At 63.5% G+C, this 57671-nt stretch carries 49 protein-coding genes and 1 other RNA gene (1 of these 50 running past the window's edge); 32 read left to right on the forward strand and 18 right to left on the reverse strand.

From position 1 onward, the window contains the following. From BKY26_RS06865 to BKY26_RS06900, 8 genes are all read left to right on the forward strand, one after another. On the forward strand, positions 1 to 557 hold a 557-nt coding region (locus BKY26_RS06865; protein WP_483869887.1), incomplete at its 5' end, for a 5-oxoprolinase subunit C family protein. Positions 558 to 560: 3 nt separating this feature from the next. Beyond that, positions 561 to 1325, forward strand: a complete 765-nt coding sequence (locus BKY26_RS06870) for a LamB/YcsF family protein (RefSeq protein WP_071689661.1) — start codon at positions 561 to 563, stop codon at positions 1323 to 1325. A 115-nt stretch (positions 1326 to 1440) separates the two neighbouring features. Continuing rightward, positions 1441 to 2817: a bifunctional enoyl-CoA hydratase/phosphate acetyltransferase gene (locus BKY26_RS06875; RefSeq protein WP_071689662.1), complete on the forward strand. Its 1377-nt coding sequence runs from the start codon at positions 1441 to 1443 to the stop codon at positions 2815 to 2817. After that, positions 2814 to 3974: an acetate/propionate family kinase gene (locus tag BKY26_RS06880; RefSeq protein WP_071689663.1), complete on the forward strand. Its 1161-nt coding sequence runs from the start codon at positions 2814 to 2816 to the stop codon at positions 3972 to 3974. The genes BKY26_RS06875 and BKY26_RS06880 overlap by 4 nt, the downstream gene beginning before the upstream one ends. 288 nt (positions 3975 to 4262) lie before the next feature. Beyond that, on the forward strand, positions 4263 to 4718 hold the full coding sequence (locus BKY26_RS06885) for a DUF1499 domain-containing protein (protein WP_071689664.1): 456 nt from the start codon (positions 4263 to 4265) through the stop codon (positions 4716 to 4718). 32 nt (positions 4719 to 4750) lie between these two features. Further along, complete coding sequence (prfA, locus tag BKY26_RS06890; protein ID WP_071689665.1) at positions 4751 to 5806, forward strand: peptide chain release factor 1; 1056 nt, start codon at positions 4751 to 4753, stop codon at positions 5804 to 5806. Then, entirely contained in the window at positions 5803 to 6648 is an 846-nt protein-coding gene (prmC, locus tag BKY26_RS06895; RefSeq protein WP_227434958.1) for a peptide chain release factor N(5)-glutamine methyltransferase, read from the forward strand. Before prfA ends, prmC begins: the two co-directional genes overlap by 4 nt. A 296-nt stretch (positions 6649 to 6944) precedes the next feature. Beyond that, positions 6945 to 7517 (forward strand): DUF4167 domain-containing protein, encoded by a 573-nt coding sequence (locus BKY26_RS06900; protein ID WP_071689666.1) that lies wholly within the window; start codon positions 6945 to 6947, stop codon positions 7515 to 7517. A 3-nt stretch (positions 7518 to 7520) separates the two neighbouring features. Here BKY26_RS06900 and rsmA read toward each other — a convergent pair whose 3' ends face one another. The 6 genes from rsmA to lptF all read right to left on the reverse strand — a co-directional run bounded on the left by rsmA (position 7521) and on the right by lptF (position 15076). Beyond that, positions 7521 to 8363 carry a 16S rRNA (adenine(1518)-N(6)/adenine(1519)-N(6))-dimethyltransferase RsmA gene (rsmA, locus tag BKY26_RS06905; protein ID WP_071689667.1) on the reverse strand — a complete coding sequence of 281 codons (843 nt, stop codon included), beginning with the start codon at positions 8361 to 8363 and terminating at the stop codon, positions 7521 to 7523. Positions 8364 to 8465: 102 nt separating this feature from the next. After that, entirely contained in the window at positions 8466 to 9458 is a 993-nt protein-coding gene (gene pdxA / locus BKY26_RS06910) for a 4-hydroxythreonine-4-phosphate dehydrogenase PdxA (RefSeq protein WP_071689668.1), read from the reverse strand. Further along, positions 9455 to 10693 carry a peptidylprolyl isomerase gene (locus BKY26_RS06915; protein ID WP_158514310.1) on the reverse strand — a complete coding sequence of 413 codons (1239 nt, stop codon included), beginning with the start codon at positions 10691 to 10693 and terminating at the stop codon, positions 9455 to 9457. Before BKY26_RS06915 ends, pdxA begins: the two co-directional genes overlap by 4 nt. Positions 10694 to 10728: 35 nt before the next feature. Next, complete coding sequence (locus BKY26_RS06920; RefSeq protein WP_071689670.1) at positions 10729 to 12858, reverse strand: LPS-assembly protein LptD; 2130 nt, start codon at positions 12856 to 12858, stop codon at positions 10729 to 10731. Beyond that, positions 12855 to 13949, reverse strand: coding sequence for an LPS export ABC transporter permease LptG (lptG, locus tag BKY26_RS06925; RefSeq protein WP_071689671.1), 1095 nt, complete (start codon positions 13947 to 13949; stop codon positions 12855 to 12857). Before lptG ends, BKY26_RS06920 begins: the two co-directional genes overlap by 4 nt. Next, complete coding sequence (gene lptF / locus BKY26_RS06930) at positions 13946 to 15076, reverse strand: LPS export ABC transporter permease LptF (RefSeq protein WP_245764434.1); 1131 nt, start codon at positions 15074 to 15076, stop codon at positions 13946 to 13948. Before lptF ends, lptG begins: the two co-directional genes overlap by 4 nt. Before the next feature lie 138 nt (positions 15077 to 15214). On the opposite strand from lptF, the gene BKY26_RS06935 reads away from it, so the two are divergent. Both BKY26_RS06935 and BKY26_RS06940 read left to right on the forward strand, forming a co-directional pair. Beyond that, a complete protein-coding gene (locus BKY26_RS06935) occupies positions 15215 to 16684 on the forward strand; it encodes a leucyl aminopeptidase (protein ID WP_071689672.1) in 1470 nt (489 codons plus the stop codon). Positions 16685 to 16690: 6 nt separating this feature from the next. Further along, positions 16691 to 17152 carry a DNA polymerase III subunit chi gene (locus BKY26_RS06940; protein ID WP_071689673.1) on the forward strand — a complete coding sequence of 154 codons (462 nt, stop codon included), beginning with the start codon at positions 16691 to 16693 and terminating at the stop codon, positions 17150 to 17152. Between the two features lie 37 nt (positions 17153 to 17189). Here the strand turns inward: BKY26_RS06940 and BKY26_RS06945 are convergent, their stop codons facing one another. From BKY26_RS06945 to BKY26_RS06960, 4 genes are all read right to left on the reverse strand, one after another. After that, entirely contained in the window at positions 17190 to 18062 is an 873-nt protein-coding gene (locus BKY26_RS06945; RefSeq protein ID WP_071689674.1) for a Hint domain-containing protein, read from the reverse strand. A gap of 174 nt (positions 18063 to 18236) precedes the next feature. Then, complete coding sequence (locus tag BKY26_RS06950) at positions 18237 to 18818, reverse strand: retropepsin-like aspartic protease family protein (protein ID WP_071689675.1); 582 nt, start codon at positions 18816 to 18818, stop codon at positions 18237 to 18239. Positions 18819 to 18868: 50 nt separating this feature from the next. Beyond that, positions 18869 to 19483 carry a MarC family protein gene (locus tag BKY26_RS06955; RefSeq protein ID WP_131541796.1) on the reverse strand — a complete coding sequence of 205 codons (615 nt, stop codon included), beginning with the start codon at positions 19481 to 19483 and terminating at the stop codon, positions 18869 to 18871. Beyond that, positions 19480 to 21327, reverse strand: a complete 1848-nt coding sequence (locus BKY26_RS06960) for an ABC-F family ATP-binding cassette domain-containing protein (RefSeq protein WP_071689708.1) — start codon at positions 21325 to 21327, stop codon at positions 19480 to 19482. The genes BKY26_RS06955 and BKY26_RS06960 overlap by 4 nt, the downstream gene beginning before the upstream one ends. A gap of 108 nt (positions 21328 to 21435) precedes the next feature. Between BKY26_RS06960 and ndk the strand changes: the two genes are divergently transcribed. After that, a complete protein-coding gene (ndk, locus tag BKY26_RS06965) occupies positions 21436 to 21858 on the forward strand; it encodes a nucleoside-diphosphate kinase (protein WP_071689676.1) in 423 nt (140 codons plus the stop codon). A 160-nt stretch (positions 21859 to 22018) separates the two neighbouring features. Here ndk and BKY26_RS06970 read toward each other — a convergent pair whose 3' ends face one another. Beyond that, positions 22019 to 22348 (reverse strand): TfoX/Sxy family protein, encoded by a 330-nt coding sequence (locus BKY26_RS06970; RefSeq protein WP_071689677.1) that lies wholly within the window; start codon positions 22346 to 22348, stop codon positions 22019 to 22021. Between the two features lie 1187 nt (positions 22349 to 23535). Here BKY26_RS06970 and BKY26_RS06975 point away from each other — a divergent pair. Continuing rightward, positions 23536 to 25236, forward strand: a complete 1701-nt coding sequence (locus tag BKY26_RS06975; protein WP_071689678.1) for a Hint domain-containing protein — start codon at positions 23536 to 23538, stop codon at positions 25234 to 25236. Between the two features lie 92 nt (positions 25237 to 25328). Here BKY26_RS06975 and BKY26_RS06980 read toward each other — a convergent pair whose 3' ends face one another. The 3 genes from BKY26_RS06980 to BKY26_RS06990 all read right to left on the reverse strand — a co-directional run bounded on the left by BKY26_RS06980 (position 25329) and on the right by BKY26_RS06990 (position 29827). Continuing rightward, on the reverse strand, positions 25329 to 25913 hold the full coding sequence (locus BKY26_RS06980) for a nucleotidyltransferase family protein (protein WP_071689679.1): 585 nt from the start codon (positions 25911 to 25913) through the stop codon (positions 25329 to 25331). Beyond that, the gene (locus tag BKY26_RS06985; RefSeq protein ID WP_071689680.1) at positions 25910 to 28318 is read right to left on the reverse strand and encodes a GcvT family protein; all 2409 of its coding nucleotides are present in this window, start codon (positions 28316 to 28318) and stop codon (positions 25910 to 25912) included. Before BKY26_RS06985 ends, BKY26_RS06980 begins: the two co-directional genes overlap by 4 nt. Before the next feature lie 198 nt (positions 28319 to 28516). Further along, positions 28517 to 29827 (reverse strand): HlyC/CorC family transporter, encoded by a 1311-nt coding sequence (locus BKY26_RS06990; RefSeq protein WP_071689681.1) that lies wholly within the window; start codon positions 29825 to 29827, stop codon positions 28517 to 28519. A gap of 914 nt (positions 29828 to 30741) precedes the next feature. On the opposite strand from BKY26_RS06990, the gene BKY26_RS07000 reads away from it, so the two are divergent. Continuing rightward, complete coding sequence (locus tag BKY26_RS07000; RefSeq protein WP_071689683.1) at positions 30742 to 31428, forward strand: sugar transferase; 687 nt, start codon at positions 30742 to 30744, stop codon at positions 31426 to 31428. On the opposite strand, the gene BKY26_RS07005 is transcribed toward BKY26_RS07000, so the two are convergent. Then, complete coding sequence (locus BKY26_RS07005; RefSeq protein ID WP_071689684.1) at positions 31382 to 32587, reverse strand: glycosyltransferase family 4 protein; 1206 nt, start codon at positions 32585 to 32587, stop codon at positions 31382 to 31384. The two genes, BKY26_RS07000 and BKY26_RS07005, sit on opposite strands and share 47 nt — an antisense overlap. Before the next feature lie 141 nt (positions 32588 to 32728). Between BKY26_RS07005 and BKY26_RS07010 the strand changes: the two genes are divergently transcribed. The 3 genes from BKY26_RS07010 to BKY26_RS07020 are packed head-to-tail and all read left to right on the forward strand — an operon-like array spanning position 32729 to position 38203. Next, positions 32729 to 34111 carry a hypothetical protein gene (locus BKY26_RS07010; RefSeq protein ID WP_071689685.1) on the forward strand — a complete coding sequence of 461 codons (1383 nt, stop codon included), beginning with the start codon at positions 32729 to 32731 and terminating at the stop codon, positions 34109 to 34111. 8 nt (positions 34112 to 34119) lie between these two features. Further along, the gene (locus BKY26_RS07015) at positions 34120 to 35439 is read left to right on the forward strand and encodes a glycosyltransferase family 4 protein (RefSeq protein WP_071689686.1); all 1320 of its coding nucleotides are present in this window, start codon (positions 34120 to 34122) and stop codon (positions 35437 to 35439) included. Further along, on the forward strand, positions 35426 to 38203 hold the full coding sequence (locus BKY26_RS07020) for a hypothetical protein (RefSeq protein WP_071689687.1): 2778 nt from the start codon (positions 35426 to 35428) through the stop codon (positions 38201 to 38203). Before BKY26_RS07015 ends, BKY26_RS07020 begins: the two co-directional genes overlap by 14 nt. A gap of 12 nt (positions 38204 to 38215) precedes the next feature. On the opposite strand, the gene epsE is transcribed toward BKY26_RS07020, so the two are convergent. After that, positions 38216 to 39415: an exopolysaccharide biosynthesis GT4 family glycosyltransferase EpsE gene (gene epsE, locus BKY26_RS07025; protein WP_071689688.1), complete on the reverse strand. Its 1200-nt coding sequence runs from the start codon at positions 39413 to 39415 to the stop codon at positions 38216 to 38218. A 77-nt stretch (positions 39416 to 39492) separates the two neighbouring features. Between epsE and BKY26_RS07030 the strand changes: the two genes are divergently transcribed. Both BKY26_RS07030 and BKY26_RS07035 read left to right on the forward strand, forming a co-directional pair. Then, positions 39493 to 40314, forward strand: a complete 822-nt coding sequence (locus tag BKY26_RS07030; protein WP_071689689.1) for a glycosyltransferase — start codon at positions 39493 to 39495, stop codon at positions 40312 to 40314. After that, a complete protein-coding gene (locus BKY26_RS07035) occupies positions 40311 to 41681 on the forward strand; it encodes an oligosaccharide flippase family protein (RefSeq protein ID WP_071689690.1) in 1371 nt (456 codons plus the stop codon). The genes BKY26_RS07030 and BKY26_RS07035 overlap by 4 nt, the downstream gene beginning before the upstream one ends. Before the next feature lie 218 nt (positions 41682 to 41899). On the opposite strand, the gene ssrA is transcribed toward BKY26_RS07035, so the two are convergent. Continuing rightward, positions 41900 to 42252: a transfer-messenger RNA gene (gene ssrA / locus BKY26_RS07040) on the reverse strand. Positions 42253 to 42339: 87 nt separating this feature from the next. On the opposite strand from ssrA, the gene BKY26_RS07045 reads away from it, so the two are divergent. Continuing rightward, entirely contained in the window at positions 42340 to 42990 is a 651-nt protein-coding gene (locus BKY26_RS07045; RefSeq protein WP_083431353.1) for an LCCL domain-containing protein, read from the forward strand. Here BKY26_RS07045 and BKY26_RS07050 read toward each other — a convergent pair. Continuing rightward, positions 42987 to 43724 carry a FadR/GntR family transcriptional regulator gene (locus BKY26_RS07050; protein WP_071689692.1) on the reverse strand — a complete coding sequence of 246 codons (738 nt, stop codon included), beginning with the start codon at positions 43722 to 43724 and terminating at the stop codon, positions 42987 to 42989. The genes BKY26_RS07045 and BKY26_RS07050 overlap by 4 nt on opposite strands. 109 nt (positions 43725 to 43833) lie before the next feature. Here BKY26_RS07050 and BKY26_RS07055 point away from each other — a divergent pair, with 109 nt between their 5' ends. The 13 genes from BKY26_RS07055 to BKY26_RS07115 form a co-directional block, all read left to right on the forward strand. Then, positions 43834 to 44571, forward strand: coding sequence for a DUF2182 domain-containing protein (locus BKY26_RS07055; protein WP_071689693.1), 738 nt, complete (start codon positions 43834 to 43836; stop codon positions 44569 to 44571). A 16-nt stretch (positions 44572 to 44587) separates the two neighbouring features. Beyond that, a complete protein-coding gene (locus BKY26_RS07060; RefSeq protein ID WP_071689694.1) occupies positions 44588 to 45223 on the forward strand; it encodes a DUF1326 domain-containing protein in 636 nt (211 codons plus the stop codon). Positions 45224 to 45312: 89 nt separating this feature from the next. Further along, a complete protein-coding gene (locus BKY26_RS07065) occupies positions 45313 to 46416 on the forward strand; it encodes a dimethylsulfoniopropionate demethylase (RefSeq protein ID WP_071689695.1) in 1104 nt (367 codons plus the stop codon). Between the two features lie 52 nt (positions 46417 to 46468). Beyond that, the gene (acuI, locus tag BKY26_RS07070; RefSeq protein ID WP_071689696.1) at positions 46469 to 47461 is read left to right on the forward strand and encodes an acryloyl-CoA reductase; all 993 of its coding nucleotides are present in this window, start codon (positions 46469 to 46471) and stop codon (positions 47459 to 47461) included. A 276-nt stretch (positions 47462 to 47737) separates the two neighbouring features. Continuing rightward, positions 47738 to 48193 (forward strand): GNAT family N-acetyltransferase, encoded by a 456-nt coding sequence (locus BKY26_RS07075; protein ID WP_071689697.1) that lies wholly within the window; start codon positions 47738 to 47740, stop codon positions 48191 to 48193. Positions 48194 to 48555: 362 nt separating this feature from the next. Continuing rightward, on the forward strand, positions 48556 to 50205 hold the full coding sequence (locus BKY26_RS07080; protein WP_071689698.1) for a BCCT family transporter: 1650 nt from the start codon (positions 48556 to 48558) through the stop codon (positions 50203 to 50205). Between the two features lie 241 nt (positions 50206 to 50446). Continuing rightward, positions 50447 to 51673 (forward strand): aminotransferase class V-fold PLP-dependent enzyme, encoded by a 1227-nt coding sequence (locus tag BKY26_RS07085; RefSeq protein WP_071689699.1) that lies wholly within the window; start codon positions 50447 to 50449, stop codon positions 51671 to 51673. A gap of 60 nt (positions 51674 to 51733) precedes the next feature. Further along, positions 51734 to 53107: a cryptochrome/photolyase family protein gene (locus BKY26_RS07090; protein ID WP_193600174.1), complete on the forward strand. Its 1374-nt coding sequence runs from the start codon at positions 51734 to 51736 to the stop codon at positions 53105 to 53107. Positions 53108 to 53166: 59 nt separating this feature from the next. Beyond that, positions 53167 to 54378, forward strand: a complete 1212-nt coding sequence (locus BKY26_RS07095) for an SAM-dependent methyltransferase (RefSeq protein ID WP_071689701.1) — start codon at positions 53167 to 53169, stop codon at positions 54376 to 54378. Positions 54379 to 54382: 4 nt separating this feature from the next. Further along, positions 54383 to 54826: a TrgA family protein gene (locus tag BKY26_RS07100; RefSeq protein WP_071689702.1), complete on the forward strand. Its 444-nt coding sequence runs from the start codon at positions 54383 to 54385 to the stop codon at positions 54824 to 54826. A 9-nt stretch (positions 54827 to 54835) separates the two neighbouring features. Further along, entirely contained in the window at positions 54836 to 55951 is a 1116-nt protein-coding gene (locus tag BKY26_RS07105) for a gamma-glutamylcyclotransferase (protein ID WP_071689703.1), read from the forward strand. Between the two features lie 115 nt (positions 55952 to 56066). Next, on the forward strand, positions 56067 to 57095 hold the full coding sequence (locus BKY26_RS07110; RefSeq protein WP_071689704.1) for a cysteine synthase A: 1029 nt from the start codon (positions 56067 to 56069) through the stop codon (positions 57093 to 57095). Between the two features lie 6 nt (positions 57096 to 57101). Then, positions 57102 to 57671 carry the 5' portion of a DUF3772 domain-containing protein gene (locus BKY26_RS07115; protein WP_071689705.1) on the forward strand. 1812 nt of this gene lie beyond the right edge of the window, so the window shows 570 of its 2382 coding nt (coding positions 1–570); it begins with the start codon at positions 57102 to 57104; the stop codon falls past the right edge of the window.

Raw genomic sequence — 57671 nt, forward strand, 5'->3', positions numbered from 1 at the left:
CGGGGGGCATGATGATTGCCGCCGATGATCGCTTTTCTGGGGGTGAAATCCGTATCCTCCCCTCGGTGCAGACCGATCAATTCGCCACCGATACGCTCGCCCGTCTGGAAACCACCGCCTTTCAAAAGGATGCCCGTGCCAGCCGCATGGGCGCGCGGATGGGCCATGACGGTCCGGGCTTTTCCTCGGATGCGCATCTGGCGATCCTGTCGGAGATCATCGTGCCCGGCGATGTGCAGGTGATCGGCGATGGCTCGCCTTTCGTGCTGCTCAACGAATGCCAGTCCATGGGCGGCTATCCCCGCATCGCGACGGTGATCAGTTCCGATCTGGCCAAGGTCGCGCAAGCGGCACCCGGCAGCCCGATCCGGTTTCGTTTCGTGACGCTGGACGAGGCACTGTCCGCGCGAACGTCGCTCGATAAGTATCTGAAATCGCTTCCTTCCCGTGTTGAACCCCGCGTGCGCCATCCCGGTGACATACCTGACCTTCTATCCTATCAACTGGTGAGCGGCGTGATTTCCGCCCATCATGATACCCATGAACAGGAGACTTGAGCCATGACCATCCGCGTCGATCTGAACGCCGATATGGGCGAAAGCTTTGGCCCATGGCCCATGGGCAATGATGCCGAGGTTCTGAAGGTCGTGACCTCGGCCAATGTGGCCTGCGGCTTCCACGCGGGTGACCCTAGCGTGATGGCCGAAACGATCAAGGTGGCGCAGGCCAATGGCGTCGGCATCGGCGCACATCCGGGCTTTCCCGATCTTCAGGGATTTGGCCGCCGGCGCATGCAGATGGGCCGCGAAGACCTGCAAAACGCCATCCGCTACCAGTTTGGGGCGATCCGGGGCATGGCAAAGGCGCTTGGCGCCGAGGTGCGGCATTTCAAGCTGCACGGGGCGCTGTCCAATATGTGCTCCGAGGATCAGGAGATGGCCCGCGCCTGTTATGAGGCGGCGCTGTCGGTCGATCCCGATGTGATCATCTTCGTTCTGGCCTCGACCGCGCAGGAACCGGCGGTTAAGGCTTTGGGCGCGACCTACGCCGGAGAGATCTTCGCCGACCGGGCCTATAATGACGACGCTACCCTTGTGGACCGCAGCCTGCCCGGCGCGGTGATCCATGATGCGGACCGGGCGGCCAAGCGCATGGTCGAGATGGTCAAGGCAGGGGCCATCATCGCGGAATCGGGCAAGGTGATCCCGTCGCGCGTCGACACGATCTGCCTGCATGGCGACAACGAGACCGCGCTGCAAATTGCCCGCGCGGTGCGTGCGGGGCTGGAGGCCGAGGGCGTCAAACTGGCCCCAGTGGGGGCATGAGACTGGCCCTGTCGCCTTGCGTCATGATCCTGTTTCATGGCCGCCATATCGTCACCCTGCGCCTGAGTCGCGAGGCTCCCCTCCTCGTGCGCGCTTCTGCCCGGAGGTCAGCCCCATGACCACGCTCTCCAACACCCCTTACGAGTCGCTCAAGGTGGGAATGGAGGCTGCCTCCCCCCGGCTGGTCACGGCGGATGATCTCTATGTCTTCGCCAATTCCAGCGGCAATCATAACCCGATGCATCTGCCGCGCGAGGATGGTGACGGTGACGGACGGCCCGAGGCGATTGCGCCGGGCATGTGGGTGGGGGCGCTGATTTCCTCGGTTCTGGGCAATCAATTGCCGGGTCCGGGTACGCTGTATAAACGCCAGACGCTGACCTTCCTTGACCGCGCCCATGCGGGCGAAACGCTGGTGGCCAAGGTGCGGGTGGCGGAGAAGCTGCCGGGCAATGTGGTGTGTTTCGACACCTGGGTGGAACGGAACGACGGGCTGCGCATTTGCGAGGGGCGGGCCGAGGTGATCGCCCCGGACCGCCCGATGAGCTTCGATGACATGGACGTGCCGGCCCTGACGGTGCAGCGGCATCAGCATTTCGACCGGCTGCTGGAACTGGCCGCCCCTCTGCCCGCGCTGGCCACCGCCGTTGTGGCCCCGGAAAAGCCCGATGCGCTGAACGGGGCGCTTCTGGCGCGGGACCATACGCTGATTGATCCCGTCTTTGTCGGCTGCGCGAAGAAGATCGCTGCGGCAGCGGAGGAGCTTGGCGCGGATCTGACCGGCATCGAGATCATCGACGTGCCAGACAACCGCGCTGCCGCTTTGCGCGCTGTGGCCCTGATCCACGAAGGCCGGGCCAAGGCGCTGATGAAGGGGCATCTGCATACCGATCAGCTGCTGCACGCGATCCTGAAAAAAGAGGGCGGGCTGCGCACCAATCGCCGCCTCAGCCATGTCTTCGTGATGGATGTGCCGGGGCTCGATCATCTTCTGTTCGTGACCGATGCGGCGATCAACATCTCGCCCGATCTCGATTGCAAGGTGTCGATCTGTCAGAACGCGATTGATCTTGCCCTGTCGCTTGGCATCGTACAGCCCAAGGTGGGGGTGTTGTCGGCGGTGGAAACGGTGACGCCCTCCATCCCCTCGACGCTGGATGCTGCTGTGCTGTCAAAGATGGCCGACCGGGGCCAGATCACCGGCGGGTTGGTCGACGGGCCTCTGGCCATGGACAATGCAATTGATCTGGAGGCCGCACGCACCAAGGGCATCACCGGGCTGGTTGCGGGACATGCCGATATCCTGCTGGCCCCCAACCTCGAAGCGGGCAACATGATCGCCAAGGAGCTGAGCTTCCTCGCCCATGCCGAAGCCGCGGGCGTGGTGATGGGGGCGCAGGTTCCGGTGATCCTCAATTCCCGCGCCGATGACGACAAGGCGCGGCTGGCCTCCTGCGCGGTGGCTGCGCTTTACGCGGAAAGCCTGACATGACCGGCGTGATCCTGACCCTCAACGCCGGGTCCAGCTCGATCAAGTTCGCGCTTTACGGGGCCTTGGCGGCACCGGCTCTGGAAGCCTCTGGCATGGTCGACGCCATCGGCCCGGATGCCCGGCTGGTTCTGAAACCGGAAGGCGGCGCGAAAATCAGCACCGCGCTCGGCAAGACCGACCATGTCGCGGGGGTCTCTGCCATCCTGACCGCGTTGGAGCCGTTTCTGGCCAGCCGGCCTGTCCTCGGGGTCGGACATCGCATCGTCCATGGCGGACCCGAGATCGACGGCCCCCGCGTGCTGGATGCCGCCCTGCTGGACTATCTGGAAACGCTGAAACCGCTCGCCCCGCTGCATCAACCCCATAACCTTGCGGCCGTCCACGCGGCCCGCGCGGCCTTCCCGGATGCGGTGCAGGTGGGGGCCTTCGACACCGCCTTCCATCGGGGGCATCCGCGGGTGCATGACCTCTTCGCATTGCCGCGCCGCTATTACGATCAGGGCGTGCGCCGCTACGGGTTCCACGGGCTGAGTTACGATTTCATTGCGGGCAAGATGGCGCGTAATTACCCGGATCTGGCCAGAGGCAAGGTGATCGTCGCCCATCTGGGAAACGGGGCCTCGCTGTGCGGCATCGAAAACGGGCGCTCGATCTCGTCCACCATGGGGTTTTCGGCGCTGGAGGGGCTGTGCATGGGTACGCGGCCCGGGCAGGTCGATCCGGGCGTTCTGCTTTACCTGATGAAAGAAGAGGGGATGGGCTATGACGACCTGACCCGGCTTCTTTACAAGGAAAGCGGGATGCTGGGTCTGTCCGGGATCAGCCATGACATGCGGGAACTCCTGGCGTCGGATGTGCCGGAGGCGGAGGAGGCGATTGGCTATTACTGTGCCCGGCTGGCCCGGGAAATCGGGGCGATGGCCGCCGTGCTTGCCGGGGTGGATGCGTTGGTGTTCACGGGGGGCGTGGGTGAAAACGCGGCCCCGATCCGGGCGCGTGCGCTGGAGCGGCTCGGGTTTCTGGGGCTGGACCTGGACCCCGCCGCCAATGCAGCCAATGCGACCGTGATTGATGCCGGTCGGGTGCCGATCCTGGTCCTGCCGACGGATGAAGAAAGCGTGATCGCCCGGTCAACCAAGGCGTTGATTGCTGAGTGACCAGAGACCTGCCCGCTGTGTGCGTCTGCATCGGGGGTTGCTTTGCCGAACCTCGCCCCGTTTGACACCGCCCGCTGCCAATCCTCGCTATTGACGCGCAGCCCGACCCATCTTGGGACTGCGCTTCAAAAAGCGTTCACCCTAACCGGCGTTAACCTTAACCAGTGTTACCCTTTATGCGATGGTCTTTGAGCGTCGTCAGTGCCGCGCGGGAAGAGCCTTGAAATCAGGGCGCGGCTTGCGCCGCGTCACCTTTGCAAATTCGGCGCGCCGCCCCATCTATGGAAGATGCGCTACCTGCTATTGCTCCTGCTGCCCGTTGCCCTGCTGCTCTATATCCGGCTTTCTCCCATGTCGGTCGAGCGGTGGCATTTGGACCCGTCAACGGCGGAACGGCCCCGCACGCCGAATGCCTATCTTCTAAGGGGCAGCGACGGGGACGCCCCGCCATTGATGCTTCAAGCATCCCCCGAAGCCGTCTCAGATGCCCTGGATCGCGTCCTGGCCACGGCCCCGCGCGTGTCGCGCCTTGCGGGCAGGGCGGAGGATGGGCTGGTGACCTATGTGCAGCGAAGCCGGATCATGGGCTATCCCGATGCGATTTCCATCCGGCTCAGCCCGGAAGGGGATGGAACGCGGGTCGAGGTGTTCTCCCGGTCCCGCTTCGGCTACGGCGATGCCGGGGTGAATGCGGCCCGCGTCACCCGCTGGATGGAGCGGCTGGAGGCAGCGCTAGCCCCTTGACGGCGCGCGCGCCCCGCGCCACACCGCCTGTCATGTTGCCCGCAGATCGCCTGACCCAGATCACCGAACGGTTCGAGTTTCTCGAAGCCCGGCTGAATGCCGGTCCCGCCGCCGATGAGATCGCGGCGATCAGCCGAGAGTATTCGGACCTCAAACCGGTCGTGGACCAGATCGCCGCCTATCGCCGGATCCTGACCGACATTGCCGAGGCCGAGGCGATGCTGGACGACCCCGACATGGCGGAACTGGCGGAGGAGGAGTTGCCGCATCTGCGCGATGCGCTGCCCGAGGCCGAGAAAGCCCTGCAACTGGCACTCTTGCCCAAGGACGCCGCAGATGCCCGCCCGGCGATGGTGGAAATCCGCCCCGGCACCGGTGGCGATGAGGCGGCGCTGTTCGCCGGTGACCTGCTGCGCATGTATGAACGCTACGCCGATGCGCGCGGCTGGAAGCTGGAGATCATCGAACAGCAACTGACCGAGCTTGGCGGCATCAAGGAGGTCGTGGCCCATGTGACCGGCGAGGGCGTCTTTGCCCGGCTGAAATACGAATCCGGCGTGCATCGGGTACAACGGGTGCCAACCACGGAATCGGGCGGGCGTATTCACACCTCTGCCGCCACCGTCGCTGTGCTGCCCGAGGCCGAAGAGGTCGATATCGACATTCCCGCGCAGGACATCCGCATCGACACGATGCGCGCCAGCGGGGCAGGGGGGCAGCACGTCAACACCACCGACTCCGCCGTGCGGATCACCCATATTCCGTCGGGTATCGTGGTGACGAGTTCCGAGAAATCGCAGCACCGCAACCGAGAGATTGCCATGTCGGTCCTGCGTGCCCGGCTGTTTGATCTGGAACGCCAGAAAGCCGCCGATGAACGCGCCGCCGACCGCAAGGCGCAGGTGGGCTCCGGCGACCGCTCCGAACGCATCCGAACCTATAATTTCCCGCAAGGGCGCATCACCGATCACCGCATCAACCTGACGCTCTACAAGCTCGACCAGGTCATGCAGGGCGATCTGGATGAGCTGATCGACGCCCTGATCTCCGATGATCAGGCCCGGATGCTGGCGGAGATGGAGGGGTGAGCGACGCCCCCCTAACCGTGACCACCGCCCTTCGCGCGCTGAAATCCGAGATGGAGTATGACGGCGCCGACCTGCCCATGTCCGAGTTGCGGATGCTGCTGGCCCATGCCATGGGGGCAGACCCTGCGCGCCTGACCCTGATGGCGCAGGACGAGGTGGCGCAAGAGGTCTTCGAAGAGGCGCGGCGTCTCTACTTCCGTCGCTCCTTCGGTGTGCCCATGTCCCATATCCGCGGCTATCGCGATTTCTATGGCCGCCGCTTCACCGTGACCGACAAGGTTCTGGACCCGCGCCCGGACACGGAGGCCCTGATCGAGCTGGCCCTGAGCGAGCCCTTTTCAGAGGTGTTGGACCTCGGCACCGGATCGGGCTGTATCCTGATCACGCTTCTGGCGGAACGGCCTCGGGCGACGGGGATCGCGACCGATCTCTCGACCGACGCGCTGCAGGTGGCCGAGGCCAATGCCGAAAAACACGCTGTCCTGCCGCGGGCTGCCTTTCTGCACAGCAACTGGCTGGAAATCGTGGGCGGGCAGTTCGATCTGATCGTCTCCAACCCGCCCTATATCGCGCTCGACGAGATGCCGGGCCTCTCCGCCGAGGTGCATCACGAACCAAGGATGGCACTGACCGATGAAGGGGATGGGCTGTCCGCCTACCGCATCATCACCCGGGATGCCCCTGCGCATCTCAAGTTTGGCGGTCGGCTGATGGTCGAGATCGGCCCGACCCAGGGGGACGCGGTGGCCGACATGTTCCGCAAGGCAGGGCTTGAAGAGGTGCAGGTCCGACCCGATCTTGATGGCAGGGATCGCGTGGTTCTGGGCAGAAAACCCGCCTGATCGGGCACGCATGGCGTCATTTTGCGCGATATTTCCGCCAACCCCGGCGGAAATCACCGCAAGAGGGGCAGTTTGCCCTTGTTTTGCCGGGAAACCCGTGGTTACACAGGGGCAGCGGATGCGGAATGGACATCAGGCCATGCCCCCGCGGTTCACCCTCAGACGAGACGAAAACAGCAGGGATAACCGCAACAGCAGGGGCAAGCTGCAACGTCCAGCCGGACAGGCCCGATTGCCTGACCATCGCATGTCCCGCATCCCAATGACACCAGGACAACTGGAACAGATACAGACACATGAGATCATCTAAAAACCGTTCGCGGTCCAAGGGCAATCGCAACAACAACCGCTCCATGGGCAACATCGTCAACCGCGTGTTCGACAGTTCCGGCCCCGAGGGTAAGGTCCGTGGGACGCCGCAGCAGATTATTGACAAGTACAATCAGCTGACCCGCGATGCGCAGCTCGCCAATGACAGGGTGGCCGCCGAGAACTTCCAGCAGCATGCGGAGCATTACGCGCGGATGCTGGGAGAAGCGCAGCGCGAACAGGACGCCCGCCGCGCCGAGCAGGAAGCGCAGCAGCAGCAACAGCAGCAGGCCCGCGAGGCCCGTCAGGCGCGCGAAGATGAGGCCGCGCAGGACCAGCCCACAGACATGCCCGACAGCAAGCTGGAGCAGAAGTCCTTCGGCGAGGTGATCGACGTGCCCGCATCGGGCGACAGCGGCCTGGTCAGCACGCCCGAAAGCGCGCCCAAGCCCAAACGCCCCCGCACCCGCCGTGCGCCGAAGAAAACGGCAGAAGCCCCGTCGGAGGGGCAGGGTGACGCGCCGAATTCTCCGGAAGAAGGCCCGCAGGCGGCCGAATAAGCCTCAGCCCGCCGCCACCTGGCGGGCGAGCGCACAGAACCCCTCGATCGGGACCTGTTCGGCCCGGTCGGTGGGTTTCAGCCCCGCCGCGAGGATGCGATCCTCGATATCCGGGGCAATCCCCTTCAGAGCCGCCCGCAACATCTTGCGCCGCTGGTTGAACCCGGCGGCGACGACGCGTTCCAGAACCTTGGGATCAGCGGCAAAGCGCGGCTCTGGCAGCGCCTCCAGATGCACGACGGCGGAGCGCACCTTGGGCGGTGGCGTGAACGCCTCGGGCGGCAGGGTCAGGGCAATCTTTGCGCTGCAGCGCCATTGCGCCAGAACCGCAAGCCGCCCATAGGCCTTGCCGCCGGGCTGCGCCACGATCCGCTCCGCCACTTCGCGCTGAAACATCAGGGTCAGGCTTTGCCACTCAGGCGGCCAGATCTTCGGGGTCAGCCAACGCACCAGCAGTTCCGTGCCCACATTATAGGGCAGGTTGGCGACAACCTTGATTGGCGGGCTCAGATGCGCGGCCCAATCGACCTGCAACGCGTCTTCGTTCAAAACCTCCAGCTGACCGGGATAGGCCGCCGAAATCTCGGCCAGCGCCGGCAAACACCGCGCATCCTTCTCGATGGCCACCACCCGCCGCGCGCCTTCGGCCAGCAACCCGCGCGTGAGGCCGCCGGGGCCGGGCCCCACCTCCAGCACATCGCAGCCGGTCAGGTCCCCCGCCGCGCGGGCAATCTTCGCGGTCAGGTTCAGATCCAGCAGGAAGTTCTGCCCAAGCGCCTTGCGGGCACTCAGCCCATGGGTCGCGATCACCTCGCGCAGCGGCGGCAGCCCGTCAATCGTGGCCATGCAACACTCCATTAAGGTTAACGCGCGCGCCCCCTTTCAGCTTGGCAAAAATACCTCGGGGGAGTCGCGTAGCGACGGGGGCAGCGCCCCCTCCAACCTGCCTCATACCGCGCCTCCCGCCCGGGCAAGGGCCATGTCGCGCGCCATACGCAGCGCAGCGATCATGCTGGCCGGATCCGCCATGCCGCGCCCGGCGATATCGAACGCCGTCCCGTGATCGGGCGAGGTGCGGATGAAAGGCAGTCCAAGCGTCACATTCACGCCGCCCGCGAAATCCAGCGTCTTGATCGGAATGAGTGCCTGATCGTGATACATGGCAATCGCCGCATCATAGCCCGCCCGCGCGCCCGCGTGGAACATGGTGTCGGCAGAGGCAGGCCCCGAAATCCGCATCCCTTCGGTGCGCAGCATGTCCAGCACCGGGGTGATGACTGCCATCTCCTCGACCCCCATGGTGCCGCCTTCACCCGCATGGGGATTGAGACCTGCCACCGCCAATCGCGGGGCCTCCAGCCCGAAATCGCGGATCAGCGCCGCATGTGTGACGCGAATCGTATCGGCCAGAAGCTCCGGTGTCAGCGCCTCGGGAACATCGGCCAGCGCGATGTGGATCGTGACCGGCACCACCCGCAGGGCATCGCAGGCCAGCATCATCACCACGCGGTCCACACCCGCAAGTTGGGCCAGGAATTCGGTGTGACCGGGAAAGGCGAAGCCCGCCCCGTCCTTCAGCGCCTTCTTGTGGATGGGTGCGGTACAGATCGCCGAGGCCTGGCCCGACCGAACCAGATCGACGCCTTTCCCGATCACGTCGATTACGCCTTGCGCGTTACGCGGGTCGGGCTGGCCGGGTGCGGCATCTGCGGCAAAATCATGGGCCAGCAGCGGCAGGCGTCCAAGTGGCACGCCCAAGGCGTCCGCGGGGGCCGAGATCAGGTCAACGGCCCCATAGGCTTCGAAATGACGCCGATCCCCAATGGCGAAGAAGGGCAGATCCGCCCCAAGCGCGGCACGTGCCTTGACGATGATTTCCGGGCCGATCCCCGACGGCTCCCCGCAGCTGACAGCCACGGGGGGCAGTGTCTGCGCGGTCATGGGTTTTCGTCGATGATCGCATCGGCGCGCAGTTCGGCCAGATAGCCCTGCGCATAGCTTTCCAGACGCTGCTGGAACAGGGCCTGCCGGACTTCGTCGCGTCCACCTTCGGGCAGTTCCGTGGACCGGCCGCAGAGCATCAGGAACAGAAGCTGCGTCCCGTTCGCGCGGGTCAGCCCGGTCGAAACCTCGTTGGCATCCAGACGGGTCAGCTCGAGCGAGATATCACCGGGCACATCCTCGATCGGCAGGGAAACAAGTTCAAAGCCGCCCGGACGCACACCGTTCAGATCGTCACAGGTGTCGATGCTGTCGCGCAGATCCTGCGCCTCGGCCAAGGCCTCGGCGCTGTGGCCGCCGGGGATCAGCACCTCGGCATATTCGACCGCCATCACCTCTGGCGATACGAACCCGGTCTCGTCCAGCCCGCGCAGCTGGAAAATCGCGATGGCAGGTCCAAGCGGCACTGGGTCTGTCACGTCGCCCACATTCATCGGCAGAAGGATCGCGCGCAGTTGCGGCGGGATCGCGGACAGGGGGCGCCAGCCAAGGCCGCCACCCTGACGGCCCGTTGCCGCAGCGGAATAGGCGCGGGCGGCTTCCGAAAAGGCCCCGATCGAGCCATCGAGTTCCCGCGCCAGGCGGGCAATGTCGGCGCGGATCTGATCGGCGTTTTCCGGGGTGATCGGCACCACGAGCTCGGCGACATTGATCTGTGCGCCGCCATCGGATGCGGACAGGGTCAGCGCCCGGTCGATCTCTTCCTCGGTGACCTGTGCGCGGGGGCCAAAACGGGCGCGCACGATATTGCGCCAGGTGATCCCGGCCGCCACGAAATCGCGGAAGGTTTCCGGCGAAATCCCCTCGTTCTGCAAGGCGCCCAGAAAGGCCTCGGTGTTCATGTTGGCGCGGCCCGCGAATTCGGCCATGCCCTCTTCGATATCGTCGATGCTGGCGAGCATGCCGAACCGCTCGCCGACTTCGCGTTGCAGGCGTTCGTTGATCAGGGCTTCGCGCGCCTCTTCCTGCAAGTCGCCGGGTGCGTTCAGAGCTTCGAGAAACAGCACCCGCTGCGTGATTTCGTAGTGCGTGACGATCTGGTCATTCACGGTCACAGCCGCCGAAAACGGGCTTTGCGCCGTGGCCGGTGTCAACGCGGCAAGGGACAGGGCAAGCGCTGCGGTCAGGGTTTTCAGGGGGCCTGCGATGCGGGGTCTGTCTGCTTGGGTCGTCATGGTCATATGCGTCATTCTTTCGTCCGGCGTTCCGGTCACCTGTGGCAGCTTCGGTCATAGCTGCGCCCGTCGCGGGACGCGCCGAAACCGTTCAATGCCACAGTCAATCCGATATCGGTGGCTGAGGGCAACGTAGCCGAGGTCGTGAACCGACGCGAGAGAGAAAACTCCACGTCCACGCACTCGGTTGCGTAGATCAGGCTCAATCCCGCCCTTGTGGGCTCGTTGGCCTCGAAATCATAGCGCCAGTCCACTGTCGCGGCCCAGGCATTGTCGAAATCATAGCTGGCGTCAAAGGCCCATTCCGCCATGTCCTGAGGGCGGCCCTCGGCGGGATCTGCTTCCAGCCAGGTGATCGAAGAGGCAAGATCGAACTGCTCCTCCTCCCACATCAGGGCGAATTCATTCGAGCTGATATTGAAGGACTCGCTGAACAGGGCGCGGTTCATCAGGGTCAGCGAATTGCCGATCCCGAGGCTAGTGGATAGCATGAAATCGGATTGCGTCCCGTCCAGCCCCGATCCTTGGGTGAATTGCGCATGATCGCGTTCGCGCAAGACCTGCCCGACTGTCACCCCAAGCGACCAGCCAAGCGGATCGTTGCGGGTATAGGACAGCCCATAGGCCAGGCGCGGCCCCAGTTCCTGTCCGTCGGCGCCGGGAAAGCGGTTGAGCGAGAACAGGTTGCCCTCGTCGAATTCCACCACGCGCCCATCTTCATTGGGCAGGGCAGGTTGCGTGTCAGGGGCCCAGACATATTGCAGCACCGGTTCCAGAAGATGCGTCACCCCTGCCGAATTCGCCCGCGCCAGGGGCCAGCGCAACTCGGCCGCAAGATAGGGCGTCGAGCGGGTGATGGTGTCGTCATAGGTGGAGTCCTGGCTGATATTGTAGACATCCCCCTGCCATTGCGCCTCGACCGCCGCCAGAATGCCGGCGGGCAAGATCCAGTCGCGCCGCCAATTGGCATCGAAGCTGAGCCGCGCCACATCGCGCCCGTCGATATCGGCATCCGACCGGCGGGCATGGCTGTGCGTGGACATGCCGACCGTTGCAATGCCCCCAAGCCCGGCGGGGCTGAAGCGTTCCGTTACCTCCGCATCAAGGGTCAGGGTGGGCAGGGTGAAATTGTTGTCGCCCTCCCGCAGGGACCGGAACCGGTTGGCGGAAATGCCGATATACTCGTTGCGATCGGCCCGGCTGAGGGTCACGCCCGTGTTCAGGCTGTCTTCCTCGCTATAGCCATACGTCAACAGGTAATCCGGATCCGAGACGGTTTCGTAGGTGAACTCCAGCCGGAAATCGCGCGGCAGGTCGAACCACCCCTCTGCAAAGACGTAGGATCGGGACGAGTCCACCGACAGGTCATCCCAGCTGACAGCCCCGTTCAGTTCGACAAATCCGTTCTCGAACGCCCGGCGAAACCGGGCCTCAAGTGTCTGGCTGTCGCCTGCGGTGATATAGGGCGTGACGGTCAGGTCCGCGTGATCGCCCAACTCGATGAAATAGGGCAGGCGAATGCCGGTGCCCAACTGGTTCGACGCGCGAATGGTCGGGGTCAGAAAGCCGGTGGCGCGTTCCAGCGTCGGATCGGGCAGCCGCAGACGCGGGAACCATGCAATCGGCACACCGAGCGCCCGGAACTGGGCATCTTCGAAATAGAGCTGTTGTTCCTGCTGATCATGGATGATCCGACGCGCCCGGATCTGCCACAGCGGCACCGGGTTGGCGGCGCAGACTTCGCAGGACGATGCGACGGTCTGGTACATTTGCGTGTAGCGCCCGTCGACCCGGTTGATTTGGGTCGCGGCAATCTGCAACTGCCGGTCCAGAACCAGCCGGGCGGATTGTAGCACACCGTTTTGCAAATCGGCCGAAAGCTCGGCGAAATCGGCGAAGACGATGCTGCGGCCGCTGTCTTCGGTCAGGGTGATCGGGCCTTCCACGGTCACGCGATCCGCGGTGCCATCATAGACAATCCGGCCCGCGCGCAGCCTGACCCCGTTGTAGAAGATCTCGACATTGCCGCTGGCGGTGACCGAGGTGGTTGCGCCGGAAAAGCGGATGTCGTCGGCGATCAGCGTCGCGGGAATGGCGCGCGTTTGCGCGGCCAGCGGGCTTGCCAGCAGGATCAGGGACAGAAGAAACGCGCCGATCCGCATCATCCGTCCTCCGTATGCAAGAGAATTCCAAGCGACAGCAGAATCGCCGCGATCGGTGGAGTCCATGCCGCGACGGCCACCGGCAACTGGCCGGTTTCCCCCAGAACCTGCGCGAAATTGCGCAGGAAGAACAGCCCGAATCCCACCAGCAATGCGAATAGCACCATCATCCCCGTTTTCCCAAAACGTGTATGCCTCATCGTGAAGCTCGCGCCAATCAGAACCATCGCGGCGAGAAGCAGGGGATTGGCCAATTCACTCATGAACCACATGCGGTGTTGCAGGGCGGCAAAGCCCGCCGTGCGCAGTTGCGAGATGAACCGGGGCAGTTCGTAGATCGGAATCGTCGTGGGGCGGCCGAAACTGTCGCGGATCTGATCGCGGGTCAGGGTGGAGGGCAGGGTGAAGGTTTCATGGCTGGTGGCCTCCGCCTCGGGGTTGGCCTGTCCTAGCGGCCAGAGCTTGGCATCGGTCAGCGTCCATGCCCCATCCGTCAGAATAGCGGAGTCCGCGTCAATGCGACTTTGCGCCAACCCGTCGGGGTCGAAGACAAAGAAACTGGTTTCGAAAAGCGACGTGCCATCGGAATTGGCGCGCGCCGCGCGGATCACGGTCTGGCCGAACTGGCTGCCCTGGCGCAGCCACAGCCCTTCGCCAGACACGGACAGGGTTCGGTTTTCGCCGCTCTGGTAGCGCGACATGGAGATCTCGTATTGCCGCTCGGTTGCGGCGACGAGCGGATTGATGACCAGCAGTCCGAGGATTCCGATCACAAGCGACATCATCACCGGCGACAGGGCCGAATGCAGGGCAGACCGGCCCGAGGCCCGTATGACCACAAGCTCGGACGTGCGCGCCAGGGACAGGAACAGAACGAGCGTTGCCAGGATAATGAACAGCGGCAGCATCCGGTAGAGCGTGCCGGGCAGGTTCAGCAGCGCCAGATTGAACGCCGCGCCTAGCCCCGCATTGCTTTCCCCGATCGCGCGCAGCTGTTCGGCAAGGTCGATCGGCAGCAGAATGGCGACGAAGACCGCCAGCACGATCAGGAACGAGCGCAGGAACCTGCGGGCGATATACAGATGCAGGATCATGCCGCGGCCTCCTGTCGGCGCGGGCGCCGGTGGCCTCGCAGGGCCAGCGCGATCATCAGCGCGGCAATGGCTCCGGCCGCTGCCGGTTGCAGATAGGCCAGCCAAGCCATGCCGTCCTGCCGCATCCCGACGCTTTCAGCCACGTTCCAGATCATCTGCAGGGGAATGATCAACGCGATGGCCAAAAGGATCTGCGGCCAGATGCCAAAGCGCGAGAACGCGCCGAGCATCAGGGTCGCAGCTGCGATCACCGGCACGAACAGCGCGAAGATGGGGCGGGCAAGCCGGTCATGACCCGAGAAGCGGAACTCGGCAAGCGTCGAGCCCTGCGCCTCTGCAAAGGCACGCGGCGCAAACAGCAGCACCGGGGTGGACAGTTCCCGGATATGCAGTGTGCGCGTCTCCGGCGTTTCGATCAGCCCAGCAATGTCATAGGTGAAATCGTCGAATTCGACGATGGACAGGCGCTGCCCTTCGGCCTGCACGGTCTGCGCCACCCCCTCGAACATCACCAGCCGGGGGCCGGCCTCTGACGAGACCAGCAGCGCGCGCCGGGCGGTATAGGTCGTTTCCACATCGGGCGTTGACCTGTCTTGCAGGAACACGTCGCGAAACTCGCCCAGTTCGGTGATCTCGCGGATGTAGACGGTCAGCCCATCCGTGGGGTGGATGAACTCGCCTTCCCGCAGAAGCCTGCCGGTCATGTCCTGAGACACCTCCACCGACCGGTTCATGAGCTGGCCACGGGCGGCGGGCACAAGGTAATGCGCCAGAATCGCCAGAAGCAGCGCGGCCACGACACCGAACACCCAGACCGGACGCAGAAGCCTAAGGGCCGAGCAACCCGCGGTCTGCATCACCACAAGCTCACTTTCCGAAATCATCCGGTTGGTGACATAGATCGCTGCCACAAAGGCCGAGACCGGCAGCACGAGAAAGATGATCTGTGGCAGGGAAAGGGCGGAAAACTCTAGGAAAACCCGCAAGGATTGCCCGTCGCCGATCAGCCTGTCGAACAGGCCCACGGCCCGGTTGACCCAGTAGACCGAGACCAGCACAAGGCTGAAGAAGCTGAACAGCGCCAGAAGCTGTGACAGGATATACCGGTCATAGCGTCCCACGTTCATCGCCCCCCGAAATCAAGCTCTTAACAACCCCAGTAACCAAGGTCTTAATCCAATCGCAGCCACAAGGACAGGCATATCTGGTCAAGCCTGCCCACTAGTTCTAGTGTTGCAACAACATCCAATTCCAGAGGTTCCCACATGACCACGCCGATTGCCATTTCCTTCTCTGAAACCGACCTCGATGCGCTGGCAGGCGCCGAAGGCAAGCTGGCGGTGATCGTCACCCCCGATGGCAAGCTCGACCAGTCTGCGCGCCGGGTGAACCGGCTGACCAAGGGGGCTTTGGTGCGTCTGGCCGAGTCGGACGCCTGGGACAAGGCCAAGACGGGCGATTGCGTGTCTCTGGGCTTTCCGACCGGCCTCGCCGCCGAGGCGCTGCTGGTCGTCAAGCTTCCCCGCCGGGTCAGTGTCGAAGAGGCGCGTCGCGCCGGGGCCGAACTGGCCAAGGCCAAGGGCAAGGCGGCGCTGACCGTGGCCGCCGGGGCGTTCCACCGGGCCGCTGACATGTCTTTCGGACTGACGATGCGGGCCTATGAATTCACCGATCACAAGACCGGTGACCCTTCCATCGGCGAAGGGGCCTTGTTCCTTGTCAGTAAGCCCGAGGACGTGTCCGCCGAAGCCGCGCCCATGACCGCCGTGGCCGAGGGCGTCTTTTTCACCCGCGATCTGGTGAGCGAGCCGTCCAACGTGCTGACCACCGAAGAGTTCGCCGCGCGTCTCGCCGCGATGGCCGATCTGGGGCTGGAGGTGGAGATCCTCGACGAAGCAGAGCTGGAAACACTCGGTATGCGGGCGCTGCTGGCCGTGGGGCAGGGGTCCGAAAGCCCCTCCAAGGTTGTGGTTATGCAGTGGAAGGGCGGCGGGGACGAGGCCCCGCTGGCACTGATCGGCAAGGGTGTTGTTTTCGACACCGGTGGCATCAGCCTGAAACCGGCCGGCGGCATGGAAGACATGACCATGGATATGGGCGGCGCGGGCGTCGTCTCGGGCGTCATGCGCGCGCTGGCGCTGCGCAAGGCCAAGGCCAATGTCGTGGGCGTCGTGGGCCTCGTGGAAAACATGCCCGACGGGCGCGCGCAGCGGCCCGGCGACGTGGTGCGGTCCATGAAGGGCGACACGATCGAGGTGATCAACACCGATGCCGAAGGGCGGCTCGTCCTCTGCGATATCATGTGGTATGCGCAAGACCGCTTCCAGCCTACCGGCATGGTGGACCTCGCCACGCTCACCGGCGCGATCATCATCGGGTTGGGGCATGAAAACGCGGGCGTGTTTTCCAATGATGACGGGTTCTGCAACAGCTTCCTGAAGGCAGCTGGCGCGGAAGGAGAGGGCGCTTGGCGCATGCCTCTCGGCGATGCCTATGACAAGATGCTGAAATCCCATGTGGCGGATATGAAGAATGTGGGCGGCCGTCCTGCGGGCTCGATCACCGCGGCGCAGTTCCTGCAACGTTTTGTGAAGGATGAAACCCCTTGGATTCACCTCGACATTGCAGGTGTGGCCAGCGTCAAGGCGGATACGGCGCTGGCGCCCAAGGGCGCGACCGGTTGGGGCGTCATGGCGCTCGACCGGATGATCCGCGATGGCTACGAGGCGGAGTAACCCCCCATGGGCGCGGCCTATTTCTACCACTTGACCCGGTCCAGCGCCGAGACGACCGTGCAGACCCTTGCGGCCAAGTCGCTGCAAGTGGGCTGGAGGGTGGTGGTCCGGGGCCGCTCGGATGCATTTCTCGACCGGTTGGACGAGCTGCTATGGCTGCGCCCCGAGGAGGGCTTCCTGCCCCATGGCCGCGCGGGCGGGCCGCATGATGCCGATCAGCCGGTATTGTTGTGCAGCGGGGCAGATATCTCCAACGGGGCCGCCTGCCTGATGAGCGTGGAGGGGGCCGAGGTCAGCCCCGACGAGGTGCAGCGCCTCGACCGGGTCTGCATCCTCTTTGATGGCGGCAATAGCGAAGCCGTGGCCCATGCCCGCACCCAATGGAAAGCGCTGACAGGCGCGGGCTGTGCCGCGCAATACTGGTCCGAAGAGGGTGGCAGGTGGGAGAAGAAGGCGGAAACGAGCTGACGCAGAAGGGCGCGTTTTTGATCCTTCCGGCTCCGCGTCAGGCCACGGCCTTTCCAACCAGCTTTGCCCAGATCCTTTCCGGCACCTGCCGCGCGCTCATCGCGCGAGGGTAGGTCAGTTCCTCCATCTCCGGCACGTCTCCGTAGAGCGCTTCGAACTCGGCATAATTGTCAAAGACCCGGCGCGAGACGTTGTCGATGAAGGTCTCGGCAGGCGCGCCATTGGCGAGGATGATTTCGTGCGCTTCGGTTTCGATGTGATAGACGGTATAGGTCTCTCCCAACTCAGCAAGCGGCACCCGCGTGATGCCCTCGCCATTCACGAGCGCGCCCGCGTGGCATATCACACCATCGACCAGCATCCCGTGGTCGGCGGTCACCGTCAGGTCGGTATGCGGCAGGCCATCGCCCAAGGAACCCGCCGCAATACGCACCGGCGTCAACCGCTCGGCGGGGCCGAACATCGGGAACACGGTCTGCCGCCCGATCCACTTGACCGGCACTGATGCGCCTTCTGCGGTCAGGACAAGATCGCCGATCGCCAGCGCCTCGACCATAACCTCGCCCTTGGGCGTTTTAATGCCGGTGCCTGCCGCGAAACAGAACGCGAAATTTGCCGCCGTGAAGGTTGAGGTGATCGAGCTGTCGAGCGTTGCGGGAAAGGTTACGGGTGTCGGGCCGGGATTGTAGATTTGCTGAAATGTACTCGGAAAACCGCCGTTGCTGGTAAAGACCGGCATCGTAACACCATTGATCACCAAGGTCCCAGCGAAGAGCCAGCCATTACCGTCATCGTCCAAAGGATCGAATTCGTCGTCATTGTCCAGATCGGTGACAGTTCCGGTACCACCAGAAATCGGACTGGCAAGGTTAAAATAGTTGATATTCTGAATGTAGGTGAAGTCACCCATTTCTTATCTCCCCATAGCGTTGCGTGAAGGGAGCCCCCCTTCGGTTTTGTTGTGTCTATGGCGAGTTGGTCGGCGAAAATTGCCGGCTGCCTGCTCATTCAGGCTCTACCCGACGTTAGGGCAGGAACAAAGAGTCAATCAAGCAAAAGAATTGACTGCCCCTTAAGAAAGCGATCACCGCGTCAGCACCATCTGCCCATCTTCAATGGCGATCCGGTCGAAGAGGTTGAGATAGCTCATGCCGAGCAGGCTTTCCTGCATGGGCGAGCCATTGACCACGGCGGGCACGCGGCGGTCGGTGATCGGGCCAAGCTCCACCCGGTCGAGCCGCACGGGGGCGGTCTGGACCATGCCATTGGCGGTCATGGCGCGGCTTGTATAGCGCAGGGTGGCGGTGTCCAGACCGGCGCGGGCGGCATCCTGCGGGGTCAGAACCATGTCGGTCGCGCCCGTATCCACGACAAAGCGGATGGGCGCGCCGTTGATTTCCAGTGTGAGGTAGTAATGACCGTCGAAACTGCGCGGCACCGTGACTTCACCCGTTCCAGTCACGACCGATTGCTGGGGCAGCACGTTGGTGCGCAGTTCGGGCCACACGCCTACGGCAATGAAACCTCCAACGACCAGAACCCCCCAGACCACCGCATAGCGCGCGACCTTGCCGATCTGGTGGCGATTGGCCGAGATGATCGACCCCGTCAGCGCGATGGCCAGCAGGCTGAGATAGATGATCGAGGCGATGTCGGTGTCTTTCATCGGGCCGGTCTGAACGTTGATCCTGAGGCCAATATAGGGCAGGGGGCCGCTTAAAACACCTGCAGATCGCGAATGCCGTCGATCACGAACTGGACAGAGAGCGCGGCGAGCAGCATGCCAAGCAGCCGTGTGACCACGTTGATGCCCACGGGCCCCAGCATCTTTTCCATCGGCCCGGCCAGAAGAAACAGCAGGAACACGACGAGGATCACCGCCAGCATCACCCCATGCACCATGGCGATGCCCGAGGCAGACCCGGCAGAGCCGGTCAGCAGGATCATCGTGGCAATGGCACCCGGACCGGCAATCAGCGGCATGGCCAGCGGAAAGACGGATGGATCATCCGCATGGGGCGCATCGGCCTGACCCTGACGGCGCTGCGTGCGCCGTTCAAACAGCATGTCGAGCGCGGTCAGGAACAGAAGGATGCCACCCGCGATGCGGAAGGCGGACAGCGAGATGCCGAGAAAGCCCAGAACCGCCTCTCCGGCCAGGCCGAACACGGTCAGAAGACCCACGGCAACGACACAGGACCGGATGGCGATGGCACGGCGCGCGCGGGTGCTCATGCCGCGGGTGATGGCGATGAACATCGGCGAAAGGCCGATCGGGTCAATGACCACGAACAGCGCCACGAAGACGGTGATTGCCTCGGCCATGGTCATTGCGCTTCGGCCTCCTCCAGTTTTTCCAGTGCCTTGAGCCACATCGCCTCGGCCCGGTCGAGACCGTTCATGACTTCGGCGTATTTCTTCTGCCAGACCTCGATTTCGCCGGTGTTGCCCGATTCATACAACTCCGGGTCCGCCAGTTTCGCGGCCAGCTTGTCGCGCATGGCGTTCAGCTTCTCCACCCGTTCCTCGCATTTGCGCACCTCGCTGCGCAGTTCGAGGATCTGGTCGCGGCTGGCACGTTTGGGCCTGGGCTTTTCCGGCTTTGGTTTCGATGTCGCCGCCTCGCCCGCCAACAGCATCTTGCGATAGGCCGCCAGATCATCGTCATATGGTGTCACGGTGCCATCCTTGACCAGCCACAGCCGATCGGCGGTCATTTCCAGCAGGTGCATGTCGTGGCTGACAAGAATGACCGCGCCGCTATAGGCGGTCAGCGCCTCGACCAGTGCCTCCCGGCTTTCGATATCGAGGTGGTTGGTGGGTTCATCCAGGATCAGCATATGCGGTGCATCGAGCGTGGCCAGCAAGAGCGACAGCCGCGCCTTTTGCCCCCCTGACAGCTTGCCGACCACGGTTTCCGCCTGATCGGCGCCAAGCCCGAACCCCGCCAGCCGGGCGCGCAGCTTTGCCGGGGCCTCCTCGGGCCGCATCCTGCGCAGATGTTGCAGGGGTGTTTCGTCGATATGCAGCTCATCCACCTGATGCTGCGCGAAATATCCCACCCGCAGTTTGGAGGATTTGGTGATCCGCCCCTCCAGCGTGAGAAGCTTGTCGGCCAGCAGCTTCGAGAGCGTCGATTTACCCTCGCCATTGCGGCCAAGCAGCGCGATGCGGTCATCCTGGTCGATGCGCAGGTTCAGCCGCTTCAGAACCGGCACACCGTCATAGCCCACGGCGGCCCCGTCCATCTGCACAATGGGTGGTGACAGCTGTTCGGGTTCTGGAAAGCTGAACTTGCGGAATGCACGCTCGGCCGGGGCGGTGATCGGCTGCATCTTTTCCAGCATCTTCAGCCGCGACTGCGCTTGCCGGGCCTTGGTGGCCTTGGCGCGGAACCGGTCGACGAAGCTTTGCAGATGGGCGCGGCGCGCCTCCTGCTTTTTCGATTCCGCCTGCGCCACGGCGATCCGGGACGCGCGGGTCTGCGCGAAGGTGTCATAGCCGCCCTGGTAGAGCGTCAGCTGCCGCTCCTCCAGATGCAGGATATGGCCCACGGCGCGGTTGAGCAGCCCCCGGTCATGGCTGATCACCAAAACCGTGTGCGGGTATTTCGCCAGGTAGCTTTCCAACCACAACGCGCCCTCGAGGTCGAGATAGTTGGTCGGTTCATCGAGCAGCAACAGGTCTGGCGCCGAGAACAGCACCGCCGCCAGTGCCACCCGCATCCGCCAGCCGCCCGAGAAGGCCGAACAGGGCATCAGCTGTTCCTCGGGCGTAAAGCCGAGCCCGCGCAGGATGGTCGCGGCGCGTGCCTCGGCAGACCAGGCGTCGATATCGGCAAGCCGGGTCTGGATATCGGCAATGCGGGTCGGATCCTGCGTCTGTTCGGCCATCAGCGACGCGCGCTCGGTATCGGCGGCCAGCACCGTGTCGATCAGCGAGGTCTCGGAAGACGGCACTTCCTGCGCGACGCCGCCGATGCGGGACCGGGGGGGCAGGGTGATTTCACCCGTATCGAGCGTCAGCTCGCCGCGGATCAGCCGGAACAGCGTGGTCTTGCCACTGCCATTGCGCCCCACGATTCCCACCTTGTGGCCTTCGGGGATGGTGGCGGTTGCGTGCTCCAGCAAGGGGCGGCCGGCGATGGAATAGGAGATGTCTGAAATCCGTAGCATGGGCGCGGGTGTGACCCGGTCGCGCGGCACTGTCAATTGGCGGGTTTTCTTTACAGGCGCTGCGTGTTAGCAGCCGCGCCAAACCAACCCATTTTCCGGAGAGTTCCCATGGCGGTTCAACGCACCTTCTCGATCATCAAACCCGATGCCACCAAGCGCAACCTGACTGGCGCGATCAATGCCAAGATCGAGGCAGCCGGCCTGCGCATCATCGCCCAGAAGCGCATTCACCTGACCCCCGCGCAGGCTGGCGTCTTCTATGCCGTGCACAAGGAACGTCCCTTCTACGGTGAGCTCTGCGAATTCATGGCGTCCGAGCCGGTGGTCGTGCAGGTTCTCGAAGGCGAAAACGCCATTGCCGCCTACCGCGAAGTGATGGGCGCCACCGATCCGGCAGAAGCCGCCGACGGCACCATCCGCAAGGACTTCGCCCTGTCCAAAGGCGAAAACTCGGTCCACGGTTCCGACGCGCCGGAAACCGCGGCCGAAGAGATTGCCTATTTCTTCGCTGGTCTCGAACTGGTCGGCTGAGGTCGAACCTGACCAAACATGATTTGCGGGCCGCTCTGATTTGGGCGGCCCGTTTTCCGTTCAGGCCCTGAAAAATCTTCGGGAAGATTTTTCCGCATTTCAAATTTCTTCCAGAAGAAATTTCGGCCCGGAAGAATTTTGCGTCAAAATTCTTCTTGGCTCAGCGTCGCGCGCCCACGCCAAGTTCATTCATCAGCCTTTCGAATTCGGACCGGTCAGGATCGAAGGAGTCGGCCTTGATCTGATCGAAGCGACTGCGCAGCGCTGCTTTCTCATCTCCCTGGCAATCGTTCCAGGGGCGCCCCTGCAACCCCATATGCAGCACGTAATAGGCGATGAAATGTGGGCGGCTACCGGCACGCAGCATCGCCGCATAGGCCGCATCGGGACCAGCCCGGCGCAGGCTCTCGGCATCCGGGATACCGGCGCGTTTCAGGTCTTCGGCCATGGCCGGACCGATGTTGCGAATGTCTGTCAGCGGGGTAGGCATGGGCGCAGCTCCGGTCGGGGTCGGCCCGGATCCTATCAGATGCTGGCCCAGTCCCGGAAGGTGGCGGGCGTCTCATCCTCGCTGCTGCCCTTGCGCGGGACCGGTTGGGGGGTGGGGGCCTGTTTCGGTGTGGGGTGCGGTTGTGGCATCCAGGTGCTCCGCTTGTTTGTTGCTGCCTGAAACCAAGGATGCCAGTGAAATGAGGCAGATTTGGGGCGTATATGGCAAGGGCAGTGCCAGCATCTGTGGCGGAACGGGGGCGGCGCGGGAGTCGGGTAACAGTTTCCTATATCGAACACTTTAGGCGGTCATCTGCCTTGAAAGGATTGAGTATTCCGACGCGAAGAAAGTGATTCGCATTGAATTGGTTCCGCATTGGAACCAAAGCCGGGGTTTGACGCGGGATTGGAAATGTGTCAGCCGGAGCGCAATGCTGCCCAAATTCCGCCATGGTTAACACTGCGTTTCCATCTTCGGGCCAATACACTGTTTATCAAACAGAAACGATTTAGGCTTGAGGGGTAACGATTGTGGTCCTCAGCCATCCGACAGAGGCCCTGAATGACTCCCTCGAAATCCAATAACAACAATTGCTTCAGTCAGTTTGGCCGGAATCGGGGGACATCAGTACCTGTTTCCACCCCGGCGACAAACGGCCCAATTCGGAGTGCCGCGTTAACCACGATATTGCCCTATTTCGATCAAAGCCGACGCTCTCTTGCCATGTTTCAAACAATTTTCGCTTTCTTGGAGCGGCCCGCTCGGGCTATGACTTGGTCAGCCCAACTGGGGGGCGATGTCTGAAGGCCACGGGGGCGGCCGCACGATACCAGCCGGTTTTAGAGGATCGGCAGGTGGCATGTGAGCCGCAACGTTTTGCGGAACAGTATGAGGGTTCTGCCCTGCCAGGCAGGCCCCTGCCGCGCGCCTCATGGCCGTCGGCCCATCTGCTTCGGTTCCGGCTTTCGTGCGCCCGCCCACCCATTCTTCATACATCGCAAACCGGTTGGAACGTGTTCGACACCGATCGTCAGGGGATGTGCGATGTTCTTGGTTTCCTTGGTCTTTAACCTGACCGTCCATGCACTGAAGCAGCAGTCTTCGTCTTTCGTTGTCATTGAAAATTCAGTGGTTCGCCGCGAGGCCGCGCAAGCTGCGCGCTCGGGCAGGGCGTAAAGGAGACGACAATGGCTGGTGAAATAGTGAATCCGAATAGTGTAGACGGCGTCGTCGACGGCACCCCGGGGGATGACAACATCAACCTCGCCTACACAGGCGATCCCGAAGGCGACATGATTGACGCCGGTGATGCCATTCTGGACGGGGCTGCGCCCGATGACGATGTGGTGCTCGCCGGTGAAGGCAATGACACCGTCCATGCCGGTGTCGGGGACGACATCATCTGGGGCAATGATGGTGACGATTACCTCGATGGCGAGGGCGGAGACGACACCATCAAGGGCGAAGGCGGCAACGACACGCTGATCGGTGGCGACGGCAACGATCACCTGATAGGTGGCGATGGCAATGCGTCCGTCGATGGCGGTGATGGCGACGATCTGATCGACACCCGTCTGGATAGCAACCTGCCGCTGCCCGACCGCGGCTATCCCGGCCTGTTCCCGGGCGACGGCGACCCCTTTGATGCGAGAGATACCATCGACGGTGGTGCGGGCAATGACACGATCTTTGCCGGTGACGATGCCGACAGCATCACCGGCGGCAGCGGCAATGACCAGATCGACGGCGGCTTTGACGATGACACCATCGACGCGGGCGAAGGCGATGACCTGATCGTCGGCGGCGAAGGCTCTGACACGATCCTTGGCGATGCTGGCGACGACACGATCTATGGCGGGCTTGGCCCGGGTTTCCCGGATGAGCTCAACATCACCGATGACGGCTCGGACGGCAATCCGATCGGCCCCGACGCGGTAACCGACAATGGCCGCGATTACATCGAAGCCGGTGACGGCAACGACGTGGTCTATGGTCAGGACGATGACGACACGATTTATGGCGGTGCCGGCAACGACACGCTGGATGGCGGCATCGACGAAGACGAAATCTACGGCGGTGCCGACCGGGACGTGATCCTTGGTGGCAATGTCGGCGACTACGTGGACGGTGGGGGCACCGGCGACGATTGCGACACGCTCGACCTGACGGGTTCCGGCCCGCTGCGCGTCGTGCTCGATGCCGACAATTCTGAAAACGGCACGGTGACCTTTTACGATGGCAACGGCTTCGCGCCCGAGAACATCACCGGCACCATGCGCTTCGAGGAGATTGAGAACGTCGTGCCCTGCTTTACCCCCGGATCCCGCATTGCAACCCCCCGTGGCGAGGTGGCCGTCGAGGCACTTCAGCCCGGTGACAAGATCATCACCCGCGACAATGGCATTCAGGAAATCCGCTGGATCGGATCGCGCACCCTGAACCATGCCGAACTGCGCCGCGCGCCGAACCTGCGCCCGGTTCTGATCAAGGCCGGGTCGCTTGGCAACGGTCTGCCCGAACGCGACATGCTGGTCAGCCCGCAGCACCGGATGCTGGTCGGCAATGACCGCACGCAGCTCTATTTCGAAGAAAGCGAAGTGCTGGTCGCGGCCAAGCATCTGATCGACCACAAGGGCATTCGCTACATGGATACGATCCGCACCACCTATATCCACTTCATGTTCGACCGGCACGAGGTGGTTCTGGCGGACGGTGCCTGGACCGAAAGCTTCCAGCCCGGTGATCAGACACTTGGTGGCATGGGCGCGGAGCAGCGGGACGAGATCTACACGCTCTTCCCCGAGCTTCAGCAGCCTGCCGGGATCGACAGCTATGCTGCCGCCCGCAAGGTGCTGAAAGGCCATGAGGCGCGCCTGATTACTCGTTAACTACAGAATGCAGCAGGGACACGGGGGGAGAGGGGGCAGATCCTCTCCCCGGACCCGGACTGGGGCGGCGCGAAGGCTCGTGCCGCCCCTTTTTATCGGGATTGTGCCGCGCGCCAGGCGGCCCAGTCCTCGGGCGTGTCCAGATCGGTCAGCGCGCGTTGGCCTTGCAGGGGCACCAGATGCACCCGCGCCGCATGCTGTTTCAGCAGCCCGCGCGCGCCCTTGTCGCCTTTGATTTTCTGAAGCTCGGGCAGCAGGTCGGCCGGAAACAGAACCGGATTTCCAGGCGTTCCGTCCGCGTCTGCGGCGCGCAGGATGGCATTGGGGGCCTGAGCGGACAGCGCCAGCAGCAGATGCAGGTCATGGGCGGTGACCTCGGGCATATCGGCCAGCATCACGAGCACCGGGCCGGACAGCCCCGCAACCCCGGCTGCAAGCGACTGCGACTGGTCGCAGCCCGCGGGAAGGGTGACGATGTCGCAGTCGATCCCGGCAAGCGCCTCTGCCCTCGCGGCGTTCCCGTCGGGCAGGGTCACGCGCAACGGCCCGGCCTTGGCCGCCCGCCGCGCCATGACGGTGAGCAGCGGTTCGCCGCCCACCTCCTCCAGCAGCTTGTCGGCCCCCCGCATGCGCGACGATGCCCCGGCTGCCAGCAGCAGGATCACCGGATCGCTCATCCCCGCATCCGCGCGCCATCGGCATCGAAGAGCATCTCTGTCACCAACCGCGCCTTGTGCATGTTCCCGAGGATCTCGATCTCGACCTCCAGCCCCTCGACGGCCCGCTCGGTCGGGATGAAGCCGAAGGCCACGGATTTGTCCGCATGGTGCGAATAGCCGCCCGAGGTGCAGAACCCCTGCACGCTGCCATCGAGCCAGATCGGTTCATAGGCGACCACATCGGCATCATCGGCCTCGACGATGAAGGTGCAAAGCTTGCGGGCAGGACTCTCGGCGCGCTCCTTCTCGGCGGCCTCCTTGCCGATGAAATCCTTGTCCCACTTGATGAACCGGTCCATCCCGGTTTCGCCGGGCATGTAATCGGGCGAAAATTCCCGCATCCAGGACCCGAAGAATCGGTCGAGCCGGAGGCTCATCATCGCCCGCATCCCGAAGGGCTTGAGGCCGAACTCCTGTCCTGCCTCCCACAGCAGATGCCACAGGGCACGCTGTTCCATGGCGTCGACATAGATTTCATAGCCCAAATCGCCGGTGTAGCTGACCCGCTGAACCGTGGCCTCCATCATGCCGACCGACAGCCGCTTCACGTCGAGAAAGCGGAAAGCCGTGTTCGACACATCCGCCCGCGTGACCTTGGCCAGCAGGTCGCGCGCGCGCGGCCCCGCGATCTGGAAGCCGGTCGACCGGTCCGAGATATTCTCGACCCGCACATCGCCCGCAAGCTGCCCTTCGAACCAGCGCATGTGGAAGTCCTGCGCGCCATAGCTCGCCGTCAGGCGGAACTCCGTCTCCGACAGGCAGGCCACGGTGAAGTCGCCAATGAGCCGACCGGAGGGGGCCAGCATCGGCGTCAGGCTGATCCGCCCGGGTTTCGGAATCCGCCCGGCCATGACCCGGTCGAGCCAGCCGCGCGCATCCGCCCCCGTCACGCGATACTTGCCGAAATTTTGCACCTCGTTGATGCCCACGGCCCCGCGCACGGCCTGCACCTCGCGCGCCGTCGCTTCGAACGCGTTCGAGCGGCGGAACGAGGGCGTCTCGTAGCGCGGCTCATCGCCTTCGGCGAAATAGTTCGGCACCTCCAGCCCGTATTGCTGCCCCCAGACCGCGCCCATTTGATCGAAGATGTCGTACATCGGCGTCGTGCGGAAGGGCCGCGCGGCGGGCAGTTCCTCGTTCGGGTAGGTGACGGAAAAACGGTTCTGATAGTTCTCGATGACCTTGGGCAGGGTGTAACCCGGCGTGATCCAGCGCCCGAAGCGTGCCACGTCCATGGCGAAGACGTCGCGCTCCGGCTCGCCCTCGACCATCCACTGTGCCAGCGTCAGGCCGACCCCGCCGCCTTGGGAAAAGCCTGCCATGACCCCGCAGGCCGACCAGTAATTGCGCAGGCCCGGCACCGGGCCCACCAGCGGGTTGCCATCGGGGGCAAAGGTGAACGGCCCGTGAATGACGGTCTTCACGCCCGCGCGTTCCAGGATCGGGTAGCGGCGATAGGCGAAGGCGATCGAGTCCTCGATCTTGTCATAATCATCTGGCAGCAATTCATGCCCGAATTCCCAGGGCGTGCCGCCCACGGCCCAGGGCTTGCAGGGCTGTTCGTAGAACCCGATGCAAAGCCCGCGCCCTTCCTGCCGCAGGTAGCTTTCGCCGCCGGGATCCATCACATGCGGGTGCTCGGTGCCACGCTCGTAAATCTCGGGCAGATCGTCCGTCACCAGGTACTGGTGTTCCATCGGATGAAGCGGCAGGTAGCATCCCGCCATTGCGCCCACTTCGCGCGCCCACAGACCGCCTGCATTGACCACGTGTTCGGCATGGATCGTGCCCTTGTCCGTCACCACGTCCCAACTGCCATCGGCCCGCTGGTTGGTCTCGCGCACCATGCAATGGGTTTCGATCGTGGCTCCCCCCATCCGCGCCGCCTTGGCATAGGCATGCGTCGTGCCGGAGGGGTCCAGATGCCCGTCGAGCGGATCGTAAAGCCCGCCCAACACGCCCTCGACATTGGTGATCGGCGCAATCGCCTTGATCTCCTCGGGGCCGAGGATTTCCGTCTCCAGACCCATGAAGCGATGCTTGGCGCGTTCGGCCTTCAGCATGTCGAAGCGTTCGGGCGTGTCGGCCAGCGTCACGCCCCCCACGTGATGCAGCCCGCAGGACATGCCGGTCAGCTCCTCCAGCTCGCGATAAAGCCGGATCGTGTAGCCCTGCAGTGCGGCCATGTTGGTATCGCCATTGAGCGTGTGAAACCCGCCCGCCGCGTGCCAGGTGGACCCGCTCGTCAATTCCGAGCGCTCCACCAGCATCACATCCGACCAGCCGAGCTTGGTCAGATGATAGAGCACCGAGCAGCCCACAACCCCGCCACCGATCACACATACCCGAGTGCTTGTCTTCATGACCGTCTCTCCCGCTTGAACTTGTGATGTCAGACAGCCTGTGCGGCCCGGCCCCTTCAAGCCCAAAAGCGACATCGCCTTTCATCTTGGCAAAAATACCTAGGGGGGGCGCCATTGGATACGCCATTGGTGCAAGCTCAATGGCGACGGGGCAGCGCCCCCCTCGGATCGACGCCGAAGGCGGCGAACCTCCCCAAGTTACAGGAGCTTGCGCACCCGAAGCTGTGTCAGACGGTTCTGCTGCCGTTCAGCCACTTCGAAACGGAACCCGTGAAAACTAAAGACCTGGCCCGTTTCGGGGATCATCTGCGCCTCGTGGATGACCAGCCCCGCCACCGTATTGGCCTCTTCGTCGGGCAGGTTCCAGTCGGTCGCCCGGTTCAGGTCGCGGATCGTCATGCCGCCTTCGATCAGGTAGCTGCCATCCGGGCCGGGCGTCAGGTTGACCACTTCTTCCACGTCAAACTCGTCGGTGATCTCGCCGACGATCTCTTCCAGAATATCCTCCAGCGTGATCAGCCCCTGTAGCGCGCCATATTCATCCACGACGAGCGCAAAATGGGTGTGGCGCCGCAGGAACTGGCGCATCTGGTCATCCAGCGTGGTGGTTTCCGGTACGAAATAGGGCTTCATCGCCACGTCGGTGACGGAAAACGCCGCCAGCCCCGCCTCGGAAGCTTCCGGCCCGCGCACCAGCCGGTCCATGGCCCGAAGCACGTCTTTTGCGTGGACAAGGCCGATGATGTTTTCGGGGTCGCCGCGATAGACGGGCAGGCGGGTATAGGGGGAATGCAGAAGCTGGCTGAGGATGGTTTCCCCATCCGCGTCGGCGTCGATCATCTCGATATTGGAGCGATGCAGCATGATCTCCTCGACCGTGCGGTCGCCCAGGTCGAGTGCGCCAAGCAGCCGGTCGCGATGTTCCTTTTCCACCACGCCCTCGGAATGGCCAAGCGTGATCGCGCCTGCGATTTCCTCATGGGCGGACAGCACCTTGCTGTCGGGGTCGGCCTGCACGCCGAACATCCGCAGCATCCCGCGCACCAGCACCTGAACCGTCGCGACCACGGGCGAGAAGACAAGGATCACAACCTTGATGACCGGGCTGACCGCCGAGGCGGCTTTTTCGGCATTGGTGATGGCATAGGTCTTGGGCAGTACCTCGGCGAAGACCAGCACCAGCAAGGTCATCACCAGCGTCGCCAGCGCCACGCCGCTTTCCCCGAAGGCGCGGGTGAAAAGCGAGGTGGCCAGCGATGCGGCCAGGATGTTGACCAGGTTGTTGCCAAGCAGGACCGATCCGATCAGCCGTTCGCTGTCCTCGGTCAGATGCAGCGCGCGTTCCGCCGCCTTTGATCCGCGATCGGCCTGCGAGCGCAGCTTGCCGCGGGACGCCGCGGTCAGAGCGGTTTCCGAGCCGGAGAAGAAGGCGGATAGCAGAAGAAGAGCAAGGATGGCGCCTGCCGTCAGATAGAAGGATGCGTCAAGAGTGGGCTCAAGCTCGGGCATGATGTCTCCGGTTCAGGGTGTCTGTGGCAGGTTATGGGCATGGTGGCCGCCCGTATCAAGGACAAGGCGGGAATCGTGGCGGGAATGAGGCGCGGCGTCAGCGGCATACGACCCGGCGGAAAGCTGGGGTTTTTGACGGAAAACCCGAGAAAATGCCGGGTTTTCCGGTGCGCTAGCGTTCGACCCGCGAATCAGATTGTGGCGAAATACAGCGTAATCAGGGACAAAGAGGCGCGGATTGCGCCATTGTTTCGCCACATTGTGCAACCTTAAGGAGAGTTGCGTTAACCATGAAAACTATTTGTCCTGCTTTCAGCGTCTTGATGCCGGAAACAAGCCATGGTTTTGCCACGTATTGACGCTTTCGAGCGGAAGATCCCCGGCGTTTGAAACTTGAATGCGTCTGTTTCCGCTCCGAAAGACAAACCTGACCAAATGGACAGGGCAACTTGCGAAATGCAACCTATAGGTGTTCAATCTCTCAATCACTGTTTCCAGAGCTGAGACAATGATGGTGCGGCGGCATTGGGACCTCTGGCGCGATCGCTGATATTGAAGGATTTTTTCCTCAGGCCGTTGCCACAATTACGCCCAATTTGGCACTACACGCATAGGTAGAAATTGGCAAAATGAAATTGACGAAATTATGCCACAAATGCCAATTTACGGCTGTGCGAAAGCGCTGGTCGGCCATGACTTGACGGTGCTGCATTGCCGGACTGCCACCCGGTTAGCAGCATCAAAAGGTGGGGATGGACTGATCGCGACCCGGGGGGGCCCGGTTACTCATCTGCGCCTTTCCGCACCCAAAACCTGAATGACTTTCTAAACCGCGCCAGAAGTCGCTGGCGGGGCAGGGAAGCGCTGTTTGTCGCGACCGGAAACGGTCGCCCCCCTTTAGGAGGGTGTAGTCGATGTATGAGCGTTTCGGCCTTTACAGCCAGGATGAGGCACCGCATGCGGTAGCGCCGATCCGGTTTATCCAAACCCGGTCAGTCTATCGGCAGCACGCCAAGCGCGTTCTGGACATCGCCATCGTTCTGCTTGCGGCTGTGCCTGCGGCCCTGATCGTTCTGGTCTCGGCTCTGGTCCTCATCCTGCGTGAGGGCGGCTCGCCGTTCTACCGGCAGGAACGCATCGGCATGAATGGCCGTGTTTTCGGCATGTGGAAACTGCGGACCATGGTCAAGGACGCGGATCAGGTGCTGGAAGGCTACCTGTCGGAAAATCCCGAGGCCCGCGCCGAATGGGACCGCCACCAGAAGCTGAAGAACGACCCCCGGATCACCCGGTTTGGCCAGTTCCTGCGCCGCACGTCGCTGGATGAACTGCCGCAGCTGTGGAACGTTCTGACCGGTGACATGTCGATCGTTGGCCCGCGTCCGATGATGTGCAACCAGCGCGCGATGTATCCCGGTACGGAATACTATGTCATGCGCCCCGGCATCACCGGCTACTGGCAAACCTCCAGCCGCAATGAAAGCAGCTTTCACGAGCGTGCGGGCTATGATCAGGCCTATTACCGCACCCTGTCGCTGCGGACCGATCTGGCGATCATTGGCCGGACATTCGGGGTGGTGCTGCGCGGGACCGGGCACTGACCGCATCCCGCAGCAGACCCGCCACTGTGTGGCCCCAGCTATCCCAGTTCAGCCTCTCCTCGTAGACCTGCCTTGCGCTGATGCGCAGGGCGGCATGACGCTCGGGGGTGTCCAGATAGCCCTGGATGACCTGCGCGAAATCCTCGGGCCCGGCTCCGGGCGGCAGGGCATCGCCGTTAATGCCATTCCAGACGGGAATGCCCCCGACATCGAGGCAGAGTGACGGCAGGCCGTAGGCCGAGGCCTCGCAGAAGGCGAAGCCATAGGATTCCATCGACGGCATCAACAGGAAATGGGCGCGGCGAAAGCAATCATGAAAGATCCGAAGATCTTCCGGTTTGGACTTGTCCAGGTACGGGTGGACGGTCAGCCCGTCCCGGCCGATTTCGGGCGGCGGCGTGCAGCCGATCACGGTCAGCCGGGCATCGACGCCCCGGTCTCGCAAGGCTGCGACAGTTGCCGCCGTTGTCCAGCCTCCCTTCGCGGTCCAGTCGCGCCCGACAAGAAGGATATCGACCGGCCCGCCCTGCGTCAGGGCGGCGGTGCTGGCCGTGCCGGGATCGGGCACATTTGCCCCCCAGGACACGGTCAGCGAACGGTCGGGGGGCAGGCCATAGCGCGCATTCACGGCACCTGTCAGCCAGTCCGATGGCCAAAGCGCAAGGTCGAGACCGCGAAACGTGCGCCGCTCGGCAGCTTCGATCAGAGGATCCATCACGCGCGCCGGGGAAAACCACGACCCGAAGCTCTGCCCCACAACGGATTGCTTGTACGTGGTTGGCGTCGCGTCAGAGCTGTAGGCCGTGACCATCGGGTAGGGCAGACGCAGACGGTGCAGCGAGTGGAAGGAATAGGCCCCGAACAGCACGTCGAAGCGATCTGTCGCCAGAACCTTGCGCACCCGCCGGGAAATGAGTCGGGACAGCATCAGGTGCAGCCGCCAGCGGGCGCGGATGCTGAAGGCCTCGGGCGCGGCCAGAACGGCGCGGCGCAGGGGCTCCGCCAACCCCCAGTCCTGCGGCAATATGGTGACCTCGCCGGCATGGGTTTCGAGGGCCGCAAGCATACGCGCATTGCCGCCCGAATAGAGCGTCGGATCGCGGGGATCGAAATCGCACAGGTAGGCGATCTTCAGCCGTCTGTCGCTGCCCAGGCTCATTCCAATGCCCTTTGCCCTCAATCTGCCAGCGGGGCATATTTCTGCCCCAAGTTCCGGGTATACCCCGTGTTGAACCCCCATCTAGAGGGGAATCCGGGCATTAACATGACGATGAGCTACAAAGGTTAACAGAATACAGGCATGCCGAACGCGCTCGCATCTCTTGCGCTGGTGATCTACCCAGTGGTCGTGGTCTGGCTGTTCGTCAGGCTGCCCAGAGGGCGTGCGCTGCTGGCGTCATTGATCCTTGGCTACCTGTTCCTGCCCCCCGAACCGGCAGGGTTCGACTTTCCGCTGATGCCGCCCTTGACCAAGCAGACCATTCCGGGACTGGCGGCGCTGTTTACCTGTCTGGTCATGTTCCGGGGCGAGCTGCGCTTCCTGCCGGAAAACAACACCGCCCGTGCTCTGGTGCTGCTGTTCATCTTCAGCCCCTTCGGCACCGTTCTGACCAATATGGACCCGGTCTATTTCGACAGTTTCACCCTGCCGCCCCTGCGCATCCGGGAGGCCGTGGCCCAATGCATCAACCAGGCGCTGCTGATCTCGCCCCTGCTTTTGGCGCGCGATTTCCTGCGCAGCGATGAAGACATTCGCGATCTGCTCTGGGCGATGCTGCTGGCGGGGCTGGTCTATTCGCTGCCGATGCTGCTGGAGGTAAGACTCAGCCCGCAGCTCAATATCTGGATCTACGGCTATTTCCAGCATTCCTTCGAACAGATGATCCGGGGCGATGGCTTCCGTCCCATCGTGTTCCTCTACCATGGGCTTTGGGCGGCTTTCCTTGCGCTGACGGCGCTCTTGTCGGCCATCACCATCGCGCGCAGCGACCGCAGCCGCCGGGCGCTGCTATGGTGGGCGGCGGCGGCCTATATGGGACTCGTGCTGATCCTGTGCAAATCCATGGCCTCGATCCTCTATGCCGCGGCCTTCGCCCCGGTTTTGCTGTTCCTTGGCAGCCGGATGCAGTTTCGCGTGGCCATGTTGCTGGCCTGTCTGGTGTTGGCATATCCCGCCCTCAAGAGCTTTCATCTCATCCCCGAGGCCGACATTCTGGAACTGGCAGAAAGCGTCGACGAAGACCGCGCCAATTCCCTGCGCTTCCGGCTGGACAATGAAAACATCCTGATCGACAGGGCCATGGAGAGACCCGTCTTCGGCTGGGGCACATGGGGGCGCAACCAGATCTATGATGGCGCGACCGGAGAGATCCTGACCACCACCGATGGCCGCTGGATCATTACCATCGGGGTCTATGGATGGGCCGGGTTCCTTGCGGAATTCGGGTTGCTGACCCTGCCGATCTTCCTTGTCTGGTGGCGCGTGGCCGCGTTTGGCCGCGAGGTGCCGCCATGGGTGGGCGGCGCTGTGCTGATCCTGGCGATCAACGTGATCGACATGATCCCCAATGCGACGCTGACCCCGATGAGCTTTCTCTTTGCCGGGGCCTTGCTGGGGTATTCCGAACAGGTGCAGACCGCCCGGCGGCGCAAGGTTCTCACGCCCTTGCGAACGGTATTGTAGGTGCGCCCATGACCCAGCATCCCCCCCGCATCCTGATCATTGCCGAGGCCGCGAACCCCGAATGGGTCAGCGTGCCGCTGATCGGCTGGTCGCTATCGCGTGCCTTGGCGGATGTGGCCGATGTGCATCTGGTCACGCAGGTCAGAAACCGCGAGGCGATCCTGCGGGCCGGTCTGGTGGAGGGCCGGGACTTCACCGCCATCGATTCCGAGGCCTTCGCGCGCCCGCTCTGGGCCATCGGTGAGAAGCTGAGGGGCGGCGGCGGCAAGGGCTGGACCACGCTGCAACTGATCAACGCACTGTCCTATCCGCATTTCGAACGGCTGGTCTGGCGTCAGTTTGGGGCGGATATACGGGCAGGGCGCTATGATATCGTCCACCGGATCACGCCGCTCTCGCCGACCATCTCCAGCCCGCTGGCCGCAAAATGCGCCCGTGTGGGCGTGCCTTTCGTGCTGGGCCCCCTGAATGGCGGTGTGCCATGGCCGAAGGAATTCGATGCCGAGCGGCGGCAGGAAAAGGAATGGCTGAGCTACGTTCGCGGGGCCTACAAGGCGCTGCCGGGGCGCAGGCGGGCGCTGAAACATGCGGCGGCGATCATCGCAGGCTCGCGCCATACCGAAGGCGAGATCCCTTCCGCGATGCGGGAAAAGACCTTCTACATCCCCGAAAACGCCATCGACCCCGCGCGCTTTGCCAAGCGGGCCGACCCCGGTAAAGACGGGCCGCTTCGCGCCTGCTTCGTCGGGCGGATGGTGCCCTACAAGGGCCCCGATATGCTGTTGGAGGCTGCAAGCCCGCTGTTGCGTGATGGACGGATGCGGCTCGACATGGTCGGTGATGGCCCGATGCTGCTGGGGCTGAAGGCTCAGGCAGAGGCGCTTGGCGTGTCGGACGCGGTGACCTTCCGTGGCTGGATGGAACACGGCGCGGTTCAGGACGTTCTGGCAGGCTCCGATCTCATGGCCTTCCCGTCAATCCGCGAGTTCGGCGGAGGTGTCGTGCTGGAAGCGATGGCCCTTGGCGTGCCGTCCCTGATCGTGGACTATGCGGGACCGGCGGAACTGCTGACGGAGGGCACTGGCTGGAAGGTGCCCTTGGGGGATCGGCCTGCAATCATCGCGGGCTTCCGGGCGGAACTGGAGCGGCTGGAACAGGATCGCCCCGTTTTGGCCAAGGCTGGTCGCGCAGGGTTGGGCCGGGTCGCCGCACGGTTTACATGGGACAGGAAAGCCGACCAGATTTCAGAGGTTTACAAATGGATATTGGGGGAACGGAATGACCGGCCGGAACCGATGGCAGACAGGCAGAACCATGCGGCTGAGTAGACTGATTTCTGCATTGACCCTGTGCCTGCTGGCCGCGCTGCCCGCGCGTGCGCAGCAACAGGATATCCGCGCCTTCATCTACGGCAATTCGCTGATCAACCATGTCTCGGACAGCGATGAGACGACCATGCCGCATTGGCTGTCGATACTGGCGCAGGCGGGCGGTCACGGGTTTGCCGCAGACGGAGCCTTCGGCGCGCCGCTGCACTTTGCGGATCAACTGCCACCGGAACCCAACTGGTCCTTCCAGAACGTGCCCTCGATCTGGGATTCCGAGCGCTTTGCGTTTCGTCGTGCGAATTTCAACACGATCATCCTGAACAATGCCAATTTCATTCAGGCCAACCCGCCGGATGCCCCCTATGAATGGGACAATCCGCAAGGCTACAGCCCGCTTTCGGCCACGTTGCGGGTCTTCGACTGGACCGAGTTTCAGGCCCGCGGTGCGCGGTTCTTCATCTACGAAGGCTGGTCCGACCTCGCCCTGATCTCCAACCGCTTCCCGCCGCGCCCGCGCGCCTTGCGGCGGTATCATGCGTATAATCGTGGGGAGTATCACGACTGGTATGTCGATTACGTGGATATGATCCGAGAGGCGCGCCCGGAACTGGATGTGACGCTGATCCCCGTCGCGTCGATCCTTGCGGAGATGTTCAGCGACGGCCCACTGGCCGATCTGGAGGCCACCGATCTCTATCTCGATGACGCACCCCATGGAACGCCGACGCTGTATTTTCTGGCAGCACTCGTGACTTACACGACGATCTTCAACGAAGAACCACCGGTTCTGACCGATTTGCCCGACAGCATCCACGCAGATGTGCGCGATGGCTATACCGATATCGCGGGCTTCATCTGGGCGCGCGCACAAGGCAGCGCGTTGGAAGACCATGCGGGCCTGACACCCGAAACCGGCCTGACCGATCCGGCTCTGGCCATGGGGCTGACAGGGCTGTCGGACTGGTCTACGCAATTGCCCTTCATCAATCTGATGCATTCGGCCCGGCCCTGGGTCGGGCATCTGGAGGGGCAATGGGGCGGGATTGACGCAAGCGAATTGGAACTGTCGAACCACCTGACGCCCGAAGGCTGGCCGCTTGGTCTGCCCGACGGCGTCGTGGCGTTGGAAAGCTTCATCTTGACCGATCTGCCACCAGAGGCCACCAGCGCCGCCGGGCGCTACCGCGTGACCTGGGCCGGGCGCGGCACTTTCCGGCTTGGCGGGCGGGTGGAAAATGTGGAGATGGGCGATCACGAGGCCTGGTTCGACTTCACCCCCGGTGAAGGGCCTGTTGCCCTGCGCATCGAGACCACCGATGCCGCCGACCCGATCCGCGATATCGTGGTGCTGCGCGAGGATCACATCCCGCTGCATGAACTCGGGGAGCTGTTCAATCCCGACTGGATCAGCCGCATCCGCGACTTGCGCAGCATCAGGTTCATGGACTGGATGGACACCAACGCCTCGCCGCAGGTGATCTGGACCGACCGTCCTCGCATGACGGATTACACTTGGGTGCGCCGGGGCGTGCCGGTCGAGGTGATGGTGCGGCTGGCCAACCAGATCGGCGCGGACCCGTGGTTCACGCTGCCCCATATGGCCGATGACCGCTATGTGCGCGCCTTCGCCTCTTATGTGGAGGAACGGCTGGCCCCCGATCTGCGGGTCTATGCGGAATGGTCGAACGAGGTCTGGAACTTCCTGTTCTCGCAGGCCCATTGGGCGGCGGATATGGCGGCACTCAGGTGGGATGGGGCCGAGGGCGATGCCTGGATGCAGTTTGCCGGGCTGCGGGCGGCAGAGGTGGCCGATATCTGGGCGGAGGTTTTTGCGGGGCAGGAAGATCGGCTGATCAGAGTCATCGCCACGCAGACCTCCTGGCCCGGACTGGAGGTGCCACTGCTGGAGGCGCCGCTGGCGCAGGCAGACGGCCGGGCCGCACCCCATGAAAGCTTCGACGCCTACGCGGTTGCCGGATATTTTGGGACCGAACTTGGCAGCGATGAGCGCATCGAAGAGGTGCTGAGCTGGATCGGGCGTGAGGACCGGTTTGATCTGGCGGCACATGCGTTGCGGCGTGGCAGCCTTGGGGAGCTGATCGACACATGGCTGCCCTATCATGCCGAGGTGGCCGCCGATCACGGGCTGTCCATGGTCATGTATGAGGGCGGAACCCATGTGGTGGGGCTAGGTGAAAATGTCTGGAACGAGGCTCTGACCGGCTTCCTGATCGACTTCAGCTACTCGCCGCAAATGGCTGAACTTTATGCGGAACTTCTGACCGGATGGCGGGACAGCGGCGGCACATTGTTCAACGCCTTCGTCGATGTCAGTGCGGCCAGCCAATGGGGAAGCTGGGGGGCGCTGCGGCATCTGGATGACAGCACGGCCCGGTGGGCCACGCTTATGGCCTATAACGCCACCTCTGGCGGATGGGAGACGCGCAGCGACAGGGCTTTTGCCCATGGGGCTTACCGATGGGGCAGCGCCGGGGGCGACGATCTGCATGGCACGGAAGAACGCGATGTGTTCTTGGCGGGCGATGGCAATGACCGGCTGTATCTCGGTCCCGGTGATCGCGCCCATGGCGGCGGCGGGCACGATCTGGCGATACTGCCCGGTCTGGCCGCCGACTATGCGCTGGTCCAAGAGGAGGGCCGCGTCATCTTGAACGGTCCCGATGGCCCGGTCTGGCTGGTGGATGTGGAAGTGGCGGAATTCACCGATGAACCGGGGGTGTTCTATGCGGTGGAGGGCAGCTGAGCCGTGACCAGCCTAGCCCCAGACCCCCTCGATCAGCATTTCGGCCCCACGACCGGAGTGGAAGCCTTCCACGATCCGTGCGCGCCCGGCCACGGAAAGCTGCGCGCACCGGTCCGGGTCATCGGCAAGCGCGGCAATTGCACCGGCCAGCGCCTCGGGGCTTTTGGGCGGCACCAGCACCGCGTCCACCCCGTCGCGGATCAGTTCCGGCACGCCGCCCGCATTGGTGCCGATGGTGGGGGTGCCGCAGCTCATCGCCTCCATCAGCGCCACGCCAAGCGGTTCGTGCCAGCTTGCCAGCACGAAAAGATGCGCGGCGCGGATTTCGTCGCGTACCCGGCCCGCATCGACCGCGCCAAGCAGGCGCACGTGATCGGCAAGGCCAAGCTCTGCAATCCGGGCCTCCAGCACCTTGCGATAGCCCGAACCACCATCATCGTCCTGCCCGGCGATATGGAGCTGCACGTCGCGCCCCCGATCGCGCAGCAGCCGCACCGCCGCCATCAGATCCTGGTGCCCCTTCACGATATTGAGCCGCCCGCAGGAAAACAGTCGCAGTGGTTCCCCATCGGAGACAGGCCTGTAGGGGCCGGTCGGAGCCAGCACATCGGTATCCACGCCCATGGGCTGGATGAAGAGCCTTTCGGGCAGGTCCTCGGGCATCTCCGCCAGCATCTCGGCCTTCAGCTTCTCGGTGATGATCGACGCGAAATCAGCGTGCCGCCACTTGAAGCGCTGGCCGGGGCCGTAGTCGCTGAGCGGCCCATGCAGCGACAGCGAATAGTGCGGCCCGCCCATGCGGCGCGCAATTGCGGCGATCAGCGCCGCGCGCCCGCAGGAATGTACATGGACATGGGCAATACCCCGCGCCCGACAATGGCGGATCAGGCGCTGTGCGGCAGGGATCGAGACGGCGATATCCTTGACCATCGCCTTGCCTTCGGCGCGGGCCTCCGTCAGCAGTTCCCGATACGGCACGCGGGGCAGGGCAGAGAGCCCCGCCAGCACATCCGCCTTGCCCAGATAGGTCGTGCGCGCCATGGCCTGTTCGGACCAGTCATGCGCCACCAGACCGGCAGGCGGCAGGCGGGTGGACATGAGATCCACGATGACGCCACGCTTTTCCAGCTCCGCGATCTCACGCCAGAAGAAGATATGCGTCTGGCCCGGAAATTGCGGAACCAGATAGCCGATGTTTCGCGTCTTGGTCATGACCTGTCTTGCCCGTCTCTGCCCGCGCCCAACCTGCGGAAAAACGGCTGGAAGGTCAAAGGCAAAAGGGGGTGGTCATGATCTCGGTCATCATCCCGGCCCATAACGAGGCAGCCCTGATCGGCGATTGCCTGAGGGCGCTTTTGGCGTCCGACCCGCTGGCGGTGCCGGTGGATGTAATCGTGGTGGCCAATGGCTGCACCGATGACACCGTCAGGATTGCAGAAGGCTTTGCAGACCAGGCCCGCGCGAAAGGATGGGGGTTCGAGGTGCTGGACCTGCCGGGCCTTGGCAAGCCGGGCGCGCTGAACGCCGGGGATGCGGCCGCCGCCCATCCGGCGCGGGCCTATCTGGATGCGGATGTGACGGTCGCTCCCGGTTTGATGGCCGCGCTTTGGCGCACGCTGGACCGCGCTGAACCGGCCTATGCCTCTGGCAGCGTTCGGATCACCGGGCAGGGCGCGACCGCGCGGCGCTACGCGCGCTTCTGGTCGCGCGTTCCCTTCATGTGCAGCGGGGTGCCCGGTTGCGGGCTCTTTGCCGTGAACGGGCCGGGGCGGGCGAGGTGGGGGGTGTTTCCGCCGATCATCTCGGATGACACTTATGTGCGGCTGCTTTTCGCGCCCGAAGAACGGCATCTTGCGGATGCGCCCTATGATTGGCCGATTGCCGAGGGTTTCCGGGCTTTGATCAAGGTCCGCAAGCGACAGGATGTGGGGGTGGAAGAAATCGCGCGCCTCTATCCCGATAGCCTCGCCAATGACGACAAGCAGACGCTCGGCGCGCGGGGCAAGATGGTGCTTGCACTTCGCGATCCGTTAGGGTTCCTGACCTATGCAGGTGTTGCGCTGGCGGTGAGGTTGTCTCCCGCCCCAAGGGACTGGAGCCGGGGCAGATGATCGGGGCGATCCGGAGTTTTTATCAGGGACAGGGGCTGATGCAGCGCGCCATGCGCAGCGCCGGGCTGAACCTCTTTGGCTTCGGCTTTTCCCAGTTTCTCAGGCTGGCGTCCAACCTCATCCTGACACGGCTGCTGTTCCCCGAGGCGTTCGGGGTCATGGCCATGGTGTCGGTCTTCCTGATGGGGCTGGCGATGTTTTCCGATGTCGGTGTCGGCCCCGCGATCATGCAGTCGAAACGCGGCGACGACCGGGATTTTCTGAACACCGCCTGGACGATCCAGATCATCCGGGGCGTGAGCCTGTGGCTGGTGGCCTGCGCGCTGACCTGGCCCATGGCGATCTATTTCGGGGAACCCGACCTGATCTACTACCTGCCCGTGGCCGCGCTGACCCAGCTGGTCCTGGGTTTCACCCCGACCCGACACGAGACCGCGAACCGGCATTTGCGGGCCGGGCGGGTGACGGTGCTGGACATGGCCACGCAGGTGATCGGCGTGCTCGTGGCAATCGGGTTGGCCTGGGCGATGCAATCAGTCTGGGCACTGGTCATCTCCGGCGTGATCTCGGCCATCGCGCAGGTGCTGCTCTATGACCTGTTCCTGCCCGGCGAGCGCAACCGTCTGAGATGGGAAAGCGCCGCCGCGCAGGAGCTGATCCATTTCGGCAAATGGGTGTTTCTGAGCACCATTGCGGGCTTTGCCATCGGGCAGGCCGACAAGGTGGTGATCGGTGGCTGGCTGTCGACCCATGATTTCGGGATCTACAATATCGGCTTCTTCTGGGCCTCTTTCCCCTTCCTCATGGGCTCGGTCGTGGTGCGAAAGGTGATGATCCCGATCTACCGCGAAAGCCCGCCGGGCGAAAGCCGCGAGAACTTCCTGCGCCTGCGCCGGATGCGGATGCTGGCGACGGCAGGCATGATCGGGATGGTCATGGTGCCTGCCTTCCTGGGGCACTGGCTGATCGGGGTCCTCTACGACCCGCGTTATATCGCGGCGGGGGGCATGGTGGTGCTGATTTCGGTCGTGCAGATCCCGGCCATCATTGGCGTGACCTATGACCAGGCGGCGCTGGCTGCGGGGGATTCAAAGCGGTTCTTCGTGCTGGCGGCGACGCGGGCGGTCTTCGTGATCGTCGGCATGGTCGCGGGGATCACGCTTTTTGGCCTGCCCGGAGCGCTGGCGGGGCAGGGGCTGGCGATGCTTGCGGCACATCCCGTGGTGGGCTGGCTCGCCTCGCGCAGCCGGGCCTGGGATCCGCTGCATGACGTGATCTACTACGTGATCGGTGGTGGGCTGGGTGCCTTGGCGCTGTGGTGGAACTGGCCGCTCATCGAGACCCTGGCCGCATTGCAACCGGGCTGAGGCCTGGCGGGGGAAGCGGTTTCGAAACCGCTTGTAACGGGCTTTCGAAAGCCCGTTCTGTCGCTCCGATTACACCGGGTGGAGTCGCGGGCATGGATTGGCGCAATGCCGCATGGTCTTGTGCGGCCCGCCTTTAACAGGCGCCGCAACGCGGTTTCGAAACCGCGTCCCACGGGCTTTCGAAAGCCCGTTTAGCCGGTCGCCTTTATGGAAAAGAAAGTGCAGGCTTCTGTTGCCAGGTGCCTGCGGACCCCGCCTTACGCGGCTAGGCGTAAGGGCTTAGTTTCGGCGACCCGAACTGCTTACGCAGCCAGAGCCATTGCCGGAGCACGATTGTCGTTTGCAATTGTACTGTTTTCGCCGGTAACGGTGGCAGACAGCCGAGACAAAGCAAAACCCCTTTAGACGTTCGTCGATCCTGTTTCGGCCCCATGATCCCCAAACGAAGGATATTGGTGGAGCCGCCGGGTACCGCCCCCGGGTCCGATCCGCTTATTACGAGCGCGTTTATGTCCATAGTCCCCGAGAGGACGTCTCCAAGATAGGTCTTCCGGGCAAGCGGTTCAACGGCAATCGTCACCAAAACGCTTGATCGCTGCCGAAAGGTGAAGAAGACTGGATCGCATTCAGACGACCATTTCTCAGGGAGGAAAGCCATATGACAATCACATCTCGAAAGGCGGGCCTCGCGGCTGCTGCCGCTGTGGGCCTTATGGCCATGGCAGGCGCGGCCTCTGCGCAAAACGCCCCATGCCCCACCAATGCCATGGGCATCAACAGCCCCACCACCTGTTCCTGCGCCTCTGGCGGCGGAACCGGGGCGGTCTGGGGTACCAATGTCTACACCGCCGACAGCAATGTCTGTGTCGCCGCTGCCCATGCGGGTGTGATCGGCGCGAATGGCGGGCAGATACTGGTGACGCCCGGTGGCGGATATCAAAGCTATCCCGGCTCCACCCAGAACGGCATCACCACGAGCACCTGGGGCTCCTACGACCGCAGCTTCACCGTCACGCTCGTGTCGATGGAGATGCCCGCCTGCGGGACCATGCCAGCAGGCGCAGAGATCCATGCATGCAGCTGTCCCGCTGGTCCCTATACCGGGTCAGCCTGGGGATCCGGTCCTTACACCAATGACAGCAACATCTGTGTCGCCGCGCTCCATTCTGGTGTGATCAGCTCTGCAGGTGGCATCGTCACCGTGCTCGCATCCCCGGGGCTGCAAAGCTATCGCGGGTCGGAATGGAACGGGTCCACGACCATGGATTACGGTCCCTGGAGTGGCTCGATCAGCTTCGACCGGAACTAACCGGCCTCCCGGCTTGCCCGCTTGGCCATGACCGAGCGGGCCAGCTCGACCGTGTAGCGTTCCAGCTGGCTGAGGCCTTCGCAGGCGTCAGACCCTTCGCCCGCCTCAATCGCGTCAGCAATGCGCGTATGCAACGCGACAATCGCCTCGCGAGAGCGGGCTGTAAAGGTGATCATGTTCATCAGGGGCTGCATCGCCTCGACTGCGCCCGCCAACTGGTAGGACAGGACAGGGTTGTCGGCCCCATCCACCAGCGCCCGGTGAAAGGCCACGTCCGAGGCGCAGAACGCCTCATCCGTCAGACCCGGCTGCTGCTGGCGAAAGATCTCGGCGCGCATGGTGGCCAGATGATCTGCGGTGCGGCGCTCTGCCGACAGGGGCGCGCAGGAGCGCTCCAGCGCATAGCGCGCCTCGCAGGCGGTGTCGAAACTGACATCGTTCATCGACAGAAGCAGGGTCGAGGTCGTGATCTGCTGGCCATAGGCATCGGGGTAGGAGAGCCGGTTCACGAAGGCCCCGCCGAAGGCCCCGCGCTGCGTGCGAATGAGCGATTGCGCGGCAAGACGTTTCAGCGCTTCGCGCACCGTGGACCGTGAAACATCGAACTGCTCCGCCAGTTCCGCCTCCGAGGGCAGGCGTTCATCGACGATCAGATCCCCCGCAATGATCGAGTCACGAATGGCCTTGGCGATCTGCGCTGACAGGTCGGCGCTGCTCTTGGGGTCGATTTTCACGTAGCGTCACTTTCGAGAATTCATTTGTCAGACATTTAAAAGTCTGACATTTAAAACGCAAGACCTGAGTCGGGGAGGACCAGCCTTGTTTGCAACACGGATCAGAGCGATGCGGGGGCCGCATTGGCTGGCGCTCTTTGCCCTGATCCTTGCGGCATGGGCGGCGCTTTATGCCATGTCGATCCCGGCGGAGCTGCGCGCGGCGGGACGCGCCTATGGCGCGGGCTTCTGGGCCGATCTGTGCAACCTGACCCCCGACGCGGCAGGATTCGCCCGGATGGCGCTGATGTGGGCGCTGATGTCGGCGGCGATGATGGCCCCAACGGCGCTGCCCGCCTTCGCCACCTATGAGGATCTGTCCCATAGCGGCGCCGAGACCCGGTTTTCGGCGCTTGTGGGCGGATATCTGGTCATCTGGCTCGGCTTTTCGCTGCTCGCTGCAGCGACACAGCTGGTGCTGTTCAGGGCGGAGCTGCTGGACCCGTTCGGCTCCAGCGCCTCGGCTGCGCTCTCTGCCGGTATCCTTGCGATGGCCGGGGCCTATCAGTTCACGCCGCTGAAAGATGCCTGCCTGTCCAAATGCCGGGCGCCGATGACCTTCTTCATGCAGCATTATGACCAAGGGCCGTTTCGCAACGGCTTGCGTCTTGGCGCGGTCTGCCTTGGCTGCTGTTGGGCGCTGATGATGCTCGCCTTCGTGGGCGGCGTGATGAATATCGCCTTCATGGGGCTCGCGACCCTGCTGATGGCCCTGGAAAAACTGCCCGATATCGGGCGCTGGCTGACGCGGCCCCTTGGGGTCGCGCTGCTGGCGGGCGCGGTTTTCGTCGCGCTGAATGGAATCTGAAAGAGGAGTAAGTCACATGGCACTCGACGGCGACATCGGCACCGTCCCCTGGGCAATCAAGGGCGAGCTGATCCTGAACTGTAACTGTACGGTCTTTTGTCCTTGCGTGATTTCGCTTGGCAAACATCCCCCGACCGAAGGCCATTGCCAGACCTGGGGCGGGGTGCGCATCGACAGCGGCAGCTATGGTGATATCGACCTGAGCGGCCTCAATATCGGCCTGATGATCGAGATCCCCGGCATGATGGGGCGCGGCAACTGGAAGGTGGCGCTGTTCATCGACGACCGGTCCACCGAGGATCAGTATGACGCGCTGGTCGCCATCTTCTCGGGCGCGGCCAAGGGCACCACGGGCCTGTTCCAGATCCTCGTGGGCGAGATCCTCGGCCATGAGCGTCAGCCCGTCACCTATGAAACCGAGGGCAAGACCCGCCACATCACGGTTGGTCGCAAGATCCAGGGTGTCGTGACCCCGGTTGCGGGCAATGACCCCGACAGCGATCTGGTCGTGACCAACACCCAGTACTGGATGGGTCCCGACATCACCGTCGCCTCTGCCTCCAAGGGCAAGCTGCGCGCCTATGGACGGGTCTGGGATTTCGATGGCCGCTCGGCCGAGATCTGCCAGATCGACTGGAAGGGTCCGCGCTAAGGCGCTGATCTGAATGACGTTCCTTGGGGGCTTCCTGCAGGAGGCCCTCGAAGGGCTTTCCCCACCCACCCTTGTTGGAGTCTGCCGTCATGGCTCTGATTTCCCTATCCCGCCGCCTGCGCCGCACCCCCTTTTCCGAGGGCGTCGAGGCCGCTGGCGTCAAAGGTTACACGGTTTACAACCGCATGCTGTTGCCCACGGTCTTCCGATCGGTGGTTGAAGACTATCACCATCTGAAACAGGCCGTTCAGGTCTGGGACGTGGCTTGTGAGCGCCAGGTGGAACTGCGCGGCCCTGATGCGGGCCGCCTGATGCAGATGCTGACCCCGCGCGACCTGCGGGGCATGCTGCCCGGCCAGTGCTATTACGTGCCCATCGTCGATGAGACGGGCGGCATGCTGAACGATCCCGTCGCGGTGAAGCTGGCCGAAGACCGCTGGTGGATCTCCATCGCCGACAGCGATCTGCTGCTCTGGGTCAAGGGCATCGCCTATGGCTACCGGCTGGATGTTCTTGTAGATGAACCCGATGTGTCGCCGCTGGCGGTGCAGGGGCCCAAGGCGGATGAGCTGATGGCGCGGGTCTTCGGCGACGCGGTGCGCGATATCCGTTTCTTCCGCTTCGGGCATTTCGATTTCCAGGGTCGTAACCTCGTGATCGCGCGCTCGGGCTATTCCAAGCAGGGCGGGTTCGAGATCTATGTGGAAGGCTCGGATATCGGCATGCCGCTTTGGAACGCGCTGATGGAGGCGGGCAAGGATCTGGATGTGCATGCAGGCTGCCCCAACCTGATCGAGCGGATCGAAAGCGGGTTGCTGTCCTACGGCAATGACATGACCGACGACAACACCCCCCATGAATGCGGGCTTGGCCGCTTCTGCAACACCGCGACGGCCATTGGCTGCGTCGGGCGTGACGCGCTGTTGCGGGTGTCCAAGGAAGGACCGGTTCAGCAGATCCGCCCTGTCGAGATCCACGGGGACGCGGTGCCGCCCTGCGACCGGCAGTGGCCCGTGGTGGTCGGCGACAAGCATGTGGGCAACATCAGCTCGGCGGTCTGGTCGCCCGATTTCAACACCAACGTGTCGATCGGCATGATCCGCATGACCCATTGGGACGCCTTTACCGAGGTCGACGTCGTCACCCCCGAGGGCGTGCGCGCGGCAACCGTGTACGAGGCGTTCTGGAACTGATAGTCACGTGGTCGCCTCTCCGGGCGGCCCTTCGTAAAGAAAAGGAATCGAGATGTTCAACGCACTGGTCGTGAGAAAAGACGAAGAGAGCGGCAAGACCTCGGCTGCGGTGGAGCAGATCGGCCTGGATGATCTGCCCGAGGGCAATGTCACCGTGGCCGTGGATTATTCCACCGTGAACTACAAGGACGGGCTGTGCATCGGGCCGGGCGGCGGTCTTGTCCGCAAGTATCCGCATGTTCCGGGAATCGACTTCGCCGGCACCGTCGAGGCATCGGACGATGCGCGCTACGCGCCCGGCGACAAGGTCGTGCTGACCGGCTGGCGCGTCGGCGAGGCGCATTGGGGCGGTTACAGCCAGAAGGCGCGGGTCAATGCCGATTGGCTGGTGCCGCTGCCCGAGGGGCTGACATCGCGTCAGGCGATGGCTGTCGGCACCGCCGGGTTCACCGCGATGCTGGCGGTCATGGCGCTGGAAGATCACGGGCTGACCCCGGACAAGGGCGAAGTGCTGGTCACGGGTGCCGCCGGTGGTGTCGGGTCCGTTGCGACCGCGATCCTGGCCAATCTGGGCTATGACGTGGCCGGTGTTACCGGTCGGCCCGAGCAGGAGGACTACCTCAAGGGGCTCGGCGCCAAGCGCATCGTGGCGCGTGAAGAGATTAACGAAACCGTCAAGCGCCCGCTGGAATCGGAAACCTGGGCAGGCTGCGTCGATGCCGTGGGCGGGCCAATGCTGGCACGGGTTCTGGGCCAGATGAAATACGGCGGCTCGGTTTCTGCTGTGGGTCTGGCTGGAGGGGCAGGGCTGCCCGCGACCGTCATCCCGTTCCTGCTGCGCGGTGTGAACCTGCTGGGGATCGACAGTGTCATGCAGCCCTATGACAACCGGCTTCGCGCATGGAAGCGGATCGCGAGCGATCTGCCGATGGACAAGCTGGAGGCCATGGTGCACCCGGCGGTGCTGGCCGATCTGCCCGATCTGGGCCGCTCGATCCTCAAGGGTGGCGTGCGTGGGCGTGTGGTCGTCGACGTGAACGCCTGAGTGACTGGGTTTCGCCGCCTTTGGCGTCGATCCGCGGGGGGATCCTCCCCCCGCACCCCCCTGAGGTATTTATGCCAAGATGAAAGCAGGGGCGGGCTTGACCACAAGGCCGGGGAGGCGCAGAAAAGACCTATGACCCAATTTGCTGCCATGACTGTCACCTATCGCGCGTTCGCATAGAACGGGCGGGATGCATGTGCAGATAGGATAGACCGCCACCTGAGGCGGTTTTTTTATGTCATCCCGGCTTCGGTGGCCCAAGCCGGAGTACTGTAAATGACTCTTCAACCGATCGTCCGACCCGTCACGCCCCAGGATCTGGAGGCGCTGGCCGACATGGTCCGCCACCTGGCGCGGTTTCATGGCGATACCCCGACCGTCACCCCCGCCACGCTGGCCCGCGACTGCCTTGGGCAAGCCCCTTGGCTGCATGTCCTTGTTGCAGAGGTGAACGGCGCGCTTTGCGGATACGCGATGCTGTGTCCGCGCGCGCGGGCGCAGTTCGGGGAAAGGGCCATGGATCTGCATCATCTCTATGTCCAGAAAGACCTGCGCGGGCGGGGAGTAGGGGGCGCTCTGGTTCGGGCGGCAGAAGCGCTTGCCGATACACTCGGAGCACGGAGTCTGAGCGTGTCTTCGATGCCGGAAAACGACATGGCCGGTCAGGCCTACCTTGCCATGGGGTTTCGGGAATCCCGATCTCGGATGCGACGGTTTCAGCGGGATTTCTAACCCGGAAGATCCGGTTGAACGGTGTCGCAACGGGCTCAGATCAGCGCTGTCTCACCTCGTGAGACCCTTATTTTGTTGCTTGCGCAATGATCAATGCCCCGCCGGGCAGGGAAAGGTTAGCCGATTGCCCGCACACGTGTTAGTTGTGAGAGGAGCGCATGCGCGAATGCGCCGCAGCCGGTGGGGGAAGTGCCGTTTTTGTACAAGAAGCGATGCCCCCCCGCACTAAGGCTTGCCGAAAGGGATAGACTGCGACCGGACCCGGTTCTTTTCGGAAAAACATCTCCGGGGTCGGCACGGAAAGGAGACAGGGGACAATCCAATAAAAACCGTTTTTCCAAATCATCTGGGAGGAGAACTCTATGGCAAAAACGCCCCCATTGATGGAACTGCCGATCAAGACCGCCGAAGGCGGCTTCTATGACGGGTTCAGCAAAGACGTCACCGTTACCGCAAAAATTCTCGTTGGTGCGCTGATCATCTGGGCTGTCGCATTTCCTGACAACGCCGCCAGCGTGCTTGGCAGCCTCAACAGCTTCCTGCTGGCGAATTTCGCAACCTGGTATATCTGGGTTGTGGCCTTCTTCATCATCGTCTGCATTCTCTTGGCGATCATGCCGGCCTCGGGCCGCCTGACGCTCGGATTGCCAGAGGACAAGCCGGAGTTTTCGAATTTCTCCTGGTTCTCGATGATGTTCGGGGCCGGGATCGGGATCGGGATGCTGACCTTCGCAACGGCGGAACCGATCTATCATTTCGCCACCAACCCCGACGTGATCATGGGTGACGCGGAAGGCTCGTCCGCCGAAAACGTGCGCAACGCCTACAAGTGGTCGTTCCTGCACTGGGGCATCGGGGCCTGGGCCTGCTATGCGCTGGTCGGTCTGGCGCTGGCCTATTTCTCGTATCGCCGCAACCTGCCGCTGACCATCCGGTCGGCCCTGGTGCCTCTGTTCGGGAAGTCGCTGTCGGGAACGCTCGGCCATGTGGTCGACATCGTCGCCGTTGTGGCCACCGTTTTGGGCGTGTCGCAGACGCTTGGCTTTGGCGTGAACCAGTTCGTGGCCGGTATCCATCGGATCGGCTTTGGCGATTGGCTGCTGCGGGAAGATGGCAGCGCCTCGACCGCGGCGATCATCTTCGCGCTGCTGGTGATCATGGGGGCCTCGACCCTGTCGGCGCTGTCCGGCGTGGGCAAGGGCATCAAGTGGCTGTCGAATATCAACATGGGGCTGAGCTTCTTCCTGCTGGCCTTCTTCCTGATCTTCGGCTCCACCTTCTTCGGTCTTCAGGCACTGTTCGTCGGCATCTTCGACTACCTGATCAACCTGCCGTCGATGATGTTCACTGTCTGGCGCGCTGACGGAGTGGAAGACTCGGTCGCAACCCAACTTGCCGGCTGGCAGGGCGGCTGGTCCGTCTTCTACTGGGCCTGGTGGATTGCGTTCGCGCCCTTCGTGGGCGTGTTCCTGGCGCGTATTTCCCGCGGTCGCACCGTGCGTGAATACGTTCTGGGCGCGATCATCATCCCCTCGGTGATGTGCTTTGTCTGGTTCGCCATTGTCGGCGGCACCGCCATTGACCTGTCGCTGAATGGCGATGCGGGTGATGCAATCACCGGCGCTGGTGCGGAATCGCAGCTCTTTGCGATGCTTGACGTGATGCTGTCCTCGGGTCTCGCCTGGGTGATGGCGCTGATCGTCGTGATCCTGCTGCTGACCTACCTGGTGACCTCGGCCGACTCCGCCGTTCTGATCGTCAACACGATCAATTCCGGTGGGGATGAAGGCCCGAAGGGGCGCCCGCATATCCTGTTCTGGGGCGCGGCCCTGGCGCTGGTCGTGGGGGCGCTGCTGGTCATCGGCGGGCTTGGGGCGATCCAGACCGCCATGGTCATCGGGGCGCTGCCGTTCAGCTTCGTGATGTTGCTCATGGGCTTTGCCGTGATCAAGGGCATCTGGCGTGACGCCATCCGTGAAAAGAACGGTGTCGAAAGCGTCTACCGCGAGTGATGCGCGGCATCTGATGTGATGGGGATCCCCCGCCGGGCAACCGGCGGGGGATTTTCTTTTTCTGATCGGGCGATTGACCGCGTGACGCCTCTGTCGTAGCCCTGTTGTCGTTCCGTCGATGAGGCGGGGCTGCCGCTGATCCGGGTCGGGTCGCCGGCTCGGCTGGAAGACCTGCCAGGATGGGAATGCCCGCCCTTGGCGGGGCAGTCCCGAGCAAGGCAACGAGACTGAGGATCACAGAATGTCCCAACTTGATATCGACTGGGTGCGCGCGCAGTTCCCGGCTTTTTCGCAACCCTCCCTGCAGGGGCAGGCCTTTTTCGAGAACGCAGGCGGCAGCTACACCTGTCAGCAGGTGATCGACCGGCTGTTCCGCTTCTACACGGAGCGCAAGGTCCAACCCTATGCCCCCTACGAGCCGAGCCGTTTGGGGGGCGAAGAGATGGACGAGGCGCGGACGCGTCTGGCGGCGATGCTGGGGGTGGAGACCGATGAGCTGTCCTTCGGCCCCTCGACCACGCAGAACACCTATGTGCTGGCGCAGGCCTTCCGGCAGTATCTGGACGAGGGCGACGCAATTGTCGTGACCAATCAGGATCACGAGGCCAATTCCGGCCCCTGGCGTCGGCTGGCGAATGAGGGGATCGAGGTCCGTGAATGGCAGATCGACCCCGAGACCGGGCATCTGGACCCCGCCGCGCTGACGCCTTTGATGGCCGATGGTAAAGTGCGGCTGGTCTGCTTCCCGCATTGTTCCAACGTGGTGGGCGAGGTGAATGACGTCGCCGCGATCTGCGCGCAGGCCAAGGCGGCGGGGGCCTATACCTGCGTCGATGGCGTCAGCTACGCACCGCACGGGTTCGAGGATGTGGGCGCGCTCGGGGCCGATATCTACCTCTTTTCCGCCTACAAGACCTATGGGCCGCATCAGGGCATCATGGTGATCCGCCGCGCGCTTGGGGAGGTGCTGCCGAACCAGGGGCATTATTTTAACGAGGGATCGCTCTACAAGCGTTTCACGCCCGCTGGCCCCGACCATGCGCAGGTGGCCGCGAGTGCCGGCATGGCGGATTACATGGAGGCGCTCTCGGCCCATCACGGCGGACCTGCCAGCGGGGCCGGGGCCGCGCGGTTTGCGCATGATCTGATGCGCGAACAGGAAGTGTCGCTGCTCGAACCGCTTCTGGCCTACCTTTCGTCGAAAAACTCCCTGCGCCTGATCGGGTCGGACTCGCCAACGGGGCGCGCGCCAACGGTGGCCGTCTCGCTGGACCGGCCGGGCGAGGCGGTCGCGGCTGACCTTGCGCCCCATGGCATCATGGCGGGCGGTGGTGATTTCTATGCCGTGCGCCCGCTTGGCGCCATGGGGGTAAACCTTGACAAGGGCGTGCTGCGCCTGAGCTTCACCCATTACACGCATCACGGGGAAATCCAGCAATTGATCGGCGCGCTCGACAAGGTGCTCTGACGGGCTTGACCGGTGCCGGGTGCGATCTAGCTGTCTGGCGACAAAAGGCAGGGGTTGAGCATGGCACCGATCATCTACTGGATGCGCCGGGATTTCCGGCTTGCGGACAACCCGGCACTGACGGCCTGTCAGGGGCGTCCGGTGATCCCGGTGGTGATCCGCGACGGCTCTGTCACGGCGCTCGGCGCGGCCCCTGCCTTCCGGTTGGGCCGGGCGGTGGAAGAGTTTTGCAAAACTCTTCGCCCGCCCGGTGGCTCGGTCATTCTGCGCACAGGCGATGCGCTGGAGGTGCTGGAAGCGCTGATCGCGGAAACCGGCGCGACCAAGGTGGTGTGGAACCGGCTCTACGACCCGGAAGCGCGGGACCGCGACAGCAAGATCAAGGCGGCGCTGAGGGACCGGGGGATCGAGGCCGAAAGCTTCAACGCCCATCTTCTATTCGCACCCTGGACCGTGGAAACCGGAACCGGTGGGTACTACCGGGTCTACACGCCATACTGGAAGGCGGTGCGCGATCGTGATGTGCCCGCACCCTTGACGGTGCCCGCGCTGCGCTTCCCCGATCGGATGCCTGACAGTGAGACCCTTCAGGACTGGGCCCTGGACGCCCCGATGCGCCGTGGCGCGGCGATTGTCGAAAAACATCTGCTGCTTGGGGAGCATGCCGCGAAGGACAGACTGACAGAGTTTATGGACCGGCGTGTTGCCAGGTACCGCGACGACCGGGATTTCCTCGCGCTCGATGCCACGTCCGGCCTGTCGGAACCGCTCACATATGGTGAGATATCCCCCCGTCAGTGCTGGCATGCCGGCTGGCGTGCGATGGTGGGCGCAGGCGGCAAGGGGGCGGAACATTTCCTCAAGGAACTGGTCTGGCGCGAATTTGCCTATCACCTGATGTTCCATTCGCCCGAAATCCTGACCGGCAACTGGCGGCCTGAATGGAACGATTTTCCCTGGCAGGGTGATGGCGAGGCGGCAGAGCGCTGGCGCTTCGGCGAGACCGGGGTGGAGATCGTCGATGCCGCCATGCGGGAGCTGTACGTCACCGGCCGCATGCACAACCGCGCGCGGATGCTGGTGGCGTCTTACCTCACAAAACACCTGATGGTGGACTGGCGCATCGGGCGCGACTGGTTTGCCGAGACGCTGGTAGACTGGGACCCGGCCTCGAACGCCATGGGCTGGCAATGGGTGGCAGGCTCCGGCCCCGATGCCGCACCGTTCTTCCGAGTTTTCAACCCGGATACGCAGGCCGAGAAGTTCGACCGGAAGGCAGTTTACCGCACGCATTGGCTGCATGGGGCAGGGGCGCGGGACTTCGCCGCCGCGATCCCGAGGTCCCGAACGATCCGGAACAGGCTCTCTCCGATGATTGCGCTGTCAGAGGGACGGGAACGTGCTCTGGCGGCCTACAAAGCCCTGAAAGGTTAAATTTCTTGCCAGAACACGGAGTTCGCGTTCATGATACGCTTGCGACAAGGGGATGGGACATGAGCGTCAAGACAACGACAGTCGGAGAAACCGACCTGCCGCGCTATTTCGTGCAAGTCTTCCAGACTGTGAGCAAGCTGAAAAACGGGCGGCTGGAGTTCCACCTGCCCGATGGGCGTATCTTCCGGGCCGAAGGCACGAACCCCGGACCGCTCGGCATTTGCGAGGTGCATGATCTCGATGTGTTCGCCCGGCTGATCCGTGAGGGCGATCTGGGGTTCTGTGATGCCTATCTGGAGGGCGGCTGGTCCACCCCCGACCTTCAGGCGCTGATGGATGCGGTCCATGCGGATAATGACGAGGTCTATGACGGCTTCCTCGGCATGGCGCTGGTGCGGGCCTATGAGAAGCTGCGCTTCTGGATGCAGGGCAATTCCAAGCGGCAGGCGAAGAAGAATATCTCGTATCACTATGATCTGGGGAATGATTTCTATTCGCTCTGGCTCGATGATACGATGACCTATTCCTCGGCCCTGTTCGAAACCGGGCAGGAATCGACCGAGGCCGCGCAGAGGGCCAAATACGCGGCGCTGGCCGACAAGATCGGCGTGAAACCGGGCGACCATCTGCTGGAGATCGGCTGCGGCTGGGGCGGGTTCGCGGAATATGCCGCAAAGGAACGCGGCGCGCGGATTACCGGGTTGACGATCAGCCGGGAACAGCACGATTACGCGGTGGCGCGCATGGAACGACAGGGGCTGTCGGACAGGGTCGAGATCCGCATGCAGGACTACCGGGAGACCGAGGGCCAGTTCGACGGTATCGCCTCGATCGAGATGTTCGAGGCCGTGGGCGAGAAATACTGGCCGGTCTTTTTTTCCACCGTGCGCGACCGGTTGAAGCCCGGTGCGGTCGCTGCGCTGCAGATCATCACCGTGCAGGATGCGCGCTGGCAGGTTTACAAGCGGGGCGTCGATTTCATTCAGAAATACATCTTTCCGGGCGGCATGCTGCCGTGCCCCTCGGTGCTACGTCAGCAGGTAGAAGCGGCTGGCTTGCAGTTCTCGGGCAGCCACGAATTCGGGGAAAGCTACAGCCAGACGCTGCGCCGCTGGCACGAGACGTTCAACGAAAGATGGGACGATGTGGCGGCGCAGGGCTTTGACGACCGGTTCCGCAGGATGTGGAATTTTTATCTCACCTCTTGCGCGGCAAGCTTTCACAGCGGCAATACTGATGTCACACAGATTTCCGTGACCAGACCGGGCTGATCCCATGCCGACCACCGCCAAGCTTGTTTCCGCCGTTCTCTTCGCCATCATCGGTTTCTTCGCGGCGGCGGCTTATGCAGAGACCCTGCCGCCGGGGCAGCCGCGGTTCTGGCTGATCCCCATCGTGACGGCGCTTGGTATCGGGCAGGGCTGGATGACCATGGGCCGCAATGTGGGCGAGGGGATCTCCATGGCGATCACCACCGGGGTGCGGACATCCTTCATGATCGCCTTCTGGGCGGTTGCCATTTTCGGTATATTCGAGATGTTCTATCGGTCCACCCGGCTGCGCTATGACGGGCCGGGAGAGGCGGTGATCGCGGCGCTGGAACTTTTGATGGAATATGGGCTGTCGGTGTTGACGGCGGTGCCCACGCTGATCATCTTGTTCGGGGGAGGCGCGGTTGCGGGGATCGTGGCCGAGTTTGTAAACCGCCGCTGGAGCTGACCTGACCCGATGACACCCCTGTTTTTCTTTGGCACGCTGCGGCATCAGCCGCTGCTGGATATCGTTCTTGGCCGTGTCCTCACGCCGGAACCCGCCCACCTGCCGGGATATCGCGTTGCCTGCGCCGAGGGCGAGAGCTTTCCCTTGCTGGTCGAGGATGCAGGTCGCGCCGCCGAGGGTGTGCTGGCCCATGGGCTGACGGAAGACGACATCACCCGGCTGAATTTCTACGAAGGGGCGTTTTCCTACGATCTGGTCGATGTCACCGTCGCGGGGGCGACCGGTCCGGTTCCGGCGCGGGTGTTCATGCCGAAAGAGGCCCCGTGGCAACCCGGTGCGGATTGGCACCTGCCGGATTGGGTGGACCAATGGGGGCCGCTGACGCTGATCGCGGCGGGCGAGGTTATGCGCGCCTTCGGACGCGAGACGCCCGAGCAGGTCGCAGCGCGCTTCCCGATCATCCGCGCGCGTGCGCAATCCTACGTTCTGGCAGCCGCCCGTCGCAGGCCGGTGACAGTCTCCAGCCCGTTGACGCGCGACGAGGTGGAACTGACCTCGCTGGAGCGACCATACGAGAAATTCTTCACGGTCGAGGAATACCAGACCCGGTTTCGCCGCTTCGACGGCAGCTGGTCAGACACTGGTGCGCGCGCCATTTTCAACGTGGGCGATGCGGTGACGGTGCTGCCCTATGACCCGGCGCGCGACATGGTGCTGCTGGTGGAACAGCTGCGCATCGGGGCCTATGCGCAGGGCGACCCGCAGCCCTGGCTGCTGGAACCGGTGGCAGGCATCGTCGATGCAGGCGAAAGCTATGAGGACACCGCCTATCGCGAAACCCGCGAAGAGGCACATGCCGAGCTGACAGCGCTGCACAAGGTGGCAGGCTATTACCCCTCTCCGGGGGGGATTGCGCAATATCTGGTATCCTATGTCGGCATCACCGAACTGTCCGATGACCGCAGAAAGGTGGGTGGATTGGAGTCCGAGGGCGAAAACATCCGCAACCTGCTGGTGCCCTACGAACAGCTCGTCACCATGTTGGAGGCGGGTGAGCTGGTGAACGCGCCGCTGGTTCTGTCGGTGCAATGGTTGATGCTGAACCGCGACCGGCTGCGCGCCTAGGCACATCGCCGTTGCGGTGCTACCTGCTTGAGTTTGGCGCTGTGCGCGCCTATCCCTTCTAGGCAACAAGGACCGCTGTCGCAGCGGTCACAAGATATCGGCGGAGTGACCGGACATGACCATCAACAAAGATCTTGCAGCATCCGTGGGCAACACGCCCCTGATCCGGCTGAACCGGCTGAGCGACGCCACCGGATGCGAGATCCTCGGTAAGGCCGAGTTCATGAACCCCGGCCAATCGGTGAAGGATCGCGCGGCGTTGTTCATCATCCGCGACGCCATCGCGCGGGGGGATCTGAAGCCCGGTGGCACGATTGTCGAAGGCACAGCCGGAAATACCGGGATCGGCCTGTCGCTGGTGGGCGCCTCAATGGGGTTCAAGACAGTCATCGTCATTCCCGAGACGCAAAGCCAGGAAAAGAAGGACATGATCCGTCTGGCAGGCGCGGAGCTGGTGCAGGTGCCAGCGGCACCCTACAAGAACCCCAACAACTACGTGCGTTATTCCGAACGGCTGGCCAAGGCACTGGCAGCAAGCGAGCCCAATGGTGCGATCTGGGCCAACCAGTTCGACAACGTGGCCAACCGGCAAGCGCATATTGAGACCACAGGGCCGGAAATCTGGGATCAGACCGGCGGCAAGGTCGATGGCTTCATCTGTGCCGTGGGATCGGGTGGCACCATCGCAGGTGTCGGCATGGCTTTGCAGCCCAAGGGCGTGAAGATCGGCCTTGCGGACCCGGATGGGTCTGGCGTTCATAATTTCTATACGACGGGCGAATTCAAGTCCGAGGGCGGCTCCATCACCGAAGGCATCGGGCAGGGGCGCGAGACCGCGAACCTCAAGGGATTCCGACCCGATATGAGCTACAAGATCTCCGACGCGGAAGCGCTGCCCATGGCCTTTGACCTGCTGTCGGAAGAGGGGCTCTGCGTTGGCGGGTCGTCGGCCATCAACATGGCCGGTGCGGTGCGCATGGCGCGCGAAATGGGGCCGGGCCATACCATCGTGACGATCCTTTGCGACTACGGCACACGCTACCAGTCCAAGATGTTCAACCCTGACTTCCTGCGCGAAAAGGGACTGCCGGTTCCTGCATGGATGGATGCCGCCCCGCGCGATCTGCCATCCGTTTTCGAGTAACGGGCAATGATCCGCCGCTTCCTTGTCCTCTGTCTGGTCGTTCTTACTGCGCTGACCGCACCGGTCTGGGCGCAGGACACGTCGCTCGGCCCGGACTATGACCAGTGGACTCAATTGGCCGACCGTGCCGAAGGGGTGATCGACGCCGAACGCGCCTCCGATCCGGCGTTTGAGACGCTGCGGGCGCAGATCGCCGAGTATCGCGAGCAATTCAGGGCCGCGACCGGAACCAATGCCGCGCGCATCGAGACGCTGCGCGCCCAGATCGTGGCGCTTGGTCCGGTGCCAGAGGATGGCAGCCCCGAGCCGGATGCGATTTCCAGCCAGCGGACCGATCTTGGCGCCCGGCTGGCCGAGGCCGAGGCCCCCGGACGGCGGGCAGAGGCAGAGCTGCGCCGTGCGCAGGGGCTGATCGGCGAGATCGACCGCCTGCTCGCCAGCCGACAGGCCGGGGCGTTGCTGACATTGCAGCCGTCGCCGATAAACCCGGCCAACTGGCCCGGCGCGATCACGGCTGTCTTCTCCTATCTCAATTCGCTGGCCAACGAGAACCTGCGGCTGTGGAGTTCACCCATC

The sequence above is a fragment of the Nioella sediminis genome (assembly GCF_001879695.1).
Taxonomy (GTDB): Bacteria; Pseudomonadota; Alphaproteobacteria; order Rhodobacterales; family Rhodobacteraceae; genus Nioella; species Nioella sediminis.

Coding starts and splice junctions, on each gene's coding strand:
- BKY26_RS06870 (WP_071689661.1), top strand. CDS start 561: ATGACCATCCGCGTCGATCTGAACGCCGATATGGGCGAAAGCTTTGGC.
- BKY26_RS06875 (WP_071689662.1), top strand. CDS start 1,441: ATGACCACGCTCTCCAACACCCCTTACGAGTCGCTCAAGGTGGGAATG.
- BKY26_RS06880 (WP_071689663.1), top strand. CDS start 2,814: ATGACCGGCGTGATCCTGACCCTCAACGCCGGGTCCAGCTCGATCAAG.
- BKY26_RS06885 (WP_071689664.1), top strand. CDS start 4,263: ATGCGCTACCTGCTATTGCTCCTGCTGCCCGTTGCCCTGCTGCTCTAT.
- prfA (WP_071689665.1), top strand. CDS start 4,751: ATGTTGCCCGCAGATCGCCTGACCCAGATCACCGAACGGTTCGAGTTT.
- BKY26_RS06900 (WP_071689666.1), top strand. CDS start 6,945: ATGAGATCATCTAAAAACCGTTCGCGGTCCAAGGGCAATCGCAACAAC.
- rsmA (WP_071689667.1), bottom strand. CDS start 8,363: ATGGCCACGATTGACGGGCTGCCGCCGCTGCGCGAGGTGATCGCGACC.
- pdxA (WP_071689668.1), bottom strand. CDS start 9,458: ATGACCGCGCAGACACTGCCCCCCGTGGCTGTCAGCTGCGGGGAGCCG.
- BKY26_RS06915 (WP_158514310.1), bottom strand. CDS start 10,693: ATGACGACCCAAGCAGACAGACCCCGCATCGCAGGCCCCCTGAAAACC.
- BKY26_RS06920 (WP_071689670.1), bottom strand. CDS start 12,858: ATGATGCGGATCGGCGCGTTTCTTCTGTCCCTGATCCTGCTGGCAAGC.
- lptG (WP_071689671.1), bottom strand. CDS start 13,949: ATGATCCTGCATCTGTATATCGCCCGCAGGTTCCTGCGCTCGTTCCTG.
- lptF (WP_245764434.1), bottom strand. CDS start 15,076: ATGAACGTGGGACGCTATGACCGGTATATCCTGTCACAGCTTCTGGCG.
- BKY26_RS06935 (WP_071689672.1), top strand. CDS start 15,215: ATGACCACGCCGATTGCCATTTCCTTCTCTGAAACCGACCTCGATGCG.
- BKY26_RS06940 (WP_071689673.1), top strand. CDS start 16,691: ATGGGCGCGGCCTATTTCTACCACTTGACCCGGTCCAGCGCCGAGACG.
- BKY26_RS06945 (WP_071689674.1), bottom strand. CDS start 18,062: ATGGGTGACTTCACCTACATTCAGAATATCAACTATTTTAACCTTGCC.
- BKY26_RS06950 (WP_071689675.1), bottom strand. CDS start 18,818: ATGAAAGACACCGACATCGCCTCGATCATCTATCTCAGCCTGCTGGCC.
- BKY26_RS06955 (WP_131541796.1), bottom strand. CDS start 19,483: ATGACCATGGCCGAGGCAATCACCGTCTTCGTGGCGCTGTTCGTGGTC.
- BKY26_RS06960 (WP_071689708.1), bottom strand. CDS start 21,327: ATGCTACGGATTTCAGACATCTCCTATTCCATCGCCGGCCGCCCCTTG.
- ndk (WP_071689676.1), top strand. CDS start 21,436: ATGGCGGTTCAACGCACCTTCTCGATCATCAAACCCGATGCCACCAAG.
- BKY26_RS06970 (WP_071689677.1), bottom strand. CDS start 22,348: ATGCCTACCCCGCTGACAGACATTCGCAACATCGGTCCGGCCATGGCC.
- BKY26_RS06975 (WP_071689678.1), top strand. CDS start 23,536: ATGGCTGGTGAAATAGTGAATCCGAATAGTGTAGACGGCGTCGTCGAC.
- BKY26_RS06980 (WP_071689679.1), bottom strand. CDS start 25,913: ATGAGCGATCCGGTGATCCTGCTGCTGGCAGCCGGGGCATCGTCGCGC.
- BKY26_RS06985 (WP_071689680.1), bottom strand. CDS start 28,318: ATGAAGACAAGCACTCGGGTATGTGTGATCGGTGGCGGGGTTGTGGGC.
- BKY26_RS06990 (WP_071689681.1), bottom strand. CDS start 29,827: ATGCCCGAGCTTGAGCCCACTCTTGACGCATCCTTCTATCTGACGGCA.
- BKY26_RS07000 (WP_071689683.1), top strand. CDS start 30,742: ATGTATGAGCGTTTCGGCCTTTACAGCCAGGATGAGGCACCGCATGCG.
- BKY26_RS07005 (WP_071689684.1), bottom strand. CDS start 32,587: ATGAGCCTGGGCAGCGACAGACGGCTGAAGATCGCCTACCTGTGCGAT.
- BKY26_RS07010 (WP_071689685.1), top strand. CDS start 32,729: ATGCCGAACGCGCTCGCATCTCTTGCGCTGGTGATCTACCCAGTGGTC.
- BKY26_RS07015 (WP_071689686.1), top strand. CDS start 34,120: ATGACCCAGCATCCCCCCCGCATCCTGATCATTGCCGAGGCCGCGAAC.
- BKY26_RS07020 (WP_071689687.1), top strand. CDS start 35,426: ATGCGGCTGAGTAGACTGATTTCTGCATTGACCCTGTGCCTGCTGGCC.
- epsE (WP_071689688.1), bottom strand. CDS start 39,415: ATGACCAAGACGCGAAACATCGGCTATCTGGTTCCGCAATTTCCGGGC.
- BKY26_RS07030 (WP_071689689.1), top strand. CDS start 39,493: ATGATCTCGGTCATCATCCCGGCCCATAACGAGGCAGCCCTGATCGGC.
- BKY26_RS07035 (WP_071689690.1), top strand. CDS start 40,311: ATGATCGGGGCGATCCGGAGTTTTTATCAGGGACAGGGGCTGATGCAG.
- BKY26_RS07045 (WP_083431353.1), top strand. CDS start 42,340: ATGACAATCACATCTCGAAAGGCGGGCCTCGCGGCTGCTGCCGCTGTG.
- BKY26_RS07055 (WP_071689693.1), top strand. CDS start 43,834: ATGCGGGGGCCGCATTGGCTGGCGCTCTTTGCCCTGATCCTTGCGGCA.
- BKY26_RS07060 (WP_071689694.1), top strand. CDS start 44,588: ATGGCACTCGACGGCGACATCGGCACCGTCCCCTGGGCAATCAAGGGC.
- BKY26_RS07065 (WP_071689695.1), top strand. CDS start 45,313: ATGGCTCTGATTTCCCTATCCCGCCGCCTGCGCCGCACCCCCTTTTCC.
- acuI (WP_071689696.1), top strand. CDS start 46,469: ATGTTCAACGCACTGGTCGTGAGAAAAGACGAAGAGAGCGGCAAGACC.
- BKY26_RS07075 (WP_071689697.1), top strand. CDS start 47,738: ATGACTCTTCAACCGATCGTCCGACCCGTCACGCCCCAGGATCTGGAG.
- BKY26_RS07080 (WP_071689698.1), top strand. CDS start 48,556: ATGGCAAAAACGCCCCCATTGATGGAACTGCCGATCAAGACCGCCGAA.
- BKY26_RS07085 (WP_071689699.1), top strand. CDS start 50,447: ATGTCCCAACTTGATATCGACTGGGTGCGCGCGCAGTTCCCGGCTTTT.
- BKY26_RS07090 (WP_193600174.1), top strand. CDS start 51,734: ATGGCACCGATCATCTACTGGATGCGCCGGGATTTCCGGCTTGCGGAC.
- BKY26_RS07095 (WP_071689701.1), top strand. CDS start 53,167: ATGAGCGTCAAGACAACGACAGTCGGAGAAACCGACCTGCCGCGCTAT.
- BKY26_RS07100 (WP_071689702.1), top strand. CDS start 54,383: ATGCCGACCACCGCCAAGCTTGTTTCCGCCGTTCTCTTCGCCATCATC.
- BKY26_RS07105 (WP_071689703.1), top strand. CDS start 54,836: ATGACACCCCTGTTTTTCTTTGGCACGCTGCGGCATCAGCCGCTGCTG.
- BKY26_RS07110 (WP_071689704.1), top strand. CDS start 56,067: ATGACCATCAACAAAGATCTTGCAGCATCCGTGGGCAACACGCCCCTG.